Origin of the sequence: Bacillus shivajii (assembly GCF_020519665.1) — a bacterium.
GTDB lineage: Bacteria > Bacillota > Bacilli > Bacillales > Salisediminibacteriaceae > Bacillus_CA > Bacillus_CA shivajii.
In genome coordinates this window covers 4325369-4383039 of the sequence record NZ_CP084703.1, presented here as the reverse complement: position 1 = coordinate 4383039, position 57671 = coordinate 4325369, and the positions used below count along the sequence as shown (strand labels likewise).

General features: G+C 38.5%; 43 protein-coding genes and 2 pseudogenes (1 of these 45 cut by a window edge). 27 read left to right on the top strand and 18 right to left on the bottom strand.

Annotated features, from left to right (window positions below; genetic code table 11):
- The 6 genes from pglX to LGQ02_RS20910 all read left to right on the top strand — a co-directional run.
- Positions 1 to 417, top strand: the final stretch of a protein-coding gene (pglX, locus tag LGQ02_RS20935; RefSeq protein ID WP_226516205.1) for a BREX-1 system adenine-specific DNA-methyltransferase PglX. It extends 3069 nt beyond the left edge of the window; the window shows 417 of its 3486 coding nt (coding positions 3070–3486); its start codon lies off the left edge, out of view; it ends in the stop codon at positions 415 to 417.
- A gap of 50 nt (positions 418 to 467) precedes the next feature.
- The gene (gene pglZ / locus LGQ02_RS20930) at positions 468 to 2963 is read left to right on the top strand and encodes a BREX-1 system phosphatase PglZ type A (RefSeq protein ID WP_226516204.1); all 2496 of its coding nucleotides are present in this window, start codon (positions 468 to 470) and stop codon (positions 2961 to 2963) included.
- A gap of 26 nt (positions 2964 to 2989) precedes the next feature.
- On the top strand, positions 2990 to 6169 hold the full coding sequence (locus tag LGQ02_RS20925; RefSeq protein WP_226516203.1) for a DEAD/DEAH box helicase: 3180 nt from the start codon (positions 2990 to 2992) through the stop codon (positions 6167 to 6169).
- 14 nt (positions 6170 to 6183) lie between these two features.
- A complete protein-coding gene (locus LGQ02_RS20920) occupies positions 6184 to 7164 on the top strand; it encodes a restriction endonuclease (RefSeq protein ID WP_226516202.1) in 981 nt (326 codons plus the stop codon).
- Positions 7165 to 7315: 151 nt separating this feature from the next.
- A complete protein-coding gene (locus LGQ02_RS20915; protein WP_404802373.1) occupies positions 7316 to 8290 on the top strand; it encodes an AAA family ATPase in 975 nt (324 codons plus the stop codon).
- A gap of 2 nt (positions 8291 to 8292) precedes the next feature.
- Entirely contained in the window at positions 8293 to 10755 is a 2463-nt protein-coding gene (locus LGQ02_RS20910; protein ID WP_226516200.1) for a S8 family peptidase, read from the top strand.
- Positions 10756 to 11007: 252 nt separating this feature from the next.
- Here the strand turns inward: LGQ02_RS20910 and rluF are convergent, their stop codons facing one another.
- On the bottom strand, positions 11008 to 11715 hold the full coding sequence (gene rluF, locus LGQ02_RS20905; protein ID WP_226516199.1) for a 23S rRNA pseudouridine(2604) synthase RluF: 708 nt from the start codon (positions 11713 to 11715) through the stop codon (positions 11008 to 11010).
- A 458-nt stretch (positions 11716 to 12173) separates the two neighbouring features.
- Between rluF and LGQ02_RS20900 the strand changes: the two genes are divergently transcribed.
- Together LGQ02_RS20900 and LGQ02_RS20895 are read left to right on the top strand one after the other, a co-directional pair.
- Positions 12174 to 13706 (top strand): malate:quinone oxidoreductase, encoded by a 1533-nt coding sequence (locus LGQ02_RS20900; RefSeq protein WP_226516198.1) that lies wholly within the window; start codon positions 12174 to 12176, stop codon positions 13704 to 13706.
- Positions 13707 to 14028: 322 nt separating this feature from the next.
- On the top strand, positions 14029 to 15543 hold the full coding sequence (locus LGQ02_RS20895) for a BCCT family transporter (protein WP_226518399.1): 1515 nt from the start codon (positions 14029 to 14031) through the stop codon (positions 15541 to 15543).
- A gap of 56 nt (positions 15544 to 15599) precedes the next feature.
- Here the strand turns inward: LGQ02_RS20895 and LGQ02_RS20890 are convergent, their stop codons facing one another.
- The 3 genes from LGQ02_RS20890 to LGQ02_RS20880 all read right to left on the bottom strand — a co-directional run bounded on the left by LGQ02_RS20890 (position 15600) and on the right by LGQ02_RS20880 (position 18716).
- Positions 15600 to 17120 (bottom strand): tripartite tricarboxylate transporter permease, encoded by a 1521-nt coding sequence (locus LGQ02_RS20890; RefSeq protein WP_226516197.1) that lies wholly within the window; start codon positions 17118 to 17120, stop codon positions 15600 to 15602.
- 26 nt (positions 17121 to 17146) lie between these two features.
- Complete coding sequence (locus LGQ02_RS20885) at positions 17147 to 17629, bottom strand: tripartite tricarboxylate transporter TctB family protein (protein ID WP_226516196.1); 483 nt, start codon at positions 17627 to 17629, stop codon at positions 17147 to 17149.
- Between the two features lie 112 nt (positions 17630 to 17741).
- Positions 17742 to 18716: a tripartite tricarboxylate transporter substrate binding protein gene (locus LGQ02_RS20880; protein ID WP_226516195.1), complete on the bottom strand. Its 975-nt coding sequence runs from the start codon at positions 18714 to 18716 to the stop codon at positions 17742 to 17744.
- A gap of 417 nt (positions 18717 to 19133) precedes the next feature.
- Between LGQ02_RS20880 and ilvA the strand changes: the two are divergent.
- The 10 genes and pseudogenes from ilvA (at position 19134) to leuD (ending at position 31367) form a co-directional block, all read left to right on the top strand.
- Positions 19134 to 20417, top strand: a pseudogene (ilvA, locus tag LGQ02_RS20875) (threonine ammonia-lyase IlvA).
- A gap of 539 nt (positions 20418 to 20956) precedes the next feature.
- Positions 20957 to 21859: a branched-chain-amino-acid transaminase gene (gene ilvE, locus LGQ02_RS20870; RefSeq protein ID WP_226516194.1), complete on the top strand. Its 903-nt coding sequence runs from the start codon at positions 20957 to 20959 to the stop codon at positions 21857 to 21859.
- Positions 21860 to 21893: 34 nt separating this feature from the next.
- Entirely contained in the window at positions 21894 to 23561 is a 1668-nt protein-coding gene (ilvD, locus tag LGQ02_RS20865; protein ID WP_226516193.1) for a dihydroxy-acid dehydratase, read from the top strand.
- Positions 23562 to 23591: 30 nt separating this feature from the next.
- Positions 23592 to 25310 (top strand): biosynthetic-type acetolactate synthase large subunit, encoded by a 1719-nt coding sequence (gene ilvB / locus LGQ02_RS20860; RefSeq protein ID WP_226516192.1) that lies wholly within the window; start codon positions 23592 to 23594, stop codon positions 25308 to 25310.
- On the top strand, positions 25307 to 25576 hold the full coding sequence (gene ilvN / locus LGQ02_RS20855) for an acetolactate synthase small subunit (protein ID WP_226516191.1): 270 nt from the start codon (positions 25307 to 25309) through the stop codon (positions 25574 to 25576). Before ilvB ends, ilvN begins: the two co-directional genes overlap by 4 nt.
- A gap of 96 nt (positions 25577 to 25672) precedes the next feature.
- Complete coding sequence (gene ilvC / locus LGQ02_RS20850; RefSeq protein ID WP_264183995.1) at positions 25673 to 26692, top strand: ketol-acid reductoisomerase; 1020 nt, start codon at positions 25673 to 25675, stop codon at positions 26690 to 26692.
- A complete protein-coding gene (locus tag LGQ02_RS20845) occupies positions 26679 to 28229 on the top strand; it encodes a 2-isopropylmalate synthase (protein ID WP_226516189.1) in 1551 nt (516 codons plus the stop codon). Before ilvC ends, LGQ02_RS20845 begins: the two co-directional genes overlap by 14 nt.
- Positions 28229 to 29344 (top strand): 3-isopropylmalate dehydrogenase, encoded by a 1116-nt coding sequence (leuB, locus tag LGQ02_RS20840; protein ID WP_226516188.1) that lies wholly within the window; start codon positions 28229 to 28231, stop codon positions 29342 to 29344. The genes LGQ02_RS20845 and leuB overlap by 1 nt, the downstream gene beginning before the upstream one ends.
- Complete coding sequence (gene leuC / locus LGQ02_RS20835; RefSeq protein WP_226516187.1) at positions 29341 to 30762, top strand: 3-isopropylmalate dehydratase large subunit; 1422 nt, start codon at positions 29341 to 29343, stop codon at positions 30760 to 30762. Before leuB ends, leuC begins: the two co-directional genes overlap by 4 nt.
- A complete protein-coding gene (leuD, locus tag LGQ02_RS20830; RefSeq protein ID WP_226516186.1) occupies positions 30759 to 31367 on the top strand; it encodes a 3-isopropylmalate dehydratase small subunit in 609 nt (202 codons plus the stop codon). Before leuC ends, leuD begins: the two co-directional genes overlap by 4 nt.
- 118 nt (positions 31368 to 31485) lie before the next feature.
- On the opposite strand, the gene fdhD is transcribed toward leuD, so the two are convergent.
- Complete coding sequence (gene fdhD / locus LGQ02_RS20825; protein ID WP_226518398.1) at positions 31486 to 32316, bottom strand: formate dehydrogenase accessory sulfurtransferase FdhD; 831 nt, start codon at positions 32314 to 32316, stop codon at positions 31486 to 31488.
- 403 nt (positions 32317 to 32719) lie between these two features.
- Between fdhD and LGQ02_RS20820 the strand changes: the two genes are divergently transcribed.
- The 3 genes from LGQ02_RS20820 (at position 32720) to LGQ02_RS20810 (ending at position 37189) form a co-directional block, all read left to right on the top strand.
- A complete protein-coding gene (locus tag LGQ02_RS20820) occupies positions 32720 to 33982 on the top strand; it encodes an L-lactate MFS transporter (protein ID WP_226516185.1) in 1263 nt (420 codons plus the stop codon).
- A 57-nt stretch (positions 33983 to 34039) separates the two neighbouring features.
- Entirely contained in the window at positions 34040 to 34405 is a 366-nt protein-coding gene (locus LGQ02_RS20815; protein ID WP_226516184.1) for a Na-translocating system protein MpsC family protein, read from the top strand.
- A 426-nt stretch (positions 34406 to 34831) separates the two neighbouring features.
- Complete coding sequence (locus LGQ02_RS20810) at positions 34832 to 37189, top strand: FdhF/YdeP family oxidoreductase (protein ID WP_226516183.1); 2358 nt, start codon at positions 34832 to 34834, stop codon at positions 37187 to 37189.
- An 80-nt stretch (positions 37190 to 37269) separates the two neighbouring features.
- On the opposite strand, the gene LGQ02_RS20805 is transcribed toward LGQ02_RS20810, so the two are convergent.
- The 11 genes and pseudogenes from LGQ02_RS20805 to LGQ02_RS20760 all read right to left on the bottom strand — a co-directional run bounded on the left by LGQ02_RS20805 (position 37270) and on the right by LGQ02_RS20760 (position 46056).
- Positions 37270 to 37407, bottom strand: coding sequence for a DUF4023 domain-containing protein (locus tag LGQ02_RS20805; RefSeq protein WP_226516182.1), 138 nt, complete (start codon positions 37405 to 37407; stop codon positions 37270 to 37272).
- Between the two features lie 391 nt (positions 37408 to 37798).
- Positions 37799 to 39397, bottom strand: a complete 1599-nt coding sequence (locus LGQ02_RS20800; RefSeq protein WP_226516181.1) for an aspartate:alanine exchanger family transporter — start codon at positions 39395 to 39397, stop codon at positions 37799 to 37801.
- A gap of 480 nt (positions 39398 to 39877) precedes the next feature.
- Positions 39878 to 40795: a COX15/CtaA family protein gene (locus LGQ02_RS20795; protein ID WP_226516180.1), complete on the bottom strand. Its 918-nt coding sequence runs from the start codon at positions 40793 to 40795 to the stop codon at positions 39878 to 39880.
- A 251-nt stretch (positions 40796 to 41046) separates the two neighbouring features.
- Positions 41047 to 41979: a ribonuclease Z gene (gene rnz / locus LGQ02_RS20790; RefSeq protein ID WP_226516179.1), complete on the bottom strand. Its 933-nt coding sequence runs from the start codon at positions 41977 to 41979 to the stop codon at positions 41047 to 41049.
- A 164-nt stretch (positions 41980 to 42143) separates the two neighbouring features.
- The gene (locus LGQ02_RS20785) at positions 42144 to 42758 is read right to left on the bottom strand and encodes a class D sortase (protein WP_226516178.1); all 615 of its coding nucleotides are present in this window, start codon (positions 42756 to 42758) and stop codon (positions 42144 to 42146) included.
- Between the two features lie 205 nt (positions 42759 to 42963).
- Complete coding sequence (locus LGQ02_RS20780) at positions 42964 to 43548, bottom strand: LPXTG cell wall anchor domain-containing protein (protein WP_226516177.1); 585 nt, start codon at positions 43546 to 43548, stop codon at positions 42964 to 42966.
- Between the two features lie 347 nt (positions 43549 to 43895).
- Positions 43896 to 44075, bottom strand: a complete 180-nt coding sequence (locus LGQ02_RS20775) for a small acid-soluble spore protein H (RefSeq protein WP_226516176.1) — start codon at positions 44073 to 44075, stop codon at positions 43896 to 43898.
- A 27-nt stretch (positions 44076 to 44102) separates the two neighbouring features.
- A complete protein-coding gene (locus LGQ02_RS20770) occupies positions 44103 to 44288 on the bottom strand; it encodes an H-type small acid-soluble spore protein (protein ID WP_226516175.1) in 186 nt (61 codons plus the stop codon).
- 174 nt (positions 44289 to 44462) lie between these two features.
- Positions 44463 to 45086, bottom strand: a complete 624-nt coding sequence (locus LGQ02_RS21420; RefSeq protein ID WP_319003545.1) for a Gfo/Idh/MocA family protein — start codon at positions 45084 to 45086, stop codon at positions 44463 to 44465.
- A gap of 102 nt (positions 45087 to 45188) precedes the next feature.
- Positions 45189 to 45503: pseudogene (locus tag LGQ02_RS21415) on the bottom strand (Gfo/Idh/MocA family protein); the annotation flags it as partial.
- Positions 45504 to 45534: 31 nt separating this feature from the next.
- Entirely contained in the window at positions 45535 to 46056 is a 522-nt protein-coding gene (locus tag LGQ02_RS20760; protein WP_226516174.1) for a hypothetical protein, read from the bottom strand.
- Positions 46057 to 46121: 65 nt separating this feature from the next.
- Between LGQ02_RS20760 and LGQ02_RS20755 the strand changes: the two genes are divergently transcribed.
- From LGQ02_RS20755 to argH, 6 genes are all read left to right on the top strand, one after another.
- Positions 46122 to 46691, top strand: coding sequence for a GNAT family N-acetyltransferase (locus LGQ02_RS20755; protein WP_226516173.1), 570 nt, complete (start codon positions 46122 to 46124; stop codon positions 46689 to 46691).
- 283 nt (positions 46692 to 46974) lie between these two features.
- Positions 46975 to 48057: a carbamoyl phosphate synthase small subunit gene (locus LGQ02_RS20750; RefSeq protein WP_226516172.1), complete on the top strand. Its 1083-nt coding sequence runs from the start codon at positions 46975 to 46977 to the stop codon at positions 48055 to 48057.
- Positions 48044 to 51277, top strand: a complete 3234-nt coding sequence (locus tag LGQ02_RS20745; RefSeq protein WP_226516171.1) for a carbamoyl-phosphate synthase (glutamine-hydrolyzing) large subunit — start codon at positions 48044 to 48046, stop codon at positions 51275 to 51277. The genes LGQ02_RS20750 and LGQ02_RS20745 overlap by 14 nt, the downstream gene beginning before the upstream one ends.
- Complete coding sequence (gene argF / locus LGQ02_RS20740; protein WP_404802372.1) at positions 51274 to 52251, top strand: ornithine carbamoyltransferase; 978 nt, start codon at positions 51274 to 51276, stop codon at positions 52249 to 52251. Before LGQ02_RS20745 ends, argF begins: the two co-directional genes overlap by 4 nt.
- A gap of 67 nt (positions 52252 to 52318) precedes the next feature.
- Positions 52319 to 53530 carry an argininosuccinate synthase gene (locus tag LGQ02_RS20735; RefSeq protein WP_226516170.1) on the top strand — a complete coding sequence of 404 codons (1212 nt, stop codon included), beginning with the start codon at positions 52319 to 52321 and terminating at the stop codon, positions 53528 to 53530.
- A 745-nt stretch (positions 53531 to 54275) separates the two neighbouring features.
- Entirely contained in the window at positions 54276 to 55670 is a 1395-nt protein-coding gene (gene argH / locus LGQ02_RS20730) for an argininosuccinate lyase (protein ID WP_226516169.1), read from the top strand.
- Between the two features lie 91 nt (positions 55671 to 55761).
- Here argH and LGQ02_RS20725 read toward each other — a convergent pair whose 3' ends face one another.
- Both LGQ02_RS20725 and LGQ02_RS20720 read right to left on the bottom strand, forming a co-directional pair.
- Positions 55762 to 55941, bottom strand: a complete 180-nt coding sequence (locus LGQ02_RS20725) for an H-type small acid-soluble spore protein (RefSeq protein WP_226516168.1) — start codon at positions 55939 to 55941, stop codon at positions 55762 to 55764.
- Positions 55942 to 56139: 198 nt separating this feature from the next.
- Positions 56140 to 57648 (bottom strand): high affinity choline transporter 1, encoded by a 1509-nt coding sequence (locus LGQ02_RS20720; protein ID WP_226516167.1) that lies wholly within the window; start codon positions 57646 to 57648, stop codon positions 56140 to 56142.
- Between the last annotated feature and the right edge of the window lie 23 nt (positions 57649 to 57671).

The window sequence follows — 57671 nt, the reverse complement described above, 5'->3', positions numbered from 1 at the left end:
CGTCGTTATTTCTTAGATGAATTCTTCAAGGATCATTGTAAAACGTACCAGAAACGACCAATCTATTGGTTTGTTGATTCCGGGAAACAAAAAGGGTTACGTACACTTATTTATATGCACCGTTATCAACCAGATACGATGGCAACGATTCGTTTTGAACATTTACAAGAGATTCAATCGAAGTATCAAAACGAAATTAGTATGATTGATACACGTTTAGCTAATCCCAGTTTGTCAGCAACGGATAGACGTAATTTGGAAAAATCGAAAACAGATTATCAAAAGAAATTAGATGAACTTCAAGAATTTGATAAGCATTTAGCGACATATGCCAATGAACAAATTGACATTGACTTAGATGATGGTGTCAAAGTCAATTATGCCAAATTTGATAAAGTTCTAGCTAAGATTAAATAACAAGAAAGAGGGGATCTCCCTCTTTCTCTTTACATAATGAGGTGAAAGCCGTGAATGTGATTGAAAAGTTACAGGATAAAATACAACAAGAAATGGCTAACAAAGAACGAGCGATTATTTTTTGGTATGATCCACAGAATCAAGTCAGTCTAGATGAACTAAAAGAACAGTTCGATGATATTGAGGTTAGACATTTGACTGACCGGAACTTTTTTCAGTTAAAAGTGGAAATAGAACTTGAGCGTACAATAGATTCATTTCTAATATATTCTGATGCACCGAGACCAAACGACAAAGATAATATGTTGTTGGATATTTTATCTTACAGTACGGAATTTAAAGCAGATGAAACAGCTATATTATCTGAAGACTTACAAGTGTCAGACCATGTGTTACGTCCAATGATGGAACAATATCCATTATTTTTCGGTAGTCAAGAGCGTAAAATAAAGCTGGGTAAAGTATTGCCTGAAGAAGCTGATGATTACCAGTTTGAACTAAGTATATTGGCTGTATTAGTCAAGGCACCTGTACCTGATATAAGAGTGATTGCTCGCCAATTACTTATGAATGGTTTGCATATGGAAGACAATGACTTCTTGAAACAGATTAAGCGTAACTTTTCTTTAGAACGTACTTTTGAAATCATTGGCCGGTATTTTGGTATAACATTAGAGCGTGCTGAAGAACCTTTGTTTGAGCTATTAAACGTATTAATCTATCAACACTTTAAACGAAGTGTCAATTTTTCGATAGAAGAATGGGACAAACAATATGTATCCTCTTCTCCTAATGTTTGTGCGTTATTTGTTGAAGAATGGCTACAACATGGTGATCGTATTGTGCTAGAGGAACAAATTAAAGAATGGGAAAAGCATTATCATGTAAGGGATCAGTTAGTTAATCAAGATATTGAGAACTATTCCTCGGTTGAAACATTCCCTGTGGTTGATACCCTTATGATAGAGAAGTGTATTGATGAACTCTATCACCAAACCATTAATGTTGATGAACGTTTAGCGTTGATTGATCAGCGCTCAAGGACACACTGGGGGTCAAAAGGTAAACTGAAAGCCTTATATGAAACATTATACGAAGCTGTTCGAATGGAGAAATTAAAAGCTGTTGTTAATCGACTGTATCAAGAAACGGATTATTACGAGAGCTATGCTAAACATATGTTTGAAGTTGATCAAGCCTATCGTCATTTTATGTATCATTTTACTCATCTTGATACGAAAGACAGGCTTGAAGAAATTGCGAGTCGCTTAACAAACTGGTATGAAAATGAGTATTTACGACGAATTGCTGAAGAAATGAATTTCAAGTTAGAAGATGGTTACGTATCGAAATTGATGCCACAACGTACGTTTTTTGAGAAAAAGATCCGTCCAATCCTAGAAAAGGAAAATACAAGAGTCTTTGTGATTATCTCAGATGCATTGCGATTTGAAGCGGGTTATGAGCTTCATGAACATTTAACGGAGCGTGAGAATGGGACATCAAATATAGTACCGATGGCAGCGAGTTTTCCCACTTATACGCAATTAGGCATGGCATCGTTATTACCTCATCGTGAACTCGAAGTCGATGAGAAGGGTGTGGTTTATGCTGATGGAAAATCAACGAAAGGAATGGATAATCGTCTTAAGACATTGAAAACGATTGAACCACAGACAGAAGCTTTAAAATTAAAAGATCTATTAAATATGAAATCAAGTGAAGCGGAGCAGTTATTAAGAGGAAAACGGTTGGTTTATTTATATCATGATCGAATTGATGCACATGGCGACTCAAATAAAACGGAACATGAAACGTATGAAGCTGTTCAAAATACCATTAAGGATTTACATTATGCAGTTGATCGATTATCCCGTCTCCAAGCGAAACGGATCTTTATAACAGCAGATCATGGATTCTTATTTCAATTTAAACAAATTGAAGAGCATGGAAAGATTCCAGCTGTTGATGGTCAAGTGATAGATGGCAGTCGTCGTTTTGCGGTTGGACACCAATTGTCTGGCCCAGAGGGATCGATAAAGTTAACAGAACGCCAAAGCCCACTAAAAAATGCCGAAGTTGTACTTGCGAAAAGTCTTAACAGATTCAAAACAGGTGGAGGCCTCCAGTTTATTCATGGTGGAGCGTTGCCACAAGAAGCGGTGGTTCCATTAATTGAGTATCGTCGTATAGACAAAGCTCAACCTGTAGGTATTGCTGTTGCAATGATTAATAAGGTGATAACCAACTACCGAGTTCCAATTTCTTTTTATCAAGAGCAAAGTATCTCAGATGAATATACATCTCGAAAAGTTCGTACAGCTTTTTATCAAGGTAACGAACGAATTTCGAATGAGGTGGAGCTTGTGTTTGATCTAAAAGGTGAGAACCGGGAGCGCAACAGACAAGTAGATTTCAATCTAGTTGAAAAACATTATAAAATCGGTGAAACATGCAAGCTGATAATCGAAACAGTGACGAAAAAAGGTAATGAACCATACTTAGAAGAGGAATTTGTTTTACGCTTATATGAAGCATTGTATTAAGTTGAGAAGGAAAAGAAGGTGTTAACGTGCTTAAAAAAGGTGAAATTGTTGGAGCTTCGTTTTGGCCAGAACCCGTTCAAGTCAAACATGTTGAAAGTATTGATGACGGTTTATATTTAGTCGAAGCTGTTGGGCGAGAGTCGAATCAATACTTTGAGAATTACTTAGAGAAATACCAACTACAAGAAGTTGAGCATTATTCTGAAGATGAAGCGCCCGATCAATTAAAGGATCGCTTTCAACATTATCTTCAGTACCATGTGTTAAGAACAGAAAAAGAATATTCTCACTCTCGTGTTCGAGGAAATAAGAACTTAATTCCACTGCCTCACCAAATTGAAGCGGTATATAGCAAGATGTTACAAGCGCCTCAAGTACGTTATCTGTTAGCAGACGACCCTGGTGCTGGTAAAACGATTATGTCGGGTATGCTCATTCGTGAATTAAAAGCACGTAACATGATTCGAAAAACATTAATACTAGTACCACCACTCGTGTTAAAACAGTGGCAATCGGAGTTAAAAGAGAAGTTTGACGAAGACTTTGTCATTATTACTCGTGATTACATGAAAGCATCAGGTGAAATCAATCCGTTTGATATGCACCAACAGGCTATTGCCTCAATGTATTGGGCGTCTCGTGAAGATATTAAGAATATGATCTTGAATGCTCATTTTGATTTAGTCATTGTGGATGAAGCCCATAAGATGGCAGCTTATACGGTTGGGCAAAAGAAACGAAAAGTGAAACGAACTAAGATGTTTCAATTGGGTGAGAATCTATTGAGGCATACAGAACATTGTCTTCTTTTAACGGCAACACCCCATAAAGGTGATAAAGAAAATTTCCGACATTTAATGAGTTTGGTTGATCATGATATATTTTCCCAACTCAATCGTGGAGAAGCAATATTCGAAAAAAGTAATCCTTATGTCGTTCGCCGTTTAAAAGAAAATATGGTGAACTTTGATGGAACACCATTGTTTCCAAAACGAACAACTAAAACGTTGGGTTTTAATTTAAGTCATGCAGAGATTGATTTGTATGAGGCCGTCACGGACTATGTCAGGCATTACTTTAATCGTGCAAAGCAAAATAACAAACCTAATGTTGCTTTTGCTATGATGATCTTGCAAAGACGATTAAGCTCATCAGTAGAAGCGATCTATTTATCGCTAGTACGACGTAAGGAACGTCTACAAAAAGTATTAGAAACAGGACAGAAAGTTCAACAAATGATGTTGGACTATGAAGATTATGAAGATAGCTCTCTTGAAGAACAAGAACTATTTGAAGCTTATGCTGAAGGCGAGTTTGAAGAACTTGATTTTGATGAATTACAAGTCGAGATTGAGATGTTAGATCAACTAATACGTAAGGCAAATGTCATTAGACAGAACCAAAATGAGCGGAAGTTTTTAGAACTTGAAAAGACGTTATTTGGCGCTGACAGTTTGTTAGCTCAAGGTGAGAAAATTTTAATATTTACGGAATCCAAGGATACCCTTAACAATTTAGAGAAGAAATTGAAAGCCTATGTCCCTGATGTAGCGAAAATCGTTGGGGACTTCTCGATGGACAGGCGACAAGAGGAAGTCGAGAAGTTTAGACATGACGTTCAAATTATGATTGCGACAGATGCAGGTGGAGAATCGATTAACCTACAATTCTGTAACCAAATGGTAAACTATGATATACCTTGGAATCCGAACCGTTTAGAACAACGAATGGGACGAATTCACCGTATTGGTCAGAAGAATGAAGTGTTTGTTTTTAATTTAGTTGCTACAAATACACGAGAAGGTGACGTGCTCATTCGATTATTTACCAAAATGGAACAGATGCGAGAAGACCTTGGACAAGATTTAGTCTATGATTTTGTAGGTGAAGTTCTTGAAGATCGTCAAGCGGATTTATCTTCAGTCATGGAACAAGCCATTACAGGGCGAGAAGATTTAAATGAAGTGATTGCACATATGGAAAAGACATTATCGGAAGAACATAAACGGTTACTGGAACTCGCTCAAAATGAACGATTAGATGATCAATTTGATTTGCCAGGTGCTAAGCGAACGTTTGATGAGGTATCCATTCACAGTATTCCGAATCGTTTTTATGGGCAATTTGTAGTTGGTGGACTGAAAAATACTAGAACAAGAATGAGTGTGTCTGCTGATCAATCTACAGTTCGTATTGACCGTTTTCCTAAGCGAATCAGAGATTTTGCACGTGACCAAAAATTAATGTTCAATTTTGATGAATCTATTCGGTTTGCATTAACATCAATGAAGGAAACAGAAATATTATCAATGGTTGAAAATGACGACGCGTTATTTAGCTTGGTCATGAAACTAACATCAAAAGAAATGCAACAAGCTGTTTTACCATTGTATGAGGTTACAGCATCCACTCTAGAAGCGATGACAATGGAATTGAATCAAGTGACAGTTGTTGACGGTAATGGTCGAGAGCTTGAACAAAAGCTAATGCTAACAGGAAAACGTGTAGATGGAGAATTTATTCAAATATCGCCTTACCTACTGTTTAATCAAACACTAGATGTCACAAACACTTGTGAAAATGAAGAACAAGATATTAAACGACATGTGATTAAACATGCAAGAAAACTACTCAAAACAATTCAACGAAAGCGTGAAGACTATGCAAATCGTAAACGCGTTTTCTTAAGAAAATCATTTGAAGATCAAATGGAAACGTTACAAGACCGTTTGAAGAAATACCAAGAAGAAAATGTAGAAGGTAAAAATAGCGCTTTAATCAATCAAACGTATGCACAAATCGATGAAATGGAAGATCGAAGTAAAGACCGCTTAAGTGAAATTGATCGTGAGCGATCCATTCAACTGAAGCCTGTTAAACGAATAGCCCAATTTAAAGTTAAGCCAAATGGTGTGGATAATGGTCGAGTTGTACCTGAAGACTATTTTAATTTGATTGAAGATTATGAAATGAAACATGGCAGAATGAACGTCAGAACACAACCAGCATTTGGTTTAGTTGATTTCATGAGTGAAGAAGCAGATGGTGAAAGTCGTTTGATTGTGGTAACGAATGATATACATTTATTTAAACAGCAATTAGTAGAAGAAGATTATGAGCCAATAAAGAGCCGTGTGTATGTGTATGAGATGATAAATAATGAAATTACAGAACATCGGTTAGAGCAAGGGTTAATGTTTATTTAAAGGGGGATAAAACAATGAAGAGATGGTGGATGATTCGAGCTGGTGATGACAACGAGTTAATTCCAGTATGGAAAGAGCAAGGAATTGCATCGATTGGATGGCCAAAGTTAGGGGATCCAAAACAATTTCAACTTAAGGATGAAATGATTGAAAAGGCTGCTGAGGTTTATTCAGAAAGCAAACCAAAGTCTAGGAACAGTTGGGTTAATCAAGTGTGGCGTTTTAGTAGAGAAATAAAAAAAGGAGATAAGATAATAACCTATTTTAAAGAAACCAGAGAATATCTAGTAGGAACCGTTACTGAAGGGCATTTTTTCAATGAATCTGTTGGAGATCCGGCTTACCCAAATAATATAAGAGTAGATTGGGAAGAGATTACAGTTGAAAGAGATACATTGTCGCAAGCAGCTAAAAACAGTTTAGGTTCAGTGTTAACGGTATTTCGTGTCGATGATTGGGGAAGTGAGATTGAACAGTTACTAGAACACCCTTTTGTGGAACCTGAAGAAACAGATGAAGTAGAAGAAAGTGAAATAATACAAGACTTAGTTAATAAAGCTTTAGTAATGGTACAAGATAAAGTAGATAAATTAGATCCTTGGCAAATGCAAGAATTAGTTGGTGGACTTTTACAAGCAATGGACTACAACGTTCAAGTAAGTCCTAAGGGGCCTGATGGTGGTATTGATGTATTGGCGTATAAAGATGCCTTTGGATTCGAAAAACCTATTATTAAGGTGCAAGTAAAGCACCGAAAGTCTTCAGCATCAGCACCAGAAATTCAGCAATTGCTTGGAGCGAATCCAATTGAAGCTAATAGTTTGTTTGTCTCTACTGGTGGGTTTACATCTCATGCTGAAGGGGTAGCTAAGCATAACTCTGTTAGGTTAGTAGATTTAGAGGAACTTGTTGATTTAGTTGTAAAGTGGTATGAGCAAATGCCGAATGATGTTAGGGCGTTGTTGCCATTGCAGAAGATGTATGTGCCTGAGTAATTAAAATTTAGTAATGAAATGTGTAACTGTTTTGTTTCGTCTTTTTATAGTAACCTAAAAAAGAATTAAGAATATTAACGGAGTGAATCCTTGGAGGCCGTCTTTTTCTTATAACTTCACTTATTATAACCAATACTATACTTTAAAGGGGGTGTTTACTTTGGCGACAGCTGAACAAATAAAAATGTTAGTCCGATCTCACTTTGAAAGTAATGATGACAGGTTCCGAACTGTAGTACTGCAAATTGCTGCTTCAGAAGCTAAAAAAGGTCACCAAACTTTTGCTCGGGATTTAAGAGGGATACTAGATAAATATTATGAAAAAAATAATAAAATTATTCCATTTAACAAAGAACTTGATGGATTAATGAGAACTGAACTAAGTGATGGAAAACTGACAGACTTAGTAGTTAATGATGAAATAAAATACAGAATAGAAAAAATACTATTAGAATATTGGCAAAGAGACAAATTAAAGAAGTATGGATTAAATAACAGAAGAAAAATATTATTAACTGGAAATCCGGGAACTGGAAAAACTTTAACTGCATCGGTATTAGCAGGGAGAGCAAAGTTACCATTATGCACTATTGTTATGGATAAATTATTGACAAAGTATATGGGTGAAACGAGTGTAAAACTTCGTCAAATATTTGATTTTATATCACATAATCAAGCAGTTTATTTGTTTGACGAGTTCGATACCATTGGTACTGAAAGAAGCTTAGATAATGATGTAGGTGAAATTAGAAGAATATTAAATTCGTTTTTGCAATTTATTGAGCAAGATGAATCAGACAGTATTATAGTTGCAGCAACAAATAACCCCCAACTCTTAGACCAAGCACTGTTTCGTCGATTTGATGATGTTATACATTATACTTTACCAGATAGAGAACAGGTAGCTAATTTAATAAGGAACAAAATAGGATCTTATAATCATAAATTATTGTCACTTGAACAGGTTGCAGATGAGGCGTTGACACTTAGTCATGCTGATATAACTATGGCATGTAATAATGCAGTTAAAGAAGCTATTTTAAATGGGTCAGGTTATATTGATGAAAACTTAATTATGAGGATGATTATTGAAAGGAAGGAAGTATATCAGAGAGGTGGAATTTAACTATGAGTAGAGAAAAGTTCGATAATCTATTTGTCGAAGATTTTATAAATTCTATACCATATACCTCAAGACAAACAGGAAGAAGTCAAGATCTAACATCACGAAATAGGTTAAATCACGGTCAGAGGTTGAAAAGGTATTTTGAACAATTATGGAAAGAGACCGAGGAACTAGAAAAAGCACGAAAAGCCGTTTCATTACCTATTCGACAAGGAACATATATTGAATTTGAGAGCCTACCGGAATCCAAATTAATATCGAAGAGTTTGGAAGACAGATCAAAAGGGATACGCTTATTAAATATACGTACTCAGAAAGTTAATGATAAAGAAGTGAATAAGGCCACAGTATATGTCCCAAAAGGACAAGAAAATACCTACCTAAACAAAATCGATGCATACCTTGAAGAGGAAACACAAACGGGTAAACCAAAAAACCAACCACTTATTAATAGTATTGAAAGTATTAAATTAGCAGTACTTGAGTCTTTTTGGCCAGTTAGTCAACTACGGTGGATTCCTAAGGAGGAACCTGAATGGTGCGAAATATGGTTAAGTGGTGAACAAAAAGAAATTGAAGATCGATTTAGAGAATTAATTGATAACCAATTATTACTTCCAATTCAAGATGAAATATTACGTTTCCCGGAAAGAACAGTTATATTAGTTAAAGCAAATCAGGAGCAACTAAAAGAAATAATCATGAGTAGTGGAGATGTAGCTGAAATAAGAAAAGCAGCAGAGGTTAATAGTTTTTTTATGGATTTACCAAATAGAGAACAATCGGAGTGGGCTAAAGATCTTCTCGAAAGAATAGAATTTGATAATGACTCTGATGTATCGATATGTATATTAGATACAGGAGTGAATAATGGTCATGTGCTAATTGAACCATTATTGGAAGATGAAAATCGCTTGACATACAAAGAAGAGTGGGGAAAAGATGATCACAATGGCCATGGAACAAAAATGGCTGGAGTAAGTGCATATGGAGATCTAAGAAGAGCTTTAGAAAACCCAAACAATATAAAAATATTACATAGCTTAGAATCTAGTAAAATATTGCCACGAGAGGGAGAGAATGATCCTAAATTGTATGGGGCAATTACCTCAGAATCAGTGAGTCAACACTGCATAAATAATCCTCATAAAAAGAGAATTATTTGCATGGCAGTTACTGCGCCTAAATATGAAACTGGCGACGGCAGCCCTTCTTCATGGTCAGCTGCGATTGATGAATTGACGTCGGGATATATTGATGAAGAACAAAAGCTATTTATAGTTTCAGCAGGTAATATTGAGGATAATACTGATTGGGAGAATTACCCTGAAAGTAACTTAAGTTTGTCTGTACAAAACCCAGGACAATCGTGGAATGCTTTAACAGTAGGTGCTTATACTGAAAAAACAGAGGTTGATTCAAGAGAATATGAAGGATTGGAGGTTGTAGCCCCTAATGGGGGATTATCCCCTTTTAGTTCAACATCATTAGTATGGGATAACAAGTGGCCAATTAAACCAGAGATATTATTGGAAGGCGGGAATGTATTAAAAGACTCTATCACTTGCTATCCATCAGAGGAACTATCTTCCTTAACGACTCACCATCAACCTTTTGAAAATCATTTTAACTTTATTAATGCTACAAGTGCTGCTACAGCAGAATCTGCTTGGATGGCATCACAAATTCTAGTAAAATACCCAGATGCATGGCCGGAAACTGTCAAGGGTCTAATGGTTCACTCAGCCGAATGGACTGATATGATGAAAGAACAATTTTTAGATGGTAATAGAAAAGAAGATTATAGAAAGATGCTTAGGATATGTGGATATGGTGTTCCCCATCTTGATAGAGCAATATACTCCATGAATAATAGTGTTAACTTAATAGTACAATCAGCCTTGCAGCCGTATGATAAGGTGAATAGCTCTTATAAAACGAAAGATATGCACATTCATGAACTGCCTTGGCCTAAAGAAGAACTTTTAGCCCTTGGTGACACAAATATAATGATGAAAGTTACTTTGACATATTTCGTTGAACCAGGGCCGGGTGAAATTGGGTGGAAAGATAGGTACAGGTACCCATCTAGCTTACTTCGTTTTGATGTAAACGGAACAGACACAAAAGAAGCCTTTTTACATAGAATTAATGCAGCAGTAGACAGTGACGACGATATAGACAGTACAGGTGGTAATGTAAATTGGCTTTATGGGAAACAAAGTCGCCACTTAGGTTCAACGCATAGTGATATATGGGAAGGAACAGCAGCTGAGCTGGCAACCAGTAATTTAATTGGTGTCTATCCAGCGATTGGCTGGTGGAGAGAAAGAGCTTGGCTTGGTAGATGGGACAAGAAAGTAAGATATTCTCTAATAGTATCCATTTCGTCTGAAGAAGAAGACATCGATTTATATACACCAATCCAAACCAATATACAAACAACTATACAAGTAGATAATTAATAGAGTTAAAAAGCAAAGGTGAGCGAATCAGTAGTATTCGTCTCTGCCCTTTGCATTTTTATTTTACCCTAAAAATAGGTACGGTGAACCGTATCATAAGTAATTGAGGTACTTTAAAATTATGAGAAAAATTGGTTGGGTAGTATTACTTTTTCAGCAAGAGGGGTAAGTGAAGGGCATGCTTATTTAGGAATGCATTGCCCTCCTATCTCCAAATCAATTTAAAACTCTAACAAGTTCACAGAACCGCCTTTACCATTCCTTTGGTTCATAGTTTAGCTCTCTAAATAATTGTGTGCGCTCTTTCTTTGATAAATCTCTCCATTGTCCAGGGGGAAGATTCCCTAAATGGATATTCATGATCCGAGTTCTTTGCAGTCTATAGACTTCGTAGCCTAACTCTTCGCACATGCGTCGAATTTGACGATTTAACCCCTGCGTTAAAATGATTTGGAATTCGAATTTTGATAATTGATTCACTTCGCAAGGAAGGGTTTTTGTACCTAATATTTTTACCCCTTCAGACATTCTCTTCAAAAATTCGGGGGTAATTGGCTTGTCTACTGAAACGATATATTCCTTTTCATGCTTATTTTCCGACCGTAAAATTTCGTTAACAATGTCGCCATCGTTCGTAAGGAGTATTAAGCCTTCTGAATCTTTATCTAGTCGTCCTATATTAAAAATTCTTAATGGATGATTGACTAAATCAACAATATTACCCTTCACTTTCTTTTCTGTTGTACTTGTAATACCTACAGGTTTATTTAAGGCAATATAGACATTATTTCTAGCCACCCGAATCGGTGCTCCATTTACTAGGACATCATCCCCAGGCTCGACTTGATCACCTATTTGTGCACGTTTTCCATTGATTTTGACTTTTCCTTCAGTAATTAATTTGTCCGCACCTCGCCTAGATGCTTTTCCAGCTTCACTAATATACTTATTAATGCGCATGTTAATCACGACCTTACGTTTAATAATTGTTTATTCTTCTATCAAACATACCTTATTTTAAAGAGCGAATCAAAAAGCTTATTTAAATAAATCACGTAGAATCGTATCATAAATAACTTTTTTATATACGTGGGAAAACCCAATAAATTGAACAAGTCTATCATCTAAAACCAAAAGTCCTGCACTGTGTGTATGAGGGCTTTGTTTTTTTATATTATCGGTGCAAACGCTTTTGTTTTTTACGGATTGTAAAAACATAGTTTACAGAATTTAATAGCTTTTAACTATCGATAAATTGTAAATAATATTTTAATTTTCCAACAATGGTGATACAATATAATTAGTTTATCATTGTTCCAAAAAAGAAGTATGGCTATGTTGCGCCTTGGCTTAATGTGACGCCTGTGCATGAGTACTTAGAATTTTTCTAAGAATTTTAGGGTATAAGGAAGGTTAAAATGAGCAACAAACAAACGAAATCAGATGTTATCTTAGTTGGTGCGGGAATTATGAGTGCGACGTTGGGGGCACTTCTGAAAGAATTAGTACCAGACTGGAATATTAAAGTATTTGAGAAGCTTTCAATCGCAGGAGAGGAAAGCTCTAACGAATGGAATAATGCAGGAACAGGCCATGCCGCATTGTGTGAGCTAAACTACACACCTGAAAACGCGGATGGATCTGTAGATATTAGTAAAGCTATAAACATTAATGAACAGTTTCAAGTTTCAATGCAGTTTTGGTCTTACCTTGTAAACAGTAGGCTGATACATAACCCACAAGAATTTATCAAGCCATTACCTCATATGAGTCTAGTACAAGGGAAACAAAATGTAGATTTTTTATGGAATCGATTTGAAGCGCTTTCAAATAATCCACTATTCCGAGGAATGGAATTTTCTGATGACCCAGAAAAGCTGATGGAATGGATTCCGCTTATTATGCAACAACGTGGGTTGAATGAACCAATAGCTGCAACCAAAATTGACTCAGGAACCGATGTCAACTTTGGAGCCTTAACGCGTAAGATGTTTAATCACTTAGAAATGAATAATGTCGACATAAACTATAAGCACAGTGTTAACGATCTTAAACGTACGAGGGACGGCTTGTGGGAATTGAAAGTACAAAATCTAAATAATGGTACTGTTGAACACCATACGGCAAAATTTGTCTTTATTGGAAGTGGAGGAGGAAGCCTACATTTACTGCAAAAATCCGATATTCCTGAAGGGAAAAATATCGGCGGATTCCCAGTAAGCGGAATATTTATGGCATGTAATAATCCAGATGTTGTCGCTCAGCATCATGCAAAAGTGTACGGAAAAGCTAAGGTTGGTGCTCCGCCAATGTCGGTTCCGCATCTTGATACAAGATTTATCGATAATGAAAAAGCGTTGTTATTTGGACCATTTGCTGGATTTTCACCGAAGTTTTTAAAATACGGTTCAATGTTCGATTTGTTGACTTCTGTAAAACCAGATAACTTTTTAACGATGATGGCAGCAGGTGCAAAAAACGTTCCATTGACAAAGTATTTGATTCAGCAAGTGATGTTATCAAAAGAAAAGCGCATGGAAGAGTTACGTGAGTTTATCCCAAACGCTAAAAGTGAGGATTGGGATTTAATCGTAGCAGGTCAACGTGTGCAAGTGATTAAAGATACTGAAGCTGGTGGAAAAGGAACGTTGCAATTTGGTACTGAAGTTGTTAGTGCCGCTGATGGTTCCATCGCAGCATTGCTAGGAGCATCCCCTGGTGCTTCAACTGCTGTTCACGTCATGCTTGAAGTGATAGAAAAATGCTTCCCAGAGTATTTGAAGGAATGGGAGCCAAAAATAAAAGAAATGATTCCTTCTTATGGCGCTTCATTACTGGAAGAACCAGAGCTTTTGGATGAAGTTCATGCAACAACAGCAGAGGCGCTCGGTTTAGCAGATAATAAACAAGTAAAAGAAAAAGGGAAAATTCGTGTGTTAATGGAAGCATAAGTTGCCATATTGGCAATTGTATGCTTCTTTTTTTTGGATTGTTTTTAAGCATTAGGAGCTAATGCATACCTTGAAATTGAACTTTAATGAACAAGTGAAAAGGGTATTATTGCTCACCTATTAGCAAAAAGGCAGGCCTTCAGTAGACATCTCTTTCTTGTAGCGGGGAAAATTAACAATAATATATATATAAATGTTTTATTGCTATTTGTTTTCACTTTGGTATAATGGTTGCTTATGTGGTTTCAAAACAAGTGGAAGCCATGCATTAATTTTTAGGAGGCTAATTTTGAATCAAGAAAATAAAATTGACTGGCCAGTAATGGCCATAAGCGGGGGACTACTTCTAGCTTTTGTCCTAGCATCTGTTATCAACGCAAGCTTTGTTGGTGACTTAGTAAATAAATCATTTCAGTTTTCAACCACCTATTTCGGTGCACTTTGGCAAGTGTTAATGTTACTTACTTTTATCATTGCAATCATCATCGCTTTTTCAAAATATGGAAACGTGAAACTTGGAAAACTTGAAAAACCTGAGTTTAGTACATTTAAATGGATTTCAATTATTATGTGTACGTTGTTAGCAGGTGGTGGAGTTTTTTGGGCTGCCGCAGAACCGATGTACCACTTTTTATCAACCCCACCAATGTATGGAGATGTAACGGCAGGTACGGAAGCAGCAATTGTTCCTGCATTAACACAATCGTTTTTAGATTGGGGATTTCTAGCTTGGGCAATTTTAGGAACGTTAAGTGCCATAGTTATGATGTACGGACACTTTCATAAAGGTATGCCGCTTAAGCCACGTACACTGTTGTATCCGATTTTTGGCGAGAAGATTATGAAGAAAAGCATTTTTGGTACATGTGTCGATGCCTTTTCAATCATTGCTGTAGCGGCTGGGACAATTGGACCGATTGGTTTTCTAGGACTTCAAGCTGCATATGGTATGGATGCTTTGTTTGGCATTCCTAATACATTTATGACACAGTTATTGATTATTTTAGGACTTATTACGATTGCTTCTATTTCTGCAGTAACTGGTGTTCACCGCGGCATTCAAATTTTAAGTCGTTTCAATATTATTTTTACATTTATTCTAGTTGTTCTCGTTCTTTTACTAGGACCTGGAGCTTTTATTTTTGATTCATTTATTGGGTCTTTTGGTGTTTACATGAGAGATTTCTTTGTAAACAGCTTGTACCGTGGTGATGGAGAATGGTTGTCATTTTGGACAATTTTCTTCTGGGGCTGGTTTATCGGGTATGGTCCGATGATGGCGATCTTTATTAGTCGAATTTCCAGAGGAAGAACGATCCGTGAGCTTGTTACAGCTGTGGCTATTATTGCACCTATTGTGACTAACTTTTGGTTCTCAGTTGTTGGTGGCTCCGGAATATTTTACGAATTACAAAATGCTGGATCTGTATCAGGTCCATTGGATGAAGGTGGAATGCCAGCAGCAATGATAGCGATTGTTGAGCAAATTCCATTTGGTACAGCACTTGCAGCTGCATTCCTTCTTGTAACGATCGTCTTTGTAGCAACAACAAGTGATTCGATGTCTTATACAATTTCTATGGCGGTTACAGGTGGAGGAAATCCATCAAGTGCACTACGTGTATTTTGGGCTGTTATAATGGGAGCAGTCGCATCAGTCCTTCTCTATATTGGAGAAGGGAGCATTGGTGCTCTGCAATCATTTATTGTATTTACAGCAGTTCCAGTTTCACTCATACTACTCCCGATGCTTTGGCTCGCACCAAAGGTAGCAGGGAATATGGCAAGAGAGCAAGGTTTGCTAGTTTCTCAAAAAGCGAAAAAAGACGCAGCTTAAATATAGAAAAAGGATGTTTTGGACTCCAGCTATTTGCTCATCCAAAACATCCTTTTTTACGTACTTATTTGCGATTTTGAATTCGATCGTTTCGTCTGCCAAATCGTAAACGAAATGGATAAAACGGTTAAGATTAAAAAGGTTAAGGAGATCGGTCGAGTAAAAAATAGCGTCCAATCAGGGTCAGCCATAAATGACCTACGTAAATTCACCTCTGCAATAGGACCAAGAATGACACCAATAATTGCTGGGGCTAAAGCGAACTTATACTTTGTAAATAAATAACCGATGATCCCCATTACTAGGAGTATATATAAGTCTGTATGACGGTTATTAAGGACGAACGTACCAATCACACATAACACTAAAATGACTGGGACTAAAATATGCGTTGGAACTTGTGTTACTTTCATGAAATAGCGCATTCCTAAAAACTGTGTAATTAACATCCAAAACGAAGCAACGAAAAAGGCAAAAAAGATTCCACCGACCACATTTGGTTCTTCAACAACGAGTAAAGGTCCAGGTGTAATTCCGTGTACCATTAAAGCAGATAATAACACTGCGGTAACAGCAGAACCTGGTATTCCTAACGCGACCGTTGGAATGAGATCCCCACCGACGGTTGAGTTGTTACCTGCTTCTGAAGCAACAACACCATCTTCACAGCCAGTCCCAAACTCTTTCGGTTTTTTTGACCATTTCTTTGCTTGGTCGTATGCTACGATATTCGCAATACTTCCACCTGCACCAGGAATGGCACCAATGATCGAACCAATTGCAGAGGATCCAATTAAGTTAGCAGGCTTTGATAAGACGATTTTTAATGTTTGTAAAGGTTGCATCGCAAACTTCATCGACTTTAATTTCTCATCTTGACGTTCTTGTTGATCTTTTAACATCTCTTTACGTTCCAACGAAACGAGTAACCTGGAGATCGCAAACATCCCAATTAGTACAACGAGAAACGGAAGTCCAGCCCTGAGCGCTCGTAAATCAAATGTGTAGCGTGCAATACCAGCAATTGGATCCGCACCAACAGTAGCAATTAGTAGTCCAAATAAGCCAGCAATTAATCCTTTAACAAGCGAGTCACCTGTGACACTTGCAATAATCGTTAATGATAAAATAATTAATGTAAACATTTCCCACGGACCAAATAATAAAGCGAACCTTGCAATTTGTGGTGCAATCGAAACGAGTAAGAATAAACTAATAATCGAACTTAAAAATGAAGCCCAAATTCCGATCGATAACGCCTTTCCTGGCTCTCCTTTCTTCGCCATTGGATACGCATCAAATGTTGTAGCAATGGAAGAAGGTGTGCCTGGAATACCTAGTAAGGCTGCACTAATAAGACCACCAGACATTCCCCCAACAAAAACACCGATCATCGCAGCTACTCCAGCAACAGGGTCCATTCCGAATGTAAGAGGTAATGTAAGAACAATCGCCATAGCAACAGTAAAACCAGGAATTAACCCCGCTAATATACCGACAACAACCCCTAAAAAGATGATGACCAATATACGAATCTGAAAAATTTCAGATATCCCTAATAGTAAAAGATCTAGCAATGAAATAACCCCCTTTCTCTTTGATGTTAGAAGAGTAAACCTGATGGGAATCTGACATGTAATACATTTTGAAAAAAGAAATAGGCACTAAGCGTAATGACTACAGCTGTAACCGATAAGATGATTGAATCTTTCTTTTTCTTCGAACTAATAACTAGCCCAGTGACAATAATGAATATAATCGTAGAGATAATAAAACCGATAAATGGCATAATAGAAATGTATAAGAACAAGACAATTAATGTAAAAAATACGAGTTTATATTCAATTAACAGCTCTTTTAAATAGTCTTTTACGTTCATCTCGGAAAGTTCTGCTTTCTTTTTTATAAGCTCTTTTGCTTTTTTGATCATTAATAAAAGTGATAATAGTGCAAGTAACATAGCAATTAACTTAGGGAATGAGCCAGCATTCAAATGTGTTTCATTAAGTGATGGAAAATCACCAGATTGAAAATAAATAATGATACTTAAGATGAATAGAAATAGTCCAGTTAGTAGTTCTCCCATTGTTATCCCCCCTGACAGTTGACCGTTCTTTTATGACATTTATTGAGCACAATGAGTAAAAAAGGGGCCACAAATCGACCCCTTCTACACTTGTGTCATCTTTGAAGCTATATTACGACATGTCATCGCCAATTTCTTCAATAATCTCTCGAATAATGGAGTCTTGTGTTTCTAAATGTTCTTTATACTCATTAGGTCCCATGAAATTCACTTCAGCCCCGACATTTCTAACAGCTTCAATATATTCAGGGTCATTAGCTGTCTCTTCTAATGCTTCACCTAATTGATCAATGATCTCTTGCGGCGTACCTTTCGGTGCAACATAGCCTCTGTTTATACCCATTAAAAGATCATAGCCACTCTCAACAAAAGTTGGGACATCTGGTAGTGATTCAACTCTATCTTCAGTACCAACTGCTATAAATTTCATATCACCAGATTTAACGAAGTCACTAGCAGAAGAGTAATCAACGATCGCAGCATCTATGTGTCCCCCAGCTAATGCTTGAATTGCTTCCGCTAATCCTTCGTAACCGACAAGGTTATAATTAATATCTAATGTTTGTCCTATTTGTTCGATCCAAACACGAGGGATCCCAGATACAGTTCCTCCGAATCGTACTCCTTCACTTTGTCCATATTCAACAAACTCTTCTAAACTATCAATGTTTAAATCACTAGAAATAGCTAAAATTTGATCAGATGATGACATAGATGCTATTGGTTCAAAGTCATCATAATTAATTGGAGTAATACCTGAATGGTGAGCGACAATCAACCCTTCATGAACTTGACCAAGGTTATACCCATTGGCGTCCATCTCTTCAAGGTCCTCTAATCCTACCGTCCCTCCAACGCCAGGGAGGTTAATAACAACAATATCCGTATCGATCTTTTTCTGTGTATGCTCAGTGACAAGCCTTCCTTCAATGTCACTTCCTCCACCCGGTGACCACGGAATAATCATCTCAATTTCACGTGAAGGAAAATCGCTCACAGCCTCTGTTGAATCATTACAGCCACTTAGTAACATGCCGAATACGGAGAGGGTTGAGATGATCGTAAACAATTTTAATTTCATCTTCATTATTTTTCGCTCCTTTTTTCTTCTTTTCGTTTGAAAATCCTTTTGAATAGTTCCGAAAAGAAGGAATTATCTGAATGGTTCCAAGAATTATAAGTTATTTATTTTACACTGTCAATTACTAAAGCGAAAAAATCTTTCTAAAAGTTAGGGATTTTACATTTTTACTTTCTTTTTGTTCTGATGTTTTTTTGGATCTTATCAAAAGGAAATCATTTACTTTTGATAAGGCTATGTCAAAGTTCTTTGTTGTTAGAAAAAACGAAATTTGATGTGATTAGGGTGTGTCGAGCGATATGCGACGACTCCTGCGGAAAAATGTGTTAATATTCCGTTCGCTTATTTTTACACTTTGTGGTAAAGTAAGGCTTAAAAATTTAGAATAATCAAATATTATTAAAGTTAAGGGGTGGGATTAACGTGAATGACACATTAACGACTAGTGAGAAAAAACGAACAAGAACAGTAACAGCCAAGGATATTACAAGTGCGAAAAAAGTGGTTCATGAGGTTGCGGTTCATACACCGCTCCAAAAAGATGAAGTTCTTTCAAGCCGCTATGGTTGTAACGTATATATTAAGCGGGAAGATTTGCAGCCAGTTCGTTCGTTTAAAATAAGAGGGGCATACAATTTCATAAAAAGTTTATCGACAGGACAACAAAATCAAGGAGTCGTTTGTGCAAGTGCTGGGAATCATGCACAAGGAGTCGCTTATTCATGTAATAAACTAAACATTAAAGGGAAAATCTTTATGCCTACTACAACGCCAAGACAAAAAATCTCTCAAGTGCGCTTCTTTGGTGGGGACTGGACGGAAGTCATCCTCATTGGTGATACTTTCGATGACTCATTTCAGGAGGCACAAAAAGTATGTGAAAAGGAGAACATGACGTTTATTCATCCATTTGATGATAAACGGACAATTGCTGGTCAAGGTACAGTCGGGTTAGAAATTTTAGAAGATATGGAAGCGCCAATTTCCCATATTTTTATGGGGATCGGAGGTGGAGGTTTAGCCTAAGGTGTTGCAACGTATTTCAAAGACAAGAGCCCAGAAACAAAACTAGTTGGTGTTGAACCAGCTGGGGCACCAGCTATGAAGCAATCTTTACGAAATAAAAAGGTTGTTACGTTAGATAAAATTGAAAAATTTGTGGATGGAGCTTCAGTAAAAAGGGTTGGTGACCATACGTTTGAAATTCTTCAGCAACTCATTGACGAAGTAACCCTTGTTCCAGAAGGGAAAGTTTGTACGACCATTTTGAAATTGTATAATGAAAATGCGATCATTGCTGAACCTGCAGGAGCATTATCAATAGCGGCACTTGATTTTTATCAAGACGAAATAAAAGGAAAAAATATCGTTTGTATCGTAAGTGGTGGGAACAATGATATTGATCGTATGCAAGAAATGAAAGAGCGCTCATTAATTTACGAAGGATTAAAGCATTATTTTATCGTTAATTTTCCCCAACGAGCTGGTGCTTTAAGGATGTTTATGCTTGAAGTGTTAGGAGAAACTGATGACATAACCCGATTTGAGTACACAAAGAAAAACAATCGTGAAAAAGGGCCTGTTCTTGTCGGAATTGAACTGAAACACCCAAGTGATTATGATTCGTTAATTCATAGAATGACGGAAAATGGCTTTAGCTTTATTGAGTTAAATAAAGACCCTGATTTGTTTAAAATGTTAATTTAATAAGATTTCTAATAAAAATTCATAAAAATGAATTAATATACAATCATGTTTGTTGAAAAGGCACTTATCATAGTGTCTTTTTTTTTGTTGAATTTTCGCCATAAAAATAAGTAAAACAAAGCGAGGAAAATAAATAAAATTTTTTATTTGTTGTGTGTGAAAGCGGATACATGGTTGATGTAAAGTTATTAAAGCGTTTTCAAAATATCTGTATTTTCTGAAAAATCAACTTGACGCGGTTGATACCTGGTATTAAAATAGCAAACAATTTAATACAGATGATTTAACAGATAACAGCACAAAAGTGTTGGAAATCAGAAGGGTATCTAGGGTTCCGGTTATTGTATAAAATACAGTGGCGATTGGTCCGAGCGATACTAGCATCATTTATAAGATGTACACCGTGAGGATAAAAGCCTCTGCGGAAAGGTTCTGATACGCCCAAAAGATTTATTTGGTGTGTCTACCATCCCGCAGAGTCTTTTTTTACCCCTATAAAATCAGAAAAATCAAATTAATTATCAGGAAGGAGAATGAGGATGAGCCGATGGGTTTTTATTGATGGTGAATTTGTAGAAAAGGAACATGCGAAAATTTCTGTGTATGACCATGGGTTACTTTATGGTGATGGGATTTTCGAAGGTATTCGAATGTATGGAGGGAATGTGTTCCGTTTACGTGAGCATTTAGAAAGGTTGTTTGATTCGGCTAAGTCCATTCTTCTAGAGGTTCCTTACACGATTGAGGAACTTGAACAAATTGTTGTTGAAACAATGCGAATCAATGAATTTAAAGATCAAGCGTATATTCGTATTGTTGTTTCAAGAGGTGTCGGGGATTTAGGGTTAGATCCAGCCAAATGCCATCATCCTCAACTTATTATCATTGCAGAGCAACTAGCTTTATTTTCAAATGATTTGTACGACAAAGGGATTGAGATGGTCACCGTACCGACAAGAAGGTCGAGACCCGATATATTGAGCCCAAAAGTAAAATCGCTCAATTATCTAAACAATATTTTGTTAAAAGTTGAAGCGACAAAAGCAGGAGCAGATGAAGCGTTAACATTAAATACAGAAGGTTATGTAGCGGAAGGCTCGGGGCAAAACATTTTTCTTTTAAAAAATCGAGTGTTATATACGCCGCCAAGCTATGTAGGAGCGCTTGAAGGGATTACACGTAATGCGATTATTGAACTTGCGAGAGAACGTGGATATACCGTTAAAGAAGAACCTTTTACAAGGCATGATGTGTTCGTTGCAGATGAAGTTTTCTTAACTGGAACAGCAGCTGAAGTTGTACCGGTCGTAAAGGTTGATAGTCGGGACATTGCAGACGGTACTCCAGGAAAACATACCCACACATTATTAAATGCCTTTCGAGAATTAGTTGTAAGAGATGGTGTTCCTGTCTATACAAATGCAGAAAACCATGCTGGATAAAAAAAAGATACAAACTCATTTAAGGAGTGAAATCATGAGAAGTCATACGATTACGAAAGGGGTCGATCGCGCACCTCATAGAAGCCTATTACATGCTGCTGGGGTTGCCCCAGAAGATATGGATAAACCGTTTATCGGCGTTTGTAACTCTTATGTCGATATTATTCCGGGGCATATGCACTTAAATAAGTTTGCAGAAGTTGTTAAAGAGGCAATTCGTGAGGCAGGCGGGGTGCCCTTTGAATTTAACACGATTGGTGTAGATGATGGCATTGCGATGGGCCATATCGGAATGAGGTATTCTTTACCAAGTAGAGAACTTATTGCCGACTCAGCAGAGACCGTTATTAATGCGCATTGGTTTGACGGAGTCTTTTATATTCCGAACTGTGACAAAATTACACCAGGCATGCTTATGGCTTCAGCTAGAACGAATGTACCGTCAGTTTTTGTATCTGGTGGCCCAATGGAAGCAGGGCGTTCAAGTGATGGTAAGTCCCTATCACTAGCCTCTGTTTTTGAAGGGGTAGGAGGTTATTTATCAGGAAAAATGTCCAGAGAAGAATTATTAGAATTAGAAACAAGTGCTTGTCCGACATGTGGTTCTTGTTCTGGAATGTTCACCGCAAACTCAATGAATACATTGATGGAAATGCTCGGTGTCGCCCTTCCAGGTAACGGAACAATTGTTGCGACATCTGATGGGCGTCATCAGCTGATTAAGGATGCAGCAAAACATCTTATTCGAATGGTAGAAGAAGATGTTCGACCAAGAGATTTAATGACAAAAGAAGCGATCGATGATGCGTTTGCTCTCGATATGGCAATGGGTGGATCCACAAACACTGTTTTACACACGTTAGCAATTGCCCACGAAGCTGGCATTGAATATAGCATGGATGAAATAAACACGATTGCTGAACGAGTGCCGTATTTAAGTAAAATTAGCCCAGCTTCTGATTATTCAATGCAAGATGTTCATGAAGCTGGAGGGGTAAGCGCCATAATTAATGAACTATGCAAAATTGAAGGGGCAATACACCCAGAGAGAATAACGATATCAGGGAAAACGATTGGTGAAACAGTGGCAAATGCGGAAATTACAAACGGTGATGTCATTCGAAGTCAGGATACAGCGTATAGCCCTGTTGGCGGGTTATCGGCTTTATTCGGAAACTTAGCACCGAACGGATCAGTCATTAAAGTTGGTGCAGTCGATCCTTCGATTCGTTACTTTGAAGGAGAAGCGATCGTTTTTGAGTCACAAGATGAAGCGCAAGAAGGCATTAATAACGGAACGGTAAAAGAAGGTCACGTCGTTGTTATTCGTTATGAAGGGCCAAAAGGTGGCCCTGGTATGCCAGAGATGCTTGCTCCGACCTCTGCGATTGCAGGAAGAGGGTTATCAACAAAAGTGGCATTACTTACAGATGGACGCTTTTCAGGTGCGACTCGTGGTATATCGATTGGTCACGTTTCACCAGAGGCTGCGGAGGGTGGTCCGGTCGCTTTTGTCGAAAACGGAGATAAAATTCAAATTGATTTACATGAACGTACGATTCATTTACAAGTTTCAGATGAAGAGCTAGAGACAAGAAAACAACATTGGCAGCCACCAGAATCGAAAGTGAAATCAGGATACTTAGTCCGCTACGCAAAGCTTGTTACTTCTGCCAATACCGGTGGTGTCCTAAAAGTCTAAATCGTGATTGGCTTAAGGGGGGAATATACGATGGATCTTATGACTGAAGAAAAGAAATTGAACAAAACGAGTCAAGTGATGTCTTGTTCAAAAATGTTGGTAGAAGCTTTGAAGCAAGAAGAAGTAGATGTCGTTTTTGGATATCCAGGTGGTGCTGTTTTAAATATTTATGACGCATTGTATGACGGAGGGATACGGCATGTGTTGCCGCGTCACGAACAAGGAGCGATACATGCAGCAGAAGGATATGCACGAGTAACAGGTAAACCAGGAGTTGTCGTCGCAACTTCTGGACCAGGAGCAACAAATGTAGTGACAGGATTAGCTGATGCCATGATTGATTCACTACCATTAGTTGTCTTTACTGGCCAAGTACATTCTCATGCCCTAGGGTCAGACGCCTTTCAAGAGGCACCGACACTTGGTATATCAATGCCCATTACAAAACATAACTATCAATTGCAAGATGTGAAAGATTTACCTCGCATTATTAAAGAGGCTTTCCATATCGCAACAACAGGTAGACCAGGTCCCGTACTGATCGATATACCGAAAGATTTATCAGCTGCAAACGGTCCATTTAACTACACTGAACCCGTTAACCTTCCTGGCTATCGTGTTCAAAGTACACCAGATAAGCAGTCTATAAATGAAGTTATTAAAGCTTTGGAAGAAGCGTCACAGCCAGTCGTTCTAGCTGGTGCAGGTGTCCTTCACGGAAAGGCGTCAGAAGAACTAAAACAATTTGCCGAACAATATAAGCTTCCTGTTACGAATACATTACTTGGGCTTGGAGGTTTTCCAGCTAGTCATCCTCTTTTTTTAGGGATGGCCGGAATGCACGGAACATATGCGGCTAACATGTCTCTTTATGAAGCGGACTTACTTATCAACATTGGCGCACGGTTTGATGATCGACTTACGGGTAACTTAACGCACTTTGCTCCAAATGCAAAAGTTGTCCATGTTGATATTGACTCTGCAGAGATTAATAAAAATGTGACAACGCATGTACCTGTTATAGGTGATGCGAAGGAAACATTGAAGATGCTGTTATCCGAGCCAAAACCAGAAACCGATTATCGCAAGTGGCGGGAAAAGCTGCAAAATGATAAATCGGAAAATCCACTTTGGTATAAAGAAGATGAGACGACGATGAAGCCACAAAAGTTAGTCGAACTTGTTTATAAATGCACAAATGGAGAAGCAGCAATTGCGACAGACGTTGGTCAACATCAAATGTGGTCTGCACAATATTATCCTTTTGATCGTCCAAACAAATGGATTACGTCAGGAGGATTAGGGACAATGGGGTTTGGCTTACCTGCTGCAATCGGTGCGCAAATAGGGTTAACGGATTCAACAGTTGTGGCTCTTTTAGGTGACGCTGGATTCCAGATGACGTTACAAGAGTTAGCATTATTAAAAGAATACAACTTACCTGTCATTGTTGTTGTTGTTAACAACAAATCGATGGGGATGGTTCGCCAATGGCAACAACTTTTTTATAAAGAAAGATACGCAGAATCGTTACTTCCGAATCAGCCTGATTATGTAAAAATGGCTGAGGCATACGGAATAAAGGGAAGCAAAGTCGATTGTGAAAAAGACTTTACCGATGCTTTGAATACATCGCTTGCGCTTCGTGAGCCTTACATCATCGATTGTCATGTTACACCAGATGAAAATGTCTATCCGATGATCGCTCCAGGCAAAGGAATACATGAAATGGTGGGGGTAAAGCCATGAAAAGAACATTGTCGATTGTTGTAACGAATCAGTTAGGGGTTTTAAATCGAGTAACGAGTCTATTTTTGAAAAAAGGTTTTAATATTGATAGTCTCTCTGTCGCCCCAATTGATGACCAAGAAACGTCATTAATGACGATCGTAGTAAATGTGAAGGAAGAAAAAGTTGTGCAACAAATAAAGAAACAACTAGACAAACAAATTGATGTCCTGAATATTACGGATATATCAGAGCAGTTTTCTAAACTAACAGCGCAACAACACTAAAAAGGCTTTTTTCGTATACAGCCTAATGAAAACGAGAAAGTAGCAATGTTTTTGAATTCGATAAAACAGCTTCAATTAAAGAGAGGAGAATGGAAAATGGTAAATATGTATTATGACAAAGATCTTTCATTAAACCCACTAAAGAGTAGAAAGGTAGCGGTTATTGGTTACGGATCACAAGGTCACGCTCATGCACAAAACTTACGTGATAATGGTGTCAATGTGACAGTTGGACTAAGGCAAGGGAAGTCTTGGGAAAAGGCTGTTAATGATGGCTTCTCCGTACAATCTGTAGCAGATGCTACTCAAGATAGTGATGTCGTCATGATTCTATTACCAGACGAAAATCAACCAGACATCTATAAAAACGAAATTGAACCCAATTTATCGAGTGGGAAAGCATTAGCTTTTGCACACGGGTTTAATATCCACTTTAACCAAATCGTTCCTCCAAATGATGTCGATGTCTTTTTAGCAGCACCGAAAGGGCCGGGCCACCTCGTCCGACGAGTGTTTGCAGAAGGTGGCGGTGTTCCAGGATTGTTTGCGGTATATCAAGATGCAACAGGTGAAGCAAGAGACATTGCCCTTGCTTATAGTAAAGGGATAGGAGCGGGGCGAGCAGCTGTTATTGAAACAACCGTTAAAGAAGAAACGGAAACAGATTTATTCGGTGAACAGGCGGTGTTATGTGGAGGCACTACCGCGCTAGTTAAAGCAGGCTTTGAGACGTTAACAGAGGCTGGCTATCAACCTGAAATTGCATATTTCGAATGTTTACATGAATTAAAGCTTATCGTTGACCTCTTATACGAAGAAGGAATCGCAGGAATGCGTTATTCAATTTCTGATACAGCTCAATGGGGAGACTTTACGGCTGGACCGAGAGTTGTTACTGAAGAGACAAAGAAAGAAATGAAAAACATTTTATCTGACATTCAATCCGGTCAATTTGCAAAAGACTGGGTATTAGAAAATAAAGTGAATCGTCCGATGTTTACAGCATTAAATAAACAAGAAAACGAACACCAAATTGAGGTCGTTGGCAAGGAGTTACGTGAAAAAATGCCATTTATTAAAGGGAAGAAAGGGGTGCCTGTTAATGCGCAAGGTTGATGTGTTTGATACAACGTTAAGAGATGGAGAACAATCTGCGGGAGTAAATCTGCACCCTCATGAAAAACTAGAGATTGCTCATCAACTAGAGCGCTACGGTGTCGATGTGATAGAGGCTGGCTTTCCAGCCTCTTCACAAGGCGACTTTCAAGCGGTTAAACAAATTGCGGAAGAGGTCAAAAATTGTAAAGTCGTAGGTCTAGCTCGTTCCACAAAAAAAGATATTGATGCCGTCTGGCAAGCAGTAAAAGGAGCTAAAAAGCCAGGTATTCATCTTTTTATCGCCACCTCACCCGTACACATGCAATTTAAACTTCACAAAGAACCAGAAGAAGTTATTAAGACAGCCGTAGAGTCTGTGCAATATGCCTCGCAATTTTTTTCCCATATCCAATGGTCAGCAGAAGATGCTACTCGAAGTGAGTGGCCTTTTTTAGCAGAAATTATTGAAAAGGTAATTGAAGCTGGTGCAAAAGTAATTAATTTACCAGATACAGTCGGTTATACGACACCAGAAGAATACGGAAAGTTATTTCAATATATAAAACAACATGTACCAAATATTGATCAAGTCAAGCTCTCGGCACATTGTCATGATGATTTAGGTATGGCTGTATCCAATTCATTGTCGGCAATTCAAAATGGGGTCGATCAAATTGAAGGAACGATCAATGGTATCGGGGAAAGAGCAGGAAATGCCTCGTTAGAGGAGATTGCTGTTGCATTAAAAATTCGCAAAGATGCTTACGAAGTTGAAACAAACATTCAACTTAATCAAACCGTTCGTACGAGTAAATTAGTCAGTAAGTTTACTGGAATGGCTGTACCACAAAATAAAGCAGTTGTTGGGGCAAATGCTTTTGCACATGAGTCTGGTATTCATCAAGACGGCGTGCTAAAGAATAAGCAAACCTATGAAATTATTGAACCAGAAATGGTCGGCTTATATTCCAACAAAATGATTTTAGGAAAACATTCTGGTAGTCATGCCTTCCACGAAAAATGTAAAGAATTGGGGATCTATTTAAATGAAAAAGATGGAAAGAAACTGTTTGTAGCATTTAAAGAATTGACAGCAAAGAAGAAAGAAATAACAGAAGATGACCTTTATGCATTGATGATGGACGATTCGTTTATAAAAGGGGCAAGTCCAACGTATCAATTAGAATACTTACAAATTGCGTACGGTTCCCGTGTTATCCCGACGACAACGATTGGTATTCGTACACCAGATGGCGAAGTCTTACAAGAGTCGGCGACTGGAAAAGGGAGTGTTGAATCTGTCTACAATACGATCGATCGGATTTTAAAACAGCCAATTACGTTAGTAGACTATCGTATTCAATCAACAACAGATGGCAATGACTCGCTAGCAGAAGTGTACGTGAAAGTTGACATCGCTGGCCAATCAAGTAGTGGCCGAGGGGTAGAACACGATGTACTTGAAGCATCGGCAAAAGCGTATTTAGATGCCGTTAACCGTATTCAAGTGAAAGAATACTTTGGTGAACAAGAGAAAGGGGTGAGCTCCCTTTAATGAAGAAAATTGCGATTCTTGAAGGAGATGGCATTGGGCCAGAAATAACAAAAGAAGCTGTTTTACTTTTAGAAGAGGTCGGAAAGCAATATGGACATTCGTTTGAATATCAATATGGCAAGATCGGGGGAGTGGCTGTTGATGAAGAGGGAACACCACTTCCAAAAGAAACGGTACAGCTTTGTAAACAAAATGATGCCATTTTACTTGGGGCTGTCGGGGGGCCTAAATGGGATCAAGAAGCCCCATCGCGTAAGCCAGAAAAAGGTTTACTAGATCTAAGGAAATCTTTACAGCTTTTTGCAAATCTTCGCCCTGTAAATGTGTATTCGGCTTTACTTGATTCATCACCTTTAAAACCTGAGGTTGTTCGAGGGGCAGACCTACTCATTGTCAGGGAATTAACGGGAGGATTGTATTTTGGGGAGCCTCGAGAAAGGAGAAGTACAGAGCAAGGGTTAGAAGTAGTCGACACGCTTTTCTATACAGAAGCTGAAATGGAAAGAATATTACGTAAAGCTTTTGAACTTGCTAGGTTAAGAGAGAAAAGAGTTACTTCTGTTGATAAAGCAAATGTTTTAGAGAGTAGTAGGTTATGGAGAGAAACAGCAGAACGTATAGCCAAAGATTATGAAGATGTTTCGTTAGAGCACATGCTCGTTGATAACGCTGCGATGCAATTAATCCGTGATCCGGATCAATTTGATGTACTTGTAACAGAAAACATGTTTGGAGATATTTTAAGTGATGAAGCCTCAATGATCACAGGTTCATTAGGAATGTTACCATCTGCAAGTTTAGGTGCATCTGGTCCTGGCCTATATGAGCCTATTCACGGTTCAGCCCCAGATATTGCTGGCTTAAGCAAAGCCAACCCTTTAGCGACATTATCTTCTGTAGCGATGCTGTTGAAATATTCGTTTCACTTAACAGAAGAAGCAAATGCGATTGAAGAAGCAATCGAAGCGGCGCTAGAAGAAGGATACCGTACACAAGATATTGCAAGGAACGGAGAAAAGGTCATATCGACAGAAGAGATGGGGAAAGTCGTTCGAGTTCACTACCGAGAAATTACGTTGAATAAACGGTCAAAAGAGAAGGTGAAACAGTCATGACGAAAAAAACACTTTTTGAAAAAATATGGGACCAACATGTCGTCAAAGCTGAAGAAGACAAACCGACATTAATGTATATCGACTTGCATATGGTCCATGAAGTCACCTCACCTCAAGCGTTTGAAGGATTACGAATGGCAGGTAGAAAAGTAAGAAGACCTGAATTAACGTTTGCGACGATGGATCACAATGTTCCAACCGTAAATCCACTCGTTATCAATGACAAAGTCGCCTCGAAACAAATAAGTACATTAGAAAAAAACTGTACAGAATTTAGCGTTCCATTAGCTGATTTGCAAAGTGATGAACAAGGAATTGTCCATGTTATTGGTCCGGAATTAGGATTGACGTTGCCAGGGAAAACGATCGTTTGTGGAGACAGTCACACGTCGACCCACGGCGCATTTGGAGCACTTGCTTTTGGGATTGGTACAAGTGAAGTAGAGCACGTACTTGCTACGCAAACGTTATGGCAATCAAAACCGAAGACGTTACAAGTAGACATTCAAGGCGAATTACAGCGCGGAGTAACAGCAAAAGATGTCATTCTCGGATTAATTGCTTCTTACGGTATAGATTTTGGGACAGGATACGTCATTGAATATACAGGTGAAGCAATCCAAGCGATGAGTATGGAAGAAAGAATGACGGTCTGTAATATGTCGATTGAAGCTGGTGCACGAGCAGGGTTAATCGCACCTGATGAAACAACGTTCAACTATTTAAAAGACCGAAAATACACGCCGAAAGGAAAAGAATTTGATGAAGCAGTAAAAGCGTGGCGTCAGTTACAAACAGATGAAGGAGCAGTATATGACAAAGTCATTACTTTCGATGTGTCCTCTTTAGAACCACAAGTGACTTGGGGAACGAATCCATCCATGGGAATCGGGATTAACGATATTGTCCCTAATCCTGAGAAAATGGAAAACAGTATCGACCGAGAATCGGCGTATCATGCTCTTGATTACATGGGATTAAAACCTGGTACAAAAATGACTGATGTAGAGGTCGACTATGTGTTTATCGGATCTTGTACGAATTCTAGGTTAGAAGATTTACGTGAAGCAGCGAATGTCGTAGCCGGTCATAGCGTAAATGAAAATGTGACAGCATTAATTGTTCCAGGGTCTAAACAAGTCAAAGTTCAAGCCGAAAAGGAGGGCTTAGATCAAGTGTTTAAAGATGCTGGGTTTGAATGGCGAGAGTCGGGGTGTAGTATGTGTTTAAGTATGAACCCTGATGTCGTTCCTCCAGGGAAACGCTGTGCCTCTACTTCGAATCGTAACTTCGAAGGTCGCCAAGGTAGAGGAGCGAGAACACATTTAGTTAGCCCGACACTTGCAGCAGCCACCGCAATTAAAGGGAGATTTTGTAATGTCCATGAATTAACGGCAGTAGGGAGTGGGCCATCGTGAAACCATTTAAAAAATTGACAGGATTAGTAGCCCCTTTAGATAAAGCGAATGTAGATACAGATCAAATCATTCCAAAGCAATTTTTAAAACGTGTCGAACGTTCTGGTTTTGGCCAATTTTTATTTTATGATTGGCGCTATAAGGACGGTGAACAAAAAAATGAGGAGTTTATTTTAAATCACCAAAAATTAAAGCAAGCAAACATTTTGCTAGCAAGAAATAATTTCGGTTGCGGTTCTTCACGTGAACATGCTCCTTGGGCACTTCTTGATTACGGATTTAAAGTCATTATTGCGCCATCTTTTGCTGATATTTTTTATAATAATTGTTTTAAAAATGGTATTCTTCCAGTTGCATTATCAAATGCAGAGGTTGACGTACTGTTTAATAAAGCAAAAAATAACACATTAAGGCTCACGATTGATTTGGAAAAGCAACTTGTCATTGATGATTCTGGCTTATCTTTTGCATTTGATACAGACGCTTATCGAAAGGAAATGTTATTAAACGGATTGGACGATATCGGAGTTACAGAAAAATATGAAGAAGAAATTATGAAGTATGAAAATGGGAAAAAGAAGTTATATCAATTGGTACGCGCTTGAATAAGTGTGGAGGGATGGAAAAGGGTACGGACCTGAGAAAAGATTCTCATCCGTATCCTTTTGTTTACATGTTTTTATATTAATGAAAATTCCTATAATGTGCCTTTGTTATGGGTGTTTATGAATTGGTTACATCAGAAACGGTTGTTTGTTCGGTCTTGTTAAAGGTTTTTTCAGCAGTAATTCTTTCCGGGTGTGAATAAATATTAAAGGTTGTCCCTCTAATAAATCCAACTGCTGTAATATTTAAATCGTCAGCTAATTTGATCGCTAAATCTGTAGGCGCAGATTTTGAAAGGACAATTCCCACCCCTATTTTCGCTGCTTTCATCAATACTTCTGAAGAGAGTCGGCCACTAAACACGAGCACCTTATCTTTAATAGGAATTCGATTCATTAAACAATGTCCATAAAGCTTATCAAGTGCGTTATGTCTGCCAATATCGGTATGGCTTACAATAATGCCATCTGAATCACAAATAGCGGCATTATGTACGCCACCTGTTTGTTTAAAAACATTACTACTTTCTTGCATTTGACTCATTAATTGAATACATTTTCCCGCCTCAATTGTCATATTTGAAGTGGACGTCTTTGCTGTGATGACATCATTATAAAAATAAAATTGTCTGCTTTTTCCACAACAAGATCCGATAAAGCGTTTTGAATAGTATTGTTGGCTTACCGTTTGTTCTGCATGTAATTCGATATAAGCAATGCCCTTATCTCTATCAATTCTCATATTTTTAATGTCATCTATAAAACGGATCACTCCTTCGGAAGCTAGAAACCCAACAACCATTTCTTCAAAGTACATCGGAGTACAAACCATTGTTGCAAATTCATTATCATTTACAAAAATCGTTAAAGGGAACTCAGTGACAATTTCATCGTTTTCGTAATGAAATTGTCCATCTCTAAATTTAACAATAGGTCTTTGACTACTCATTTCACTCAATGTATTCACCCACTTATCACCTTAGTTTACTTATGAAAATATGAACCTATTCAATATCCAACATAATCCTCTTAATAAAAGACAGTTTTTAAAAATGAAGAAGACTTTATAAACAAAAAAATTGAAAAAGTTATTGCGTAAAATAAAAATTAAAGGTATTCTTTTTATATCAAAAAGTTCACGAAATTGTAACATTTATGATATGAGATAGCGAACCTGTCGTCAATGATAAATGTTAACCAATTTAATGAAAGCGATTTCGAGTTGGTCCTATAACAGGGAACCTGTTTGATACTAACCGGCGCATGATTTTCTATGTCAATTTTTATTTTTATTGACTACAAGAAGATGCGGCGGTTTTTTGTTGTTACTAGAAAGAGAAGGAGTGAATGACATGGGGAAAGTAAAGAATCGTTGGTTAATGGCTTTAGCTGCAGTTGGGATTCACGTTTCAATCGGTTCTGTATACGCATGGAGTGTCTTTACAAATCCATTACATGAACAATTTGGTTGGAGCTTAAGTGCAATTTCTTTAACATTTAGTATTGCAATTGCATTTTTAGGCTTATCTGCTGCCTTTATGGGCCACTTTGTAGAAAAGTATGGGCCTCGTAAGTCTGGACTGGTATCGGCAAGTTTTTTCGGTGTCGGTTTAGTCGGTGCTGGTTTTGCAATAAGCATTGAGAGTTTAATTTTATTTTACATTACTTATGGAGCCTTAGGTGGAATTGGTCTTGGAGTTGGATATATTACACCGGTTTCAACGCTTGTAAAGTGGTTCCCAGATCGCCGCGGACTTGCAACAGGGCTCGCTATTATGGGATTTGGCTTTGCAGCAATGATCGCAAGTCCAATTATGGCAAGCTTAATTAGTTCAACTGGGATAGCCAATACGTTTTATATTTTAGGAGTCGTCTATTTTGCGATTATGGTCCTATCGGCACTTTATCTTGAGAGACCACCAGAAGGTTGGGCACCAGAAGGGTTTAAAGAGAAAGTCGCATCAGGAGAGAAAGCAGCTGTTGCTGACTTATCACAGTTAACTGCAAATGAAGCGGTGAAAACAAAGCGTTTTTATTATTTATGGATCATGTTATTTATTAACGTTACATGCGGAATTGCAATTCTTTCATTAGCGTCGCCAATGGCGCAAGAAATTGCAGGTCTTTCTGCAGCAGCAGCGGCAACGATGGTTGGATTAATGGGTCTCTTTAACGGAATTGGTCGCCTTGGGTGGGCTTCTATTTCAGACTATATTGGTCGCCCCAATGTATATACAGCCTTTTTTGCCATTCAAATTGTCTCATTCTTATTACTGCCAAGCATTACACACGCATTGATTTTTCAGCTAGTGCTCTTTTTAATTATCACTTGTTACGGTGGTGGCTTTGCTTCGATTCCAGCATACATCGGAGATTTGTTTGGAACGAAGCAACTTGGTGCGATTCACGGGTACATTTTAACTGCTTGGTCAGCTGCTGGTTTAGCAGGGCCAATTATCGCATCTTGGATTCGTGAAGTAACAAATAGTTATGCACTAACATTGTATATTTTCGGTGGAATGTTTATTGTAGCCTTTGCTGTTTCTTTATTCATTCGTGCGGATATTAAACAATTAAGAGCGAAAAATGAGCAAGAGGAAGAGTTAGCAAGTTGACTTTTAAAAGTGTAAAGACTAACCTCTTATTAAGATAAAAATAAAGGGTTGACGGAAATGAATAAATTTGAAGCTGAATTTAGTAACTTAGTTCGTTCTTTTCGAAAAAAGCATATGGGAAAAGGACCTAGTAAAATCAACACAACATTTTGTAAAAGCTGGGCTATTTGCGAGATGGAAGGAAATCTATCTCCAGTTGAAAAGTTTATTGCAACAGCAGATGAAGGAAAAGATATGCTTCGTGCAGCCCGGACAGAAATGGTCAAGGATATGTACAGGAAAAATCCGCCAATAGAAATGGAAGAGTTTCTGGGATGTAAGTTTTTACATTTGTTTGTTGATATTGATATCGACCGTGATTTCGGAATGTCCGTATTCGTTTTTGACGAAGATATCGAACAAAAATTCTCTGCTTCGAAGTAGATAAGTGTAAAGTACTAGATTCTTGTCTAAAAGCAAAAATATAAATCTATATAAGGTTTGGCACTTAGCAGCGGTCCTGCTCAAGACTTAACCACCGCAACATTTTCTGAATGGGGAGTGTGCGGTGGTTTTTTATAGAAAATGCTTGTTAAAACTTGTAGATTGATATTTTACAAGGTGGATTTTTATGCGAAATAATTTTGCACGATGAAATAAGTGTTGATCGTTTGAATGAGCGAAGTCCACGAGACTCTTGTGGGATAGCGTCAGGTGAAGACCCCGTAGAACGAACTTGAGAGTTCGAGGAGGCTGAGGCGACGCCCACAGAAAGCGAGTGGACGAAAGCGAATGGTCAATTATAAACCTTATTTTCAGTGTAGCCATAGAAGGAACAAAAGGTACTAATTGATGTAAGGAGTGTTACAAATGGGGAAGACAAAACATAATGGACCGATGAAAAAATCGAAGATACCAGCACCAAAGCATTGGGTGAGCCCAATCCCATTTGGTCTTGGAAAAGTAAAGCCAAAACATATTCGCGATTCTTTTAAAACGATTTATGAAAATAAAGATAACTTAAACTATGCGAAAAACATTATTACAAAAGGTGTTTGTGATGGGTGTGCATTAGGGGTTTCTGGCTTATATGACCAAACGTTAACAGGCCCTCACGTTTGTACGACAAGGTTTAACGTCCTTCGGTTAAATACAATGCCTGCCATTAAAGAAGATATTCTTCACGCAGATATTGATGAATTAAGAAAGTATTCTAGTACAGAATTGCGTAAACTAGGACGTATTCCATACCCATTGATCCGCAGACCAGGTGAGCGAAAGTTTTCACGTATTTCCTGGGATGATGCGATGGATATGGTAGCAAATAAGATGAAAAAGTTAGATCCGAAGCAATATGCGTTTTACTTAACGTCACGGGGGATCACGAACGAGTCCTATTATGTAGCAGGAAAAGTATCTCGTTTTTTAGGAACGAACAATATTGATAATGCCTCTCGAATTTGCCATTCACCGAGTAAAACAGCACTAAAGCGCTCAATTGGTGTTGGGGCATCGACGGCGAACTATCAAGACTGGATTGGAACCGATGTCTTGTTATTCTGGGGAAGTGTAGCATCTAACTCTTCACCAGTATCAACAAAATATATGCTTGAAGCGAAGAAAAAAGGAACAAAGATCATTGTTATCAATCCTTATAGAGAACCTTCTATGGATGAATATTGGGTGCCGTCCGTTCCTGAGTCTGCACTATTTGGAACGAAAGTGGCTGATGATTTTTACCAAGTAAATATCGGTGGCGATATTGCCTTCATGCATGGAATTATGAAGTATTGGTTTGAGATGGAACAAACTGAGCATGGTGCAGCCATTAATCATCAATTCGTAAATGAGCATGTCAATGACTATGACGAACTGAAAGCGAAAGTTCAAGAGCAATCTTGGGATGATATTGTAGAGTCTTCTGGTGTCAGTAAAGAAAGAATCATCGAACTATCTGAACTTCTAGCTAAAAGTAAAAATGCTGTTTTTGCTTGGGCATTAGGGTTAACGATGCATTCATTTGCAACAGATAACATTTCACAAGTTGCAAACCTTGCTTTATTACGCGGTTTCTTAGGTCGTCAATATAATGGATTAATGCCTTTCCGTGGCCACTCTTCTGTACAAGGAAGCGGGGAAATGGGTGCAGATCCATTTGTTCTTCCAGGGGGAGACTTTGAGCCGAAAAATATGGAGCGCATCGAAAAGTTATGGAACTTTGAACTTCCGAAATGGCAAGGAGATATCGTTGGAATTACACTTGAAAACATACTCCTGCCAGAAGATCATGAGAGAAAAATTAAACTTTATTATTTATCTGGTGGAAACTTCATTGAAACGATGCCAGAGCCAGAGTTTGTTGAACAGGCATTATCAGAGTTAGATATTCGTGTGCATCAAGATATTATTTTAAATACGTCAACACTTGTAGATGCAAAAGAAGCGGTTATTGTTCTTCCTGCGAAAACGCGTTATGAGCAAGAAGGCGGCGGCACGTCTACTTCAACGGAACGAATGGTTTATTTCTCTCCAGAAATTGAGGGGAATAAAAATAAAATAGAAGAAGCGCGTGCTGAGTGGAAAATATACATTGATTTAGCAAAACGTGTGAAGCCTGAGACGGCACACCTAGTTGACTTTGAAGATTGCCAAGCGATTCGTAATGAAATTGCGAAGGCAAACCCAAACTATGAAGGCATTCAACATTTGAAAAATCAAGGTGATGTGTTCCAATGGGGCGGTGCATGGCTATGTGAAGATGGCATTTGTCCGACAGAAGACGGAAAAGGAAACTTAATTACTGTTGATATTCCGAACTTAAATAAAAAACCAGGTGACTTCTATATTACAACAAGACGAGGAAAACAGTTTAACTCCATGGTTTATGGTGAAACAGATCCTTTCAACCAATCAGAGAGATATGATGTATTAATTAACGAAGAAGATGCAAAAGAATTAAGTATTCAAGAAGGAGAAGGAATTGTCGTTTATAATCAATTTGGTGTTTTCCAAGGCCGCGCAAAGTTCGTGTCGATGGCAAGAGGAAACCTCGGCGTTCACTTCCCAGAAGGAAACTTTTTATTACCGAAAGGTCGTTATGAAAAGTTTGCCGGCATGCCTGACTACAATATTGCAGTAAAAGTTGAAAAGGCAGATCGTTTTAATGCACGAAAAGATACAAAATATCTTGAAAAGCCAATTGCTGATTTAGAAACAACGGTTAGCTAAAAAGGAGGGAGGATGAGCGAAACGCTTATCCTCTATTTCTTATTGAGCTGAGATAACCGTGGCTTTATCTAGTCACAGTTTTATTTATTCGTATTATGTTTTTTAGCGGGTAACCGTTTACTCGCATGACGATGTCCTTGACGTTGCTTGTTCTTTTCGTCCTTTGCTTGGCGCTCATGTAAATTTTCTACAAACTCATGTGTTGTTTCGTTGTCCATATTGATTCCCTCCTTGTTATTACTTTAACCACTGCCATATAAAACATACAAAAGTGCATGGAGACGAAATCGTCAAACAGAAATGTAGGGGAGGTCATACGTCTTTTCTCTAAAGCTGGAGATAACATCAAACGCTTACCTGATGATTAAATAAGAAATACATTTCAAGAAGTGCTATAAGAGGATTTTTATATTACTTTAGTTTGTACTGTCACTTTATTGTAGTGGTTATATCGGTTATGTTGCTAGGCGTGTAATAAGTTATCTGAAATCCTTCAGAGCATTCTGTGAACAGCTAACAAAAAAACGCCTCACAAATCGGTGTAAAGCCGGCCTGTGAGGCGTTGATTAAAAGATAAGCGAAAGATATATATACTTATTCAGAAAATGGTTAAAGTACAAAGACGAGAATCTGTGCCGCGATAGCTACAAAGATAAGTGCAAACGGATAGGCGGCGGCATAAGCTATAGCAGGCTCATCTCCTTTAGTAAGCTGGTTAACAGCTCCTAACCCCGGCGTACTTGTTAATCCTCCGCAAAGGGCACCGAGCGAATGAAGAATGCTTAAGTGAAATATTTTTTTTGCAATGAAAAATCCGGCCAATATGGGCAAAATGGTGATAAGCGCCCCTCCAAAAACAAGACGAAGCCCTTCTGCCATGACGACCTCTACCATACCCTCACCTGCTGTCGTACCGGCCCCCGCTAGAAACAGGACGAGGCCTATATCACGGATCACCTGATTGGAAGGCTGGAAGAATCTGGCCTGAATAGGGCCGAGTTTTCCGAAGTGACCGATAACTAAGGCAACGAATAAAGGACCACCCGCCACACCGAGCGACAATGTTCCAAGTCCCGGCAAATAGATCGGCATTAATCCGACCAAAATGCCTATAAGCAAAATTAAACTTAATGAAAAAATGTGCACATTAGTAACAGCGAGTTTTTTCCTACTGAAAATCTGTTCAACTTCATTCAGACGGTCTTCACTGCTTACGACGGTTAAGATGTCACCACGTTCAAGACGCCAGCCAGGATTCTGGTTGAACTCAAAGCCTCCCCGCTCCATTCGCGTGACGGTTACACCGAACTTGCTTCGTAACCGCAGCTCCCTTATACTTTTTCCTATCATGTCTTCCGCATCCACGGTGACCTTTCTCAGTTTAATATGGTCGGCATTGGAGAAATCAGTGGAAACTTTCCGTCCGATATCCTCACATAATTTTTCCAGGTCGCGCAGTATACCTACAGCCACAAGTAGATCGCCTTTTAAAATGACTGTATCGCTTAAACTGATAATGCTACGGTCTCCTCTTATGACCCGACTGACCACAGTTGAACTATTAGGTGCAAGCTTTAGTTCCTTCAGCGTTTTTTTATGAATATGGTCCTGTGTCACTTCAATAGTCATCACTTCCGGAGAAGCTTTATGTCTTACAGGTCCCACTTTCCGTTTTAAATCTTTTTCTAAATCAATCTGCAGCAGCTTTGGGAAAAGTTGGACAAACAGTACAACAGCCACCACACCAAACGGATAAGCAATCCCATAACCGACTGATGCGAGTGGATCATTGGTTGCTTGGAGGGCAGCGGCAAGACCCGGCGTACTGGTAAGAGCGCCTGTCATAAGCCCGATACTTAAAGCGGGCGACAGTCCTAGTAGTTTTGAAACTAAAATAGTTGTCAAAGAAGCGATCAGTACAATCAGCAAACCAATAATGCCAAAAATAATCCCGGAAGTTCTCATCATTCTGAAAAACCTGGGACCTGCCTGCAGCCCGACGGCAACAATAAAAAGACTGAGGCCGAGATTTTGTACCACCGATGAGATCTGGTAACCGAAATGGCCGAATACCATGGCCACAAGCAGCACACCCGACGTACCGAGACTAAGTCCTTTTATTTTTGCCTGTCCAAGAAGTGAGCCGAGAAATAAAATAACAAAAAGGAGCACAAGCGGCTCTTGCAATAATTGTATGAGCGTCTCCACACTATTTTCCTCCATCTCTAGTTATACCTGGTGACCAATAAATGAATACTTTCAATTATAGAGATCCTGTAAATAAAAAAAAGTGTTTTCTCCTTGTAAACGAAAGGATTCACACATTTTTAGAAAAACGTTCATACAGTTGTCAATGATAGCGCTGTCACTCACTTCGTTAAATGAGCAGATATTCTCATCTCATGAAGTGAAACTTTCCATCTAATTGCTAACTACCGTTAGTTGAAGAAGAAACGATGAAATTCAAGTAGAGTTCATTCTCTACTTTTAATTTTTTTCTTTTTTTGAGCTAGATGGATATTCATTTAATTCAATTTGTGACTCATAAGTGCCTAGCTCTCTCCATCCTTTACAAGATACAAGTTCTCCACCTTCTAAGTCTTTATGTATCTTGCAAAAGAGGTGCCTGGCACTTTCTATTGAGTCATCCTCTACAGGGGCGTTACCATAGTAAGAATTGACGAAGGGTTATCCGATTTGATTAATATTTTCTATCTTCCGATCAGAAAGAATGTCTAATGTAATACGTGATTCAACGATGATAGCAAAAATCAGCGTAGCAAACGCTAAATGTAGTACAGCAAGGGAGACAGGCATTTCAAACCAAATCATGACAAGTCCGATAACTGCTTGTACAAAAACAATGATGGAGGTAAGAGCAAAACGGTTCTCGATTTTTTCACCCCATCCATTTTTAAATGCGACAACGGTTAAGGTGAAAATATAAACAGCAGCAACTGCAGCAAGCACAAAGTGTACAGCTTCAAGAGTGTCTACCATGTTTTGTGGGATCGGCTTTGAAAGAAATAACCATTCAAACGCATTTCGATTCACACCGTGTTGATGTTTAATATATCCTCCTATTCCAAATGTGAATAAAAGCATGGTTAGTACGATATTTAAATGATATTTCATCCGTTTTTGTCTATTTAAAGGTAATCGATATTCATTGTGATATGGAATAAATGTGGGTTTTGAATAGCGCCATATCCATATTAAACTAGCTAAATATACCATCGCAACTATTAGGTGGATTGTAACAATGATTGCAGGGACATGCAGGAATACAACGATTGCACCGAGAAGAATCTGTACAAGGAGTGTACCCATCATACCGATCGCCACATTTTTTTGAATGACAGAACGGTTTTCACGAAGAATTTTTAGCATTAAAAGAGCTGATAAAGCTTGCACGATCAGTGCAATCACACGATGAGCAAATTCAATAAGAGTTGCCCCGGATAACTCAGGAATGACTGCCCCATTACATAAGGGCCATTCAGGTCCGCACCCCATTCCAGAACCTGTTGAAACGACGAAACCTCCAAAAACAATTAATCCAAATGTCATAAAACTAGTCAATAAAGCTAAACGGTGAATAGACAAAGGTTTTTCCTCCTCCATTTTTTGTATATGTGAAACTAGTAACAATTTTTTACATTCATAGATACATATATTACTAATCTTTTCCTGTCAGATGATTTTTATACATGAAGAAAACTCGGCGGTTGCTAAGCATTGAAATAATGGATGGTTACGTTGAGTTAGCCTCATTGTTAAAGTGATATTATTTTCACTTAAGTAAAAAAGCCCACCAATTGGTGAGCTTTAAAACGATTGAATAATGATTTGAAGGGTTATGAAAAAGAAGTTGGCACTTTAAATGTAGAAAAATCGTCTGCAACAAACGTATGAGGGAAGATTTCTTTTGCTTCATTTAATAATGTTTTAATATCTTCAGCTTGGTATCGTGTACTTATGTGGTTAAGGATAAGTTGTTTTACCCCAGCTTGTTTTGCGATTGTCGCTGCTTCCACGGTTGTTGAGTGAAAATATTCATTGGCTAGAAGGTGGTCCTCTTTTGCGAAGGTAGCTTCGTGAATTAGCACATTAGCATTTTTCGCTAATGGAATCGACCTCTCATTGAACCGTGTATCACCTAAGACGGTAACAACCTTCCCTTTTTTAGGAGGTCCGATAAAGTCTTGCCCATTTACAGTTCTTCCATCTGGCAAAGTGATCGATCGACCATCTTTTAATTTTTTTAAAATAGGACCAGGTTCAATTTGTGCTGCTTTTACTTTGTCCATTAATAACGGACCAGGGAGGTCTTTTTGCTGTACTCTAAATCCAAAAGATGGTAGACCATGAACGAGCTTGGCAGTCGACACTAGAAACTCATTGTCTTCAAATAACTTTCCTTCCTGATTAAATTCTTCGATATACAGCGGGTACCTTAAATGAGTGCCACTTGTTTTAAGAGAAATTTCAATAAATTCCTTGATCCCCTTTGGTCCATAGATGTTTAAAGGTGTTTCTGCACCTTGAAAGGAACGACTTCCTAACACACCTGGTAATCCAAAAATGTGGTCACCGTGTAAATGAGTAATAAAGATTTTTTCCACTCGTCTTAACTTAATGGGGGTATGTAATATTTGATGTTGTGTTGCTTCCCCACAATCAAAGAGCCAAATCGAAGCTTGCTTATTCATCAAATGTAAAGCTAAGGAAGAAACATTTCGATGTTTTGCAGGTACGCCAGACCCAGTTCCTAAAAATGTAATGTTCATGTTTACCTCCTAAGTAAAAAGGTGATTTGCTTATTACATGATAAGTATGGACGACTAAAAGATCAATCATAAAGAAAGGCGTGAATGTAAGAATGAATCCATGATAAATATGGGTGAAAAGATGGGGTTGTTCCATGTCAAACAACATGAAACAACCCCTAAATCTAGCTGTTCTTTTCTTTTCTTATAAGTTCTGATTGGATAATATAACGCTCTGGAGCATTCCCAAGGTAATTGAAGGGATAGCAAGTCGTTAAAGTTAAGATAGAGCTATCTTTATTTACAATAACCGTACGATCATTTTTATCTGTGATCCAAATATCTACGATTTCATAAATATAGTTGGTCCCTTCAAATTTCAAATGTAATTGATCACCTTCTACTAAATCTCCAACGTCTCTAAATACTGTGTCTCGATGTCCAGATAGAACTGTATGACCTACAATGTCTGGTGTGACTGTCCATTGACTATCATACATTCCAACTCCCTTTTTTAAGGAAGTTGACTCAGTTCCCCAGTAAACAGGGTACAACCTTTCAAGCTTAGGAATGGTTAACTCAGCTATTTGGGAACCTTCTTCAAGCAACGGAATATTTTCTGGCTCACTCTTTTCAATGTTTGTTGAGCTTTCTTTTTCTACTAGTTGGTAGTCCATAGCATGCGTATTTGATTGCATTGAAAGGTCTACAACAGAGTTTCGCTGTTCGAGCCATGTATAACCGTTATAAGAAAAAATCATACCCCCTGATAACAATAAAAGGAGACCGAGTATTTTCATTTGATATTCTCCTTTTTAACACTTTAAGAATGTATAAAATTTTAGAACTGTGGCTTAGTCACTCGGCGTAGCTAAAAATTTAATGTGTAAAGTAAGGTTTACCGGCTAAAGACCCGACGTCCTCTCGGAACGCCGATGCTAGCACATCCTGTGCGTCGCAACTACGCCTCTGTCTTCGCCATACAGCAAAAAAGTAAGTTTAACACTACTGATTATTTACTAATTGTTTGCGAGTTATTAAAATAACTCCTGTTCCTGCTAAGATCAAGCCAGCTATTGTCCACAAAGGATAAGAAGTAGCTGTATCAGGAAGCTCTCCACCTTCTTCAACATCAGCTAGGTCATTCCTATCTGCAATAATCCATTGGTCATTCGCATACTCATAATGAACCGTTAGTGTGAATTCACCTCTCAGTGCATCTTCGCGTGATTGTGTAAGGTGATATTGGTTATTATTGACTTCTTCTAATGTATATTCTTGTTCAAAATCAATGTAGGCTGGGGCATCTTGGGGTAAATGATAATATCCATCATCATCTTCTTTAAAATATTGACCTAAATAAAAGTCAGCTAGCTCGTCACTCATAATTTGATGGAAAGCTTGTTCGAATTGTTCTGTTGAATCAAATTCAACAACTTTTTGGTCATCATCTGTCTCTACTTCAATTAAATTTTTGAATTGCTCCTCTAACTCCTCGATAGGTGGCTCACCGTGAGAATCTGCAATGGCTGACGCAGAATAACTGAATACTAGGATGAAAACAGTAAGGATACTAATGAATCTTTTCACTTTTTTTCCTCCTCCTTTAATTTTTCAATGTCTAATTAACTCGTTTCACTTTTGTAATAACCTTATGATAAATAAATTAAACGAGGATTTTTGAAAGGAAGAGAATATTTTATGAAAAACCACCTCAACATCCTGTTTTTTGTTATACCTAATCGTTGATGAAAATTAGACTCGCTTTACACCGACGAACGGTTGAGCTACTTCGAGCTTCTGCTCTCAGGGATCTCAACTCGCTCGTTTTTCCGCAGGAGCACTCCATTTTCATCAACTTTTTTGATCTGAATTGTGCATACAAGTAACAGAATCGCCTTTTCAATTAACTTAAAAACCTCCTTAATTAGGAGGTTTTAGTGTTCGACTAAGTTATCAACTTGTACAACGAATTCATTTTGGGGATCGTCGAGCGGGAACACACGCGCTGTTTCATTTTGATCATCTACATGTTGAATATAAATCGGTGTCCCATTATACGTAACATTAGCCATAATTGGTGATTCAGAAATTTCTTCGGCTCGATGTCTGTTCATGTTCCAACCTCCTTTAGCACAAAACCTTTAAGGGCCTTCTTCAATTAGTCCTTCTAAATCGACTTCTTGTTCATTCTTCATCTCATCAAGAGGAAAAACTGTGGCTGTTTCATCATTCGGATTTACATTTTGAATATAAACAGGTACGCCGTGGTAATTGACGTTGATCATTTGTTGAGAGTTAATAATTTCTTGTGCGCGCTGGCTATTCATTGTTTCCTCCTTTATAAAGGCGTTTATGTTATTTTTTCATAAATATAATGAAATATACGAGGATGACAGGTGTACTTTAATAAATGGCTGTGTCAAACGCGAGTGTTGATTTTACAAACTAATAAATAAAAAAACGACTCATAGGTTAAAAACTAAGAGTCGTTTTAAATATTGTTATATTTGTATAGCTTTTCCTTCGTTAGCGGATCGATAGAGAGCTTCAATAATTTGTTGTAAGATAACCCCTTGTTCCGCTGTTGATGAAGGTTCTGTTTCATTCACACAACAATCAACGAAATTTGTTATAAGGTTGGTATGAGGACTCTCATCTGGAAGGTAGGCAGGGCTTACATCGAGTAGCGTATTGTGTTTTTCTTGATAAATATTTAATGGAAAGACGTCTGCACCACCACGGTCACCTTTAAGGGAAACATTCATAACATCATCTTTTTTTACGTTAGCTGCAAATGCTGATTCTAAAGTAATCGATGCGCCATTTTTAAACGTAATCATTCCCCGCGCCATATCTTCGATGGAGAAGTTTTCGTAATCCCATTCACCGAGCAAGCCGACGCCTTTTTTCTTTCCTAACTTTTGATACGTCGCACCGAGAACTTGATCTGGCTCAGGATAACCCATTAAATGAAGTGCGGTATCTAACATGTGAACCCCGATATCAATGAGTGCACCGCCACCTTGCAAATCTTTATTCGTAAAAACGCCCCAGCCAGGAATGCCGCGACGGCGGACTGCATATACAGATGCCGCATAAATGTCCCCTAATTCATTTGCAGTCATGAATTTCTTTAATGTTTTTACTTCTGGTGTGTAACGGTAGTGAAAACCGTAAGTGAGAATTTTGCCCATCTTCTTGGCAGCCTCATGCATCGCTTTAGCTTCTTCTACAGAAATTGCAGGAGGCTTTTCACAAAGAACGTGGCACCCGGCATGAAGTGCAGCAATCGTTTGCTCGGCATGAAATTTATTCGGTGTACAAATACTTACAGCATCTAAGTTTTCCTTTTCAAGCATCGTTTGATAGTTCGCGTAATAAGATTAGATTGAAAGTTCTTTTGCACATGCCTCTGCTTTTTCAATATTGTGATTGGCAACAGCAACGACTTCAGCTGATGGATGCTTGATGTAATTTGGAATGTGTGCTCCTATAGCAATTCCTCCTGTGCCAATGATTCCGATACGAAGTTTGCTACCCATATACATCATCCTTTACTGATATTAGTCATTTTTATCGATGGAAAGAGGGATGAAAAGTCAAATGTTCAATATGTGAATTAATTTCATAATTCCGTTTTTTGCGCAATGAAACGAATGATATGATTAATGTTTCATTACATGTACGTTTTATTTGTAAGTGAACGTAACAAAAGACGGCGACTCCCGGAGGATCAGCGACGAGCAATACTTCTTCGAACTGCTTCGAGCTGCGACGAGTAACCGCAGGAGCAACGACGAGCAATACTTCTTCGAACTGCTTCGAGCTGCGACGAGTAACCGCAGGAGCAACGACGAGCAATACTTCTTCGAACTGCTTCGAGCTGCGACGAGTAACCGCAGGAGCAACGACGAGCAATACTTCTTCGAACTGCTTCGAGCTGCGACGAGTAACCGCAGGAGCAACGACGAGCAATACTTCTTCGAACTGCTTCGAGCTGCGACGAGTAACCGCAGGAGCAACGACGAGCAATACTTCTTCGAACTGCTTCGAGCTGCGACGAGTAACCGCAGGAGCAACGAGCTGAAGATCCACTTAGGCGAAGAGTTGTCGAGTCATGTCTTAAAGTATAGTTTAAACGATGGCGAGGTGTTCTGTATATGAGGAGAGTATTAAAGAAAATCCCTAACCTTGATACAAAGCATTATTTTCTAAGAGTTTTAAAACAAGAAGATGCAGGCGAACTGTTTCCAATTATGTCTGATAAGGAAACGATGAAGTTTATCACGCCTCACCCTGTTCAAACAATCGAAGAAATGGAGTGGAAAACTCGCACGTATTTAGAGAAATTTCGTGAATTAAAAGAAATTCCATGGGTGATTGTGGATAAGGATAGTGGTATGGTTATAGGTTTGTTTAGGTTTCACAAATTGAACTTATGGCATAAAAAAGCAGAGATGGGAGTCGTTATTGCAAAAGAGTGGCAAGGGCGTGGAGTGATGTCAGAACTAATGGAGAGCATTTTATCATATGGGTTTAATGATTTAAAATTAAACCGTATTGTAGGAGACACTTTTGCTCGAAATAAAGGATCGGAAAAATTGTTAGCGAAATATCAATTTCGAAAAGAAGGAACATTACGTCAAACCGATTATGATGGGAAAGAATTTCATGATACCGTTGTGTACTCCTTATTATGCAAGGAATATAAGGCATTAAATAGGATTTGACAACATTCGGATCTACGCGGGTGTTTGTATAATTATTAAGTTTGTGATGGGCGGATCAGAAAGCAACTAATCGATTTATTCATATATCCCTATCCCTATTTGTCTTTAATAATCAATATACACAATGGTTATAAACTATATGGATAAAATATAAGGGATGGAATTGTGAGTAATTAAAAATTATTCACAATTATTTTTTTGTTATATATTGCATAAAAATGTATAGGTGAGTATAATGATGAATTAAATCACAACGGTAACTTGAAAGTGAGGAGGGAGCTTTTTGACTAAAGGTTACTTAATTTTAGACACTGGCGAAATATTTGAGGGGAATCTTCTCGGTGAAATAAACGGCCATGTTGGGGAACTCGTATTTAATACAAGTATGACAGGATATCAAGAAATCATGACGGATCCATCTTATGCGGGGCAAATACTTACGTTTTGCTACCCACTTATCGGTAATTACGGAATCAATGACCTCGACAATGAAAGTGTTCAAATGGCTCTTTCAGGGGTGGTTATCGGAAATAGCTGTGAAGCCCCGAGTCATTTTCAAACGACAAAAAAGTTTTCTGAGCAACTACTCGAATCAGGAGTAACAGGTTTAACGGATGTCGATACACGTACACTTGTAAAAGTGATTCGAAAATATGAGACCGTCTCAGGAATAATTACCGATAAACAACAGCCTGCTGTCCAAGTAAAGTCTCCAAATAAAACACAATTATTCGTCGACCAGGTCTCGGTCAAAGACGTTGTCACGTTTAAAAATGAAGGTCCACACATCGTTTTGATGGACTATGGTTATAAAAAATCGATCTTACACGCATTATTGAAGGAAAATTGTTCAGTAACGATTGTTCCGTATCACTATTCATTCGAACAAGTAAAAGCTTTAGAGCCAGATGGTATTTTATTAAGTAACGGACCTGGAGATCCAATGTCATTAAAACCATGGTTTTCTGACATTAAAAAAATGACAGAAACCTATCCAACTTTAGGAATCTGTCTAGGCCATCAATTAATTGCTCTAAGCTTTGGAGCGAAAACAGCAAAGCTTGACTATGGCCATCGAGGTGGAAATCATCCAGTCAAAGATCTAATGACAGGTAAGGTTCGGATGACTGCGCAAAACCATGGTTATGTTGTTGTTGACGAAAGTATCAATCGTGATGATTTTCAAATTCTTTTCCGTAATGTCAATGACAAAACAATTGAAGGGTTAAAGCATCATCACTTACCAATTCAGTCGGTACAGTTTCATCCAGAAGCACACCCTGGACCAAGTGACACAGAATATATCTTTACGCAATTTCTGCATGACGTGATTTGCTTAGGAGGAAAAAACTATGCCGAAGCATAACAACTTAAATAAAATCCTCGTCATTGGATCAGGTCCGATTGTCATAGGGCAGGCGGCAGAATTTGATTACGCTGGCACGCAAGCTTGCTTAGCATTAAAAGAAGAGGGCATTGAGGTCGTTCTTGTTAACAATAATCCTGCAACGATCATGACAGACGAGATGGTCGCAGACAACGTATATATAGAACCGTTAACAGTTGAATCTATTGAAGGAATTATTAAAAAAGAAAAGCCAGATGGCCTCATTGGAACATTAGGTGGGCAAACGGGGCTCAACTTAACCGTAGAACTTGATAAACAAGGAATTCTCGAAAAGTATGGAGTAAAACTTTTAGGAACATCTGTTTCATCAATTATAAAAGGAGAAGATCGTGAGCAATTTCGTCATTTAATGCTACAAATTGGTGAACCCATTCCCGAGTCTGCAATTATTGAAAACTATGAAGCGGGTGTGGAGTTTGTTCAACAGATCGGCTACCCAGTGATTATTCGTCCAGCATATACGTTAGGTGGCTCTGGTGGTGGTTTTGCCTACAATGATGATGAACTGGAAATGATTTTAAAGCAAGGCTTAACCCAAAGTCCAATCCACCAAGTACTGGTGGAAAAAAGTATTAAAGGCTGGAAGGAAATCGAATATGAAGTGATGCGTGATGAGAATGATACATGTACGATCGTTTGCAATATGGAAAATATGGACCCAGTAGGTGTTCATACAGGAGATTCAATTGTTGTTGCACCTTCGCAAACATTATCAGATGTTCAGTATCAAATGCTTCGTGATTCATCATTAAAAGTAATTCGAGCACTAAATGTCGTTGGAGGGTGTAATATTCAATTTGCGTTAAATCCGGCTTCGAATGAATATTACATTATTGAAGTCAATCCAAGAGTAAGCAGGTCTTCCGCTTTAGCATCCAAAGCAACGGGATATCCAATCGCAAGAATTGCATCAAAGTGTGCGATAGGTTATCACTTAGATGAAATCCTCAATCCAATTACAGGAAATACGTTTGCATCATTTGAACCGGCACTTGATTATCTTGTTGTGAAGCTGCCACGCTTTCCTTTTGATAAGTTTTCAGAAGGAGATCGAACTTTAGGAACACAAATGAAAGCAACAGGAGAAGTGATGGCGATTGATCGCACATTCGTAGGAGCATTTAATAAAGCATTACGTTCTCTTGAATTGAATGTATATAGTCTTAATTTTACGAAGGTTTCATCGATGTCAACTGCTGAGCTACAAGTTTTACTATATAAACCAACAGACTTAAGAATTTTTGCAATCGCCGAAGCGATGAAACGAGGCTTCAGTATTGAACAGATTCATGAAGATACTGACATTGATCATTGGTTTCTTTTCCATATAAAAAGTATTCTCGATTACGAAAACAGATTAGTAAGCTCTAGCTGGGAGGATGTTTCTAAAGAAGTATTACTTAAGGCAAAGCAAATGAATATAAGTGATCAACGGATTGCAGAACTCTATGAAATAAGTGAAAAGCAAGTAAGGGAAAAGTGGCAGTCACTGAATATGAAGCCTGGATATAAGCTTGTTGATACTTGTGCGGCAGAGTTCGAAGCGATGACACCATATTATTATTCAACTTGGCAAGGAAAAGATGAAGTTGAAGTCAAGCGGGAGCGGGAAAAAGTTGTTGTTATCGGTTCAGGACCAATTCGGATTGGGCAAGGGGTTGAATTTGATTATTGCTCAGTCCATGCGGCACTAGCTGTTAAGAAAAAGGGATATGAAGCGATCGTTATTAACAATAACCCAGAAACAGTGAGTACCGATTATACAGTCGCAGATCGATTGTATTTTGAGCCACTGGCAATAGAAGATATATTAGCTGTGATTGATAAAGAAAAACCAGCAGGTGTGCTTATCCAATTTGGCGGCCAAACGGCAATTAACTTAGCGAATGCCCTTGAAGAAGAAGGTGTACCGATTTTCGGAACAACACCAAATGTAATTGACCAGTTAGAGGATCGTGAGCAATTTTATGAGCTCTTAAACGACGTAAATATCCCGCACATTGCAGGGAGCACTGCCAATAACCCGAGTGACTTATTAAATAAGGCCGATGAACTTGGCTATCCTGTTGTAATTCGCCCATCATACGTCATTGGTGGTCAATCGATGTATATTTGTAACGACAAAAAGGAGTTAACGCAATACGCAGAAAGAATAGCTGCCAATGGTCATAAACGTACTTGGCCAATCCTTGTCGATCAATACATTCCAGGACTTGAATGCGAGATCGATGTCATTAGTGACGGAAACAAGGTTGTGATCCCAGGTATTTTTGAACACGTGGAAAAAGCAGGCGTTCACTCAGGAGATAGCATGACGCTATTTCCACCAGTATCTCTAGAGGAAGAAACAAAACAAACAATCATTAACTATACAAAGAAAATAGCACAAACATTACCGATTATAGGTATCATGAATATTCAATTTGTTATTCATGAAGATGTCGTTTATGTTCTTGAAGTCAATCCAAGGGCTTCTAGAACGGTCCCAATTATGAGTAAAGTAACTGGAGTTGCAATGATTGAATGGGCAACATATGTGCAATTAGGAGAGTCCTTAGAAAAACTAAGTCGTTCAACTGGATTATTACCTGAACCAAACTACTATTCTTTGAAAGCCCCTATTTTCTCAGCGACCAAACTAAAGGGTGTTGATCATGTAGTAGGTCCAGAAATGAAGTCGACTGGAGAAATATTAGGAATAGGGTTCACACCGAAAGACGCATTTGCAAAGGTGTTTGAGGGAGGCGAAACATCGAAGAATAAGGTTGCTTTCTGTTCGATTGCGGATCGTTTAAAAATAGAAAGTCTTCCACTTATAAAGAAACTCGAAATGAACGGGTATGAGATTATTGCCACTGAAGGCACAGCGCAATTTCTTAAAAAGAATGGTATAGATGTAAAAGGAGTAAAAAAAGAAAAAGGAGCAATCACTGAGTTTTTTAAAAATAATAAAATAGCGTTTGTTCTTAATGTCGCTAATGCAGGACGGGATCAAAAAAAGATAGGTTTTTATATAAGAGAGCTTGCTGTAATGTATCATATCTCTTGTTTTACAAGTATTGAAACGGCCAATGCAATGATTGATTCCTCCATGCATACAAAAAACAGCACAAGTCCAAAACAAAGATCGTTACGGGAGTATCGCCAATTGAATCTAAAAAGTGGGGTGGAAGTATGACTTTGCATGAAATAAACGTGGATGAATATTTACTAGAAAAACAAATGCGAGGTAAACACTTTTTAACGCTAGCTGATTTCAATTCCTATGAGATTGAATATTTATTAAAGGTTGCTAGTCAGTTAAAGAGAAAACAACAACTAAATATTCCTCATGAATATTTAAAAGGAAAGACGTTAGGGATGATTTTTGAAAAATCATCAACACGTACAAGGTTGTCATTTGAAATTGGAATGCTAAAGCTAGGCGGTCATGCTAGTTTTTTGAGTTCGAATGATCTTCAAATTGGCAGGGGAGAATCGATCTCAGACACCGCTAAAGTTTTATCAAGGTATTTAGACGGGGTGATGATTCGAACGTATTCCCATGAGACGATTGAAGAGTTCGCTGAGGCCTCTAGTATTCCGGTTATTAACGGATTAACAGACTCACATCACCCTGCTCAAGTATTAGCTGATTTACTTACGATCAAAGAGCATAAAGGCCAGTTAAAAGGGCTAAAACTATGTTATGTTGGCGACGGAAATAACAATATGACTCATTCCTTATTAGAAGGCGCAGCTAAAACGGGCATGAATATGACAGTTTCGAGCCCAGAAGGTTATGAGCCAGATAAAGGGATTTATGAGAAAGCAAAGGATTTAGCCGAACGTCAAGGCTGTTCGTTTCATTTTACTTATGAACCCGAAGAAGCTGCCGAAGATGCTGATGTGATCGTAACAGACGTATGGGCTAGTATGGGAGAGGAACATGAACAAGAAGAACGGGTAAAAAAGCTTACCCCTTATCAAGTAAATGAAAGCCTTTGTGATAAGGCAAAAGATGATTTCTTGTTTTTACATTGCCTCCCAGCCCACCGTGGCGAGGAAGTAACAGCTGAAATTATAGATGGGAAACATTCTGTTGTTTTTGACGAAGCTGAAAACCGATTACATGCGCAAAAAGCCTTATTAAAAGTGTTAATGGGAGACTAAGTTTTTTTAAAATTCGATGTATAAAAATTCTTCAATGTAGATATTTAATCAAAGGAGCGAATTAATCATGAGTAATGGAAAAGTGGTTTTAGCCTATTCCGGAGGTTTAGATACTTCCGTTTCTGTTAAATGGATACAAGAAAAATACGGGTATGATGTCATTGCCGTAGGATTAGATGTCGGTGAAGGGAAAGACCTTGACACCATTAAGGAAAAGGCACTTGAAGTAGGAGCAGAAAAAGCAATCACAATTGATGCAAAAGAACTCTTAGCAAAGGAATATCTTCTACCGGCTTTAAAAGCAAATTGTCTTTATGAAGGAAAATACCCACTTTCATCAGCTTTATCTCGACCACTTATCTCAAAACTGCTTGTTGAAATAGCTGAGCAAGAAGGGGCAGTCGCGATTGCGCACGGTTGTACAGGAAAAGGGAATGATCAAGTTCGCTTTGATGTTTCGATTCAGGCACTTGCGCCGCACCTAAAAATCATCGCACCTGTCAGAGAGTGGGGGATGACCCGTGATGAAGAAATTGCTTATGCCGAAGAAAAGGGAATTCCGGTTCCAGTAAATCTTGAAAAACCGTATTCTATCGACGCGAACATTTGGGGGCGTGCATGCGAGGCAGGTGTACTTGAAGATACGTGGAAAGAGGCACCAGAAGATGCGTTTGATTGGACTGCACCAATTTCAATGACACCTGATGAAGCTGAATATGTAGAGGTTGATTTCGAAAAAGGTGAACCTGTTGCTTTAAACGGTGAAAAGCTTTCACTCGTTGATCTTATAGAAACATTAAATGAACTTGGTGGAAAACATGGTGTCGGCAGAATTGATCATATTGAAAACAGACTCGTTGGGATTAAATCACGTGAAGTATATGAAAACCCAGCTGCACTCATTTTAATAAAAGCTCATAAAGAACTTGAATTACTTACACTGCCAAGCGAAGTAACGAAGTTTAAACGACAAGTAGACGAACAGCTGACGCAAATTATTTATGACGGATTATGGTATTCACCTTTAACAAATGCGTTAGATGCGTTTATTAATGAAACACAACAAGTTGTTTCTGGAAAAATCCGCGTCAAATTGCATAAAGGGAACTTTGATGTCGTTGCACGAAAGTCAGATCACAGCTTATACAATGAACAGCTTGCAACGTATTCAAAAGGCGATGCCTTTGACCATACCGCAGCTGTCGGTTTCATTAAGCTTTGGGGACTAAGAACGAAAGTGTATTCAGAAGTAAATACAAAAACAGAAGTAACGAAATAAATCATTTTTCAATTGAATCAATTTCATAACTCAAAATAAGATGCGAAATTCCGAATGAAGATCGTGAACTTCACTTCAGACGGACGCTTTCCCGAGGGCTTGTCTTCAGCTAACTTAGGCTCGACAGCTCTTCGCCTAAGTGGATCTTCAGCTCGTTGCTCCTGCGCCACTACGCTTGCTCGTCGCAGGTAAAGAGTGCTCCTGCGGTTACTCGTCGCAGTTCGAAGAAGTATTGCTCGTCGCTGATCCTCCGGGAGTCGCCGTCTTTTGTTACGTTCACTTCTAAACAAAACTTACTCTTAATGAAAAATTTAAAATATCATTCGTTTCATTGCGCAAAAAACGGAATTATGAAATTGATTATTAAATTTATTGGCTCTGTTTATTTTATTTGTTGATTTTCAAAAATCACGAGACGCCTGCGACGAGCATGGCTTCACGAACTTCCACAAGGATGTGGTGACTTCGACGTCCCCACAGGACGTGGGGATTTTAGTCGAAGTTCTACTCTATCGGTTTGTCTCAACGGACAGGACGTCCTAATACCGGGCATGCCACAGGACGTGGCGTTTTGCCCGGTGGACGGATAAGTCTTCAAAGCATTGCTTGTAGAGGAAGAGACAGGAATTCCCCGATTAGCTGAAGCCTTGCCACGGCAAAGTAGACATCGTGAATGCAAGCGAGTGTATTTTTGTGAAATCAATACAAGCTTTAACAAAGCCAATTCCTTAAGGAGGAAGTGTCGATGTCTAAGTTATGGGGCGGAAGATTTACGAAAGATACAAACAAACTTGTGGAAGAGTTAACAGCTTCCATTTCCTTTGATCAAAAATTAGCAAGAGAAGATATTCAAGGAAGTCTAGCGCACGTTCAAATGCTTGCCGAGTGCGGCATCATTACAAATGAGGAGATGCAGTCCATTACTGCAGGCTTAAATAAAGTCGGGGAAAAAATTGAAAAGGGTGAACTCACATACTCTGTCGAGAATGAAGATATTCATATGAATATTGAAGCCTTCTTAATTGATGAAATTGGCCCTGTCGGAGGGAAACTTCATACAGGAAGAAGCAGAAATGACCAAGTTGCAACAGATATGCATTTATATTTAAAAAATCATACAAATGATATCATAAAGCTTATTGATGATGTCCAAGCAGCGATCGTACAGCAAGCAGAAGATAATATTGAGACGATCATTCCAGGGTACACACACTTGCAGCGAGCGCAGCCAGTCTCATTTGCCCACCATATGATGGCCTATTTTTGGATGCTCCAACGTGATAAAGAGCGACTACTCGATAGTTTGGAGCGGGTTAATTGGCTACCTCTTGGTGCAGGGGCATTGGCAGGAACGACATTCCCTATTGACCGAGAGCGGACAGCAGAACTACTCGGTTTTGATAAAGTCTACCCAAATAGTATGGATGCAGTGAGTGACCGTGACTTTATTCTTGAATTTCTTTCTGCATCATCCATTTTAATGACGCACATATCGCGTCTTTCTGAAGAGTTCGTCATTTGGAGCAGTGAAGAATTCAATTTCATTGAGCTCGATGATTCTTTTTGTACAGGATCTAGTATTATGCCACAGAAGAAGAATCCAGACGTTCCAGAATTATTGCGAGCAAAAACGGGGCGTGTATATGGGGACCTAGTCGGCCTATTAACTGTTTTGAAGGGGCTTCCGTTAGCGTATAACAAAGATATGCAAGAAGATAAAGAGGGAATGTTTGATACAGTGGAAACAGTTGAAGGTTCATTAAAACTGTTAGCGCCGATGATTGCTACGATGAACGTAAATATTGATACGATGCGTAAAGCTGTAAATAACGATTATTCAAATGCAACAGATATTGCTGATTACCTTGTCACAAAAGGTATGCCTTTCCGTGAAGCTCATGAAGTGATTGGAAAAATTGTATTAAACGCGATTGAGCAAGGAAAGTATTTATTAGATTTGAATTTAGAGGAGTATCAAGCATTTAGTCCATTATTTGAAGAGGACATTTTTGAGGTTTTAGCCCCAGAGCATGTTATGGGAGTAAGGAATAGTTACGGAGGAACGTCGCCCGAGCAAGTGAAAATGCAGTTGGAATTAGCAAAAGATAAGCTTGGTGTAATACAAGACAGTGAAAAATAATTTGAAAAAGATGACTCAATCACTTTTTTCCGTTGAGTCATCTTTTTATTTGTACAAAATTTCGATGTACAGTTAGTGAACCTATCTACTTTTAATGCTCTTGTAAGCTTTCAACCTCAACATCCATATGTTTTGTAGGGTCATCTAATGGATACACTCTAGCTTGCTCGATACTTTCATCGACTTGTTCAATAAAGATGGGTGTCCCTTTATACATCACTTCAATCATATCTGGAGAATCTAAAATCTCCATGACTCGGTCTTTATTCATTTCAATCCCTCCATCATTTAATTAACATGTATAGCTTTTCATTTATATTCTTTCTCTATACGAGGAAAGTAATCAATCATGGGGTTGGTGACGGTACTCGGAAAAACCAAAAAGATAACGAATCGAAATACTGAAGTTATCTTGAAAAAATGGGCAGAAAAAAAGCCCTTGTCTTAGCGACAAGAGCTAATTCTTTTGTTAACCCGCTTTCGGTTGGTTGCGATCACGTTCATGAGGCATTAACAGAGGGAGTGGCTTGCACTTGCTCTTTGTTAGCTCAGAAACGACGAAGATTGTAACAAAGGCCATAATCATCGCAAACGTTCGGAATGGGAATAAGACGATTCCATCTTCAATCATTGGATACGGAAGGAAGTTTGGAATACCAAACGCAGGTTCTCCGCCTCCGAATCGTAAAAATGCTGCGACGATTAATCCACTTAATGCACCATAAAAGTTGGCGTTTCGATAAAAGAGTGCCATCGTTAACTGAGGGAACAAAATACAATACACAAGGTCCGATGCTAAATACCAGAGTGTGTAAACACTTTGAACATTTAACGCAATAATCATTGCAGTTGTACCAACAATAATAATGCTTCGCTTAATCATTTTCTTTACTTGTTCGTCAGTAACGCGTTTTTTCACAAGTGGACGATAAACGTTCCAACCAGCCATTGATGATGCAGATAAAATTGAGGAGTCCATTGACGACATAACGGCTGCTGCTAATGCTCCTAAACCAATGGCGGCGACCCATTCAGGCGTTAAATATCGTAAAACGTAAGGGAGAATCATAGCAGGGTTTTCTGGATCTGTCGCCCCGACTGCAGCCCAGTCTGCACTGTAACCGATTACACCAATTAGTACAGCAGGAATGGCTGCAATAATACAAATGATCCCCGCTGTAATGGATAGCCACATTGCCGTATTTTCATTTTTCGATGACAAGACGCGTTGGAAGTATACTTGCCATGCAATACCACCAAAAATTAATAGTAATGCATAGTCCCACCAGTGCCAGTACCAATTGCCCCAGTCATCATGGCGCAATCCATCTAATGGAGGAAATAAATTCGCATATGATGCAAGGTCTGCTTGATATGCACTCCAACTGCCTCCCAAACTGCCGACATGCTGCAAGGCAAATGGAATGACCAAGAAAAGTCCACCAATAAGAATAGCAAGTTGAATAAGATCGGTGTAGGCAACAGCCCACATCCCGCCAAGAACGGTATAAGCAATCGCAATCACACCAGAAATGATAATCGAGGTTGTAAAGTCGATTCCTAATATCGTTCCAAAGGTCGTTCCAAGTGCTGTTAAGATTGCTGCACTCCAGAAAAGCTCTCCTAGTAAGGCGGGGATATAAAGTACACCAGCTAATTTTTTCCCAAAGCGCTGTTCAAGTGGATCGATGATTGTCATAAATTCATAACGACGCATCTTCCTGGCGTAGAAAATACCACCGATAATTAAACTTAATGCATAACCCCAAGGTGCTTGTGCCCACACAAGACCATCACTGTACGTAAATTCAGCAGTACCATTTATGTAACCGCCACCAACCCAAGTTGCTGCCATCGTAAACATTGCAACACCAAGCGGTAAGCTACGTTTTGCAACCATCATGTCGCTTAATGAGTTTGTATTTTTGGCTGCAACAAATGCTCCAACATAATAAATAAGAGCATAAAATATAAGCATCGAAATGAAACCGCCCCAATGCA

What these genes read in the sequence shown, in the direction of transcription:
- LGQ02_RS20920 (WP_226516202.1), top strand. Translation starts at nt 6,184, where the DNA reads ATGAAGAGATGGTGGATGATTCGAGCTGGTGATGACAACGAGTTAATT.
- LGQ02_RS20910 (WP_226516200.1), top strand. Translation starts at nt 8,293, where the DNA reads ATGAGTAGAGAAAAGTTCGATAATCTATTTGTCGAAGATTTTATAAAT.
- rluF (WP_226516199.1), bottom strand. Translation starts at nt 11,715, where the DNA reads ATGCGCATTAATAAGTATATTAGTGAAGCTGGAAAAGCATCTAGGCGA.
- LGQ02_RS20900 (WP_226516198.1), top strand. Translation starts at nt 12,174, where the DNA reads ATGAGCAACAAACAAACGAAATCAGATGTTATCTTAGTTGGTGCGGGA.
- LGQ02_RS20895 (WP_226518399.1), top strand. Translation starts at nt 14,029, where the DNA reads ATGGCCATAAGCGGGGGACTACTTCTAGCTTTTGTCCTAGCATCTGTT.
- LGQ02_RS20885 (WP_226516196.1), bottom strand. Translation starts at nt 17,629, where the DNA reads ATGGGAGAACTACTAACTGGACTATTTCTATTCATCTTAAGTATCATT.
- LGQ02_RS20880 (WP_226516195.1), bottom strand. Translation starts at nt 18,716, where the DNA reads ATGAAGATGAAATTAAAATTGTTTACGATCATCTCAACCCTCTCCGTA.
- ilvE (WP_226516194.1), top strand. Translation starts at nt 20,957, where the DNA reads ATGAGCCGATGGGTTTTTATTGATGGTGAATTTGTAGAAAAGGAACAT.
- ilvD (WP_226516193.1), top strand. Translation starts at nt 21,894, where the DNA reads ATGAGAAGTCATACGATTACGAAAGGGGTCGATCGCGCACCTCATAGA.
- ilvB (WP_226516192.1), top strand. Translation starts at nt 23,592, where the DNA reads ATGGATCTTATGACTGAAGAAAAGAAATTGAACAAAACGAGTCAAGTG.
- ilvN (WP_226516191.1), top strand. Translation starts at nt 25,307, where the DNA reads ATGAAAAGAACATTGTCGATTGTTGTAACGAATCAGTTAGGGGTTTTA.
- ilvC (WP_264183995.1), top strand. Translation starts at nt 25,673, where the DNA reads ATGGTAAATATGTATTATGACAAAGATCTTTCATTAAACCCACTAAAG.
- LGQ02_RS20845 (WP_226516189.1), top strand. Translation starts at nt 26,679, where the DNA reads ATGCGCAAGGTTGATGTGTTTGATACAACGTTAAGAGATGGAGAACAA.
- leuB (WP_226516188.1), top strand. Translation starts at nt 28,229, where the DNA reads ATGAAGAAAATTGCGATTCTTGAAGGAGATGGCATTGGGCCAGAAATA.
- leuC (WP_226516187.1), top strand. Translation starts at nt 29,341, where the DNA reads ATGACGAAAAAAACACTTTTTGAAAAAATATGGGACCAACATGTCGTC.
- fdhD (WP_226518398.1), bottom strand. Translation starts at nt 32,316, where the DNA reads ATGAGTAGTCAAAGACCTATTGTTAAATTTAGAGATGGACAATTTCAT.
- LGQ02_RS20820 (WP_226516185.1), top strand. Translation starts at nt 32,720, where the DNA reads ATGGGGAAAGTAAAGAATCGTTGGTTAATGGCTTTAGCTGCAGTTGGG.
- LGQ02_RS20815 (WP_226516184.1), top strand. Translation starts at nt 34,040, where the DNA reads ATGAATAAATTTGAAGCTGAATTTAGTAACTTAGTTCGTTCTTTTCGA.
- LGQ02_RS20810 (WP_226516183.1), top strand. Translation starts at nt 34,832, where the DNA reads ATGGGGAAGACAAAACATAATGGACCGATGAAAAAATCGAAGATACCA.
- LGQ02_RS20805 (WP_226516182.1), bottom strand. Translation starts at nt 37,407, where the DNA reads ATGGACAACGAAACAACACATGAGTTTGTAGAAAATTTACATGAGCGC.
- rnz (WP_226516179.1), bottom strand. Translation starts at nt 41,979, where the DNA reads ATGAACATTACATTTTTAGGAACTGGGTCTGGCGTACCTGCAAAACAT.
- LGQ02_RS20785 (WP_226516178.1), bottom strand. Translation starts at nt 42,758, where the DNA reads ATGAAAATACTCGGTCTCCTTTTATTGTTATCAGGGGGTATGATTTTT.
- LGQ02_RS20775 (WP_226516176.1), bottom strand. Translation starts at nt 44,075, where the DNA reads ATGAACAGACATCGAGCCGAAGAAATTTCTGAATCACCAATTATGGCT.
- LGQ02_RS20770 (WP_226516175.1), bottom strand. Translation starts at nt 44,288, where the DNA reads ATGAATAGCCAGCGCGCACAAGAAATTATTAACTCTCAACAAATGATC.
- LGQ02_RS21420 (WP_319003545.1), bottom strand. Translation starts at nt 45,086, where the DNA reads ATGACTGCAAATGAATTAGGGGACATTTATGCGGCATCTGTATATGCA.
- LGQ02_RS20755 (WP_226516173.1), top strand. Translation starts at nt 46,122, where the DNA reads ATGAGGAGAGTATTAAAGAAAATCCCTAACCTTGATACAAAGCATTAT.
- LGQ02_RS20745 (WP_226516171.1), top strand. Translation starts at nt 48,044, where the DNA reads ATGCCGAAGCATAACAACTTAAATAAAATCCTCGTCATTGGATCAGGT.
- argF (WP_404802372.1), top strand. Translation starts at nt 51,274, where the DNA reads ATGACTTTGCATGAAATAAACGTGGATGAATATTTACTAGAAAAACAA.
- LGQ02_RS20735 (WP_226516170.1), top strand. Translation starts at nt 52,319, where the DNA reads ATGAGTAATGGAAAAGTGGTTTTAGCCTATTCCGGAGGTTTAGATACT.
- argH (WP_226516169.1), top strand. Translation starts at nt 54,276, where the DNA reads ATGTCTAAGTTATGGGGCGGAAGATTTACGAAAGATACAAACAAACTT.
- LGQ02_RS20725 (WP_226516168.1), bottom strand. Translation starts at nt 55,941, where the DNA reads ATGAATAAAGACCGAGTCATGGAGATTTTAGATTCTCCAGATATGATT.
- LGQ02_RS20720 (WP_226516167.1), bottom strand. Translation starts at nt 57,648, where the DNA reads ATGCTTATATTTTATGCTCTTATTTATTATGTTGGAGCATTTGTTGCA.